Here is a 57,534-nt window from a genome sequence, read left to right on the forward strand (position 1 = left end):
CATGTCGGCGGGGATAGCCGCCAGCACTGGTCGGGGGAGTCCACCCCACGGCCCTCCACCGGGCTTTTGGCCTCCGCTCCGCCGAAGAGCTTGGGGGCCAGATAGCAGTACACCTTGTGGACCAGGTGCTGACGCAGCATGGACTCGTTGAGTCCGCCGCCCCCCTCCAGCAGCAGACCGTCGATCTCCCGTTTTCCCAGCTCTTTCATCAGAGCGGGCAGATCCACCTTCCCATCCGGGCCGGGCAGCTCCAGCACCGTGACCCCCAGCTCGGTGAGCTGCCGCCGCTTGTCTGCCGGGGGCGCGGCACAGGCCACGATGGTGGGTATCTCTTTGGCGGTGCGGCACAGGTTGGAGTCCAGGGGGATGCGCAGGCGGGAGTCGCAGATCACCCGCACCGGGTCGCGGCCCCCCTCCATCCGGCAGGTGAGCATGGGGTCGTCCTGGAGCACCGTACCGATGCCCGCCAGGATGCCCCGGTACTGGTGGCGCAGGGTGTGGACGTGGGCCCGGGCGGTCTCGCCGGTGACCCACTGGGACAGGCCGGTGCGGCAGGCGATCTTGCCGTCGGCGGTCATGGCGTACTTCATGGCGATATAGGGCGTTTTGTGGGTGATGTAGTGGAAAAATACCGGATTGAGGGCGTCACATTCTGCCCGCATGAAGTCCTCCTCCACAGCGACCCCTGCCTGCCGCAGCAGGGCGGCCCCTTTGCCGTGGACCAGGGGATTGGGGTCCCGGGAGCCGATTACTACCCGGGAAATACCGGCTTCCAGAATGGCCTGGGTGCAGGGGGGCTGGCGGCCCTGATGACAGCAGGGCTCTAAGGTGACATACAGGGTGGCTCCCGCTGTGGGTGCGGTGCAGGCGGCCAGGGCTTCCCGCTCGGCGTGGAGGCCGCCGCATTTGCGGTGCCAGCCCTGGCCGATGATTTGCCCTTCCTTCACCAGCACCGCCCCCACCAGGGGATTGGGGCTGGTCCAGCCGGCGCCCCGTTTGGCCAGCTCAATGGCTAACGTCATACATTGTTGGTCGGTCATGGTGGTCCCTCCCGTTTGGGCGCAAAAAAGCGCCCCGAACTAGCTTCGGGGCGCTGAGAAAGCATCTGCGGGGCGGGTAAAACAGTGACGAAAAAAGGGGAAACTTCGTACCCGCCGGCGTCTTCTTCCATCCAGACTATACTGTCGGTTTTGGAATTGCACCAAATCCTGCGCTTGCGCGCTCGCGGACTTTACCGCCGATCGGGAATTTCACCCTGCCCTGAAGACTGTGTATGAACTTGTTGGCCTTATCATAGCACTGTGGAAAAGAGATGTCAACTTATTTATCTACACTGGGGATCTCGGTGGTGTCCACCTCGTCCAGGTGGTTCAGGTAGTGCTTGGTCTCCTTGGCGATGACGCCGGAGAGCAGCAGCACCGCGATCAGGTTGGGGATGGCCATGAAGGCGTTGAGAATGTCGGCAATGGTCCACACCAGATCCAGGGCCAGCACCGGACCCACCACCACCACGGCTACAAAGAGGATCTTATAGGGCAGAATGGCCTTTTTGCCCCATAAATACTGGGCGCACCGCTCGCCATAGTAGGACCAGCCCAAAATGGTGGACCAGGCGAAGGTGATGATGCCGATGACCAGGATGGCAGGTCCCAGTACAGGGATCTGGGCAAAGGCCAAGGTGGTGAGCTTTCCACCGTCGGTGACGTCGGCCATATTGATGGCGGGATTTTTCATGATGGTGGACACCAGTACCAGGCCGGTCATGAGGCACACCACCACCGTATCCCAGAAGGTGCCGGTGGCGGACACCAGGGCCTGCCGCACCGGGTTGCGGGTCTGGGCGGCGGAGGCTACCAGGGGAGCCGAGCCCATGCCCGACTCGTTGGAGAAGAGGCCCCGGGCCACGCCGAAGCGCATGGCGATCATCAGGCCCTGGCCCACCAGACCGCCGGCCACCGCGCCGGGGGTAAAGGCCAGGCGGACAATGGCCCCGATGGCGGGGAGGATGAAGTCATAGTTGAAGCCCAGAATGATGATGCAGCCCAGCACATAGAAGGCGGCCATGAAGGGCACCAGCTTTTCACACACGCTGGCGATGGAGTTGATGCCGCCGATGATGACTATAGCGGTGAAGATGCCTCCCACAATGCCAACAGCGATGGGCGGGATGGAGAGGGGCACATTGTTTTCAATGACCTCGGCGATGGCGTTGATCTGGGTGCCGCAGCCGATGCCGAAGGAGGCCAGAGCGGCCAGAGCCGCAAAGAGAATCCCCAGCCACTTCAGGCCCAGCCCCCGCTCCAGGGCGTACATGGCGCCCCCCTGCATTTTACCGTCCGGGGTACGCACCCGGTATTTAACGGCGATGAGGGATTCGGCGTACTTGGTGGCGATGCCGAAGATCCCGGCCACCCAGCACCAGAACACCGCGCCGGGGCCGCCCAAAAAGATGGCGGTGCCCACGCCAATGATGTTGCCGGTGCCGATGGTGGAGGCCAGGGCGGTGGTGAGGGCCTGGAACTGGCTTACATCGCCGGGGGAGTCCGGGTCCCGGGTCACCGACAGGCGGATACCAGTGAAGGTCTTGCGCTGGATAAAGCCGGTGCGTACCGTCATAAAGACATGGGTGCCAAAGAGCAGGACGATCATGGGGATACCCCAGATAAAGTCGTCCAGCCAGTTGATGAAGGTGACGATCCCGTCCATAAAAACGCCTCTTTTCTCTCTGATTCTCCTTACTGTTTGCTTATTTGTTTTGCTCCAGCCACTTTTTCAGCTGCTCGGCCATGGCGGAGCTGCCGGACTCCTGCTGCTGCTCCTGCTTTTGGAGGTAGCGGCGCACGTCGCCCTTACCGGCGGACTTGCTCTCCCGCCGCTTTTTAAAGTCGCTGAGCCGTTCCCGGTAGCCGCACACACAGGCAAAGAGCTGCTTGTCTCCCTCGCCCCGCAGCTCCATCTTCTTGTGGCAGTTGGGACAGCGGGCGTTGGTGGTCTGGGTCACCGACCGGCGGTAGCCGCATTCCCGGTCGGGACACACCAGCAGTTTGCCCCGCTTGCCCTTGACGCTGAGCAAAAACTTGCCGCAGTCGGGGCATTTCTCACGTGTCACATTGTCGTGGGTATAGGTGGCGTCGCTGGCCTTCACCTCCGCCACTAGGTGGGCGGCGTAGTTCCGCATTTCCCCCACGAAAGCGTCCTCTTTCTCCTTGCCCTGGGCGATGTCCCCCAATCGCTTCTCCCACTGGGCGGTGAGGGAGGCCGAGCGCAGGTCGGCGGGGGCCAAACCAACCACCTGTACTCCCTTGGAGGTGGGCACCAGCTCCTTGCCCCGCCGCTCGATGTAAAAGGCGGAGAACAGCTTTTCAATGATGTCCGCCCGAGTGGCGGGGGTGCCCAGGCCGCCGGTCTCCTCCAGGATCTTGCTCTGGGTCTTGTCGTTGACCTGGGCGGCGGGGTGCTCCATGGCGGTGAGCAAAGTGGCCTCGGTGTACCGCTTAGGGGGTGCCGTCTTGCCGGCAGAGGTCTTTACCCCCTGTACCGGCAGCTTGTCTCCCTGCCGCAGGTCGGGGAGGGACTGCTCCCGGTCGGTCTCGTCCTCCTCGTCCTCCAGTTCGAAGGAGCGGTTGTAGGCCGCCTTCCAGCCCTGCTCCTTGACAATCTTACCCCGGGCGTGGAAGGTCTCGCCGTCAATGGTGAGCTTGAGAGATACCTCCTCATACTCGAAGGGGGGCAGCAGCACCGCCAAAAACCGGCGGGCCACCAGATCGAAGATGTTGCGCTCCGGGCCGGACAGCCGCCACAGCTCTACCTGTTCCTCGGTGGGGATGATGGCGTGGTGGTCGCTTACCTTGGCGTTATTCACCAGATAGCGGGTCTGAAGGGGCCGGTGGCTCATGACCTGCCGGGCCAGGGGGGCATACTCGTCAATCATCACGCTGCGCAGCCGCTCCGGCAGGGTGGGCACCACGTCGTCGGAAATATAGCGGGAGTCGGTGCGGGGGTAGGTGAGGATCTTGTGGACCTCGTACAGGTTCTGCATCACCGACAGGGTCTCCTTGGCGGAGTATGCGTACTTCTTGTTGGCGTCCCGCTGGAGCTCGGTCAGGTCGTAGGCCGCCGGGGGCGGGGTCTGCTTCCAGGTCCGCTTGACCTCGGTGAGGGTGGCGGTTTTTCCCGCCAGCCGGGCGGCCAGGGCCTCGGCCTGGTCCTTGTCAAAGATGCGGGCCTGCCCGTTTTTGTCCCGCCAGGTGGCGGTGAAGCCGTTGAGTTTCACCGAGACAGTGTAAAATTCCCTGGGCTGGAAGTGCCGGATCTCCTCCTCCCGGTCCACGATAAGGGCCAGGGTGGGGGTCTGTACCCGCCCGGCGGAGAGCTGGGCGTTGTACTTGCAGGTGAGGGCCCGGGTGACATTGAGGCCCACCACCCAGTCGGCCACGCTGCGGGCCCGGGCGGAGTGGTACAGGTTGTCATAGTCGGCAGCAGGTTTTAAGTGAGCAAAGCCCTCCTGAATGGCTTTGTCGGTCTGGGAGGAGATCCACAGCCGCTTAGCCGGCTTTTTCCACCCGGCCTTCTCCATAATCCAACGGGCCACCAGCTCTCCCTCCCGTCCGGCGTCGGTGGCGATGACCAGATCGGACACGTCCCCCCGGCGCATGAGGGCCTGCACCGCCCGGAACTGCCGCCCGGACTGGGGGATGACCACCGTTTTCATCTTGTCGGGCAGCATGGGCAGGGTCAAAAGATCCCACTTGGCCCAGGCCTTGTCGTAATCCTCCGGCGGGGCCAGCTCCACCAGATGGCCCAGGGCCCAGGTGACGAGATAGCGCTCGCCCTCCAGAAAGCCCTCGCCGGACTTTTTGCAGCCCAGCACGCGGGCCAATTCCCGCGCAACCGAGGGCTTTTCCGCCAATACCAATGTCTTTGCCATATAGCTTCTCCTAACCGCCGGAAACCGGCGTTTTTCAGGGTTTTCTCCTGTTGACTTTTTTGCGGCCAGCTGATATTGTTAGGCCAGAAGGGAACCCAAATCGTTGTGCTGATCGGGAAAGGAGTTCAGTATGTTCGGGTTTGCTGGATTGCAGATCAAGATGAGCCAGAGTCTGATCCCCGGAGGCTGGGTAGGCCGCGATGAAAAGGTCTGCCGGAAACAGGCCAGGGATGCCGAGTGGAAGTTCCGGGTCTCCAAGGGCTATGAGAAGGACACCTTCTGGAACCGGATCAGGTTCCGTATGACCCATAGCGAATAACCAAATCAATCTTCTGCCGCGGGCCTTGTGCCCGCGGCTTTTTGTTACAGAGAGATGCTCCAGCTGCCCAGTTGGTCCAGAATGGGAATAAGCCGCTGGCAGGGCTCGGTGATGTGGTACTCTACCCGCACCGGCACCTCCAGATACTCCTGCCGCTCCACCAGTCCATCTACCTCCAGCTCCCGCAGGGCGTTGGCCAGCACCGTGTTGGAAACGCCGTCCAAGGTCTTTTTCAGCTGATTATACCGGGTGGGTCCGTTATTGTACAGGGAGCAGAGGATCTGCATCTTCCATTTCCCGCCGATGAGGGACAAAGCGTGATTCAGGGGGCAGGTCTCCATACAGGGACAATTTTCATGGGTGACGGCCATCAGGTCAGTTCCTCCTTACCTGGTACGAATTTTCTGCGCTCTTGCGCCAGATAAATATAGGTACTATAATACTACCAGGTTTGAAAAATGAAAAGCGTTTTTTAGGAGGAATTTCCATGCCGCCCTATCTGACCGGCCTTGGTATCGGCCTGGCCTATGTGGCCCCCATCGGAATGCAGAACCTGTTCGTCATCAATTCCGCCCTGACCCAGCCCCGGCACAAGGCTTTGCTGACGGCCCTCATCGTCATCTTCTTTGATGTGACCCTGGCGCTGGCCTGCTTCTTTGGCATCGGGGCCCTGATGGAGCGGTTCAACTGGCTGCAAATGGTGATTCTGCTGGTGGGCGGCGCCATTGTGATCTGGATCGGCGTGGGGCTGCTGCGGGATAAGCCCACCATGGACAACAATGTGGATGTGAATATCTCCCTGCCACGGGTGGCGGCCAAGGCCTGCGTGGTCACCTGGTTCAATCCCCAGGCCCTCATTGACGGCACCATGCTCTTCGGCGGCTTCCGAGCGGGTAATCCGGGAACGGTGAGCACCCAGCTGATTTTGGGCTCCTCCACCGCCTCCTTCGTGTGGTTTCTGGGCATCACCGTGTTGATCTCCCTGTTCTCTGCCCGCTTCAATGACAGGATTCTGCGGGTCATCAACGTGGTGTGCGGCATTGTCATTATTTTTTACGGCTGCAAGCTGATTTGGCAGTTTTTTCAGATGATCGGATAAAAAAATCCCTCCGGCCTGGGTCGGAGGGATTTTTCGTTATGCCTTTACCAGATGGACCAATACATCGGTCATTTTCAGCAGAGCGTCGGTGGGGATATACTCGTGGACCCCGTGGAAATTGACCCCGCCGGTACACAGATTGGGACAGGGCAGGCCCATGTAGCTCAGCCGGGCCCCGTCGGTGCCGCCCCGGATGGGCACCTCCAGGGGGGCAATCCCCACCGCCTCCATAGCGGCCCGGGCCCGGTGGATGAGGTACATGTGGGGCTCGATCTGCTCCCGCATGTTGTAGTAGGAATCCTTCAGATCCAGCTCCACAGTGCCGGCCCCATACTTGTCATTGAGATAGGCGGCTACCCGGGTGAGATAGGCCTTGCGGGCCTCAAATTTAGCCCGGTCATGGTCCCGGACAATGATGGAGAGGGTTGTCTTGGTCTCGTCGCCGCTCATCTCGCCCAGATGATAGAAGCCCTCGCATCCCTCGGTGTGGGCGGGGGTCTCCGCCGGGGGGAGCATGTTGATGAGCTCCACGCCCATCAGCAGGGCGTTTTTCATCTTGTTCTTGGCTGAGCCGGGGTGAATATTCACGCCATGAATGGTAATATCGGCGCTGGCGGCGTTGAAGTTCTCATATTCCAGCTCGCCCAGCTCGCCGCCATCCACGGTGTAGGCTACTGCCGCGCCGAAGCCGGCCACGTCGAAATGGTCGGCGCCGCTGCCAACCTCCTCGTCAGGGGTGAAGCCCACGGCGATGCGGCCATGGGGGATCTCCGGGTGGAGGATGAGCTGCTCCACAGCGGACATGATCTCGGCCACACCAGCCTTGTCGTCGGCCCCCAGCAGGGTGGTGCCGTCGGTGACGATCAGATCCTGCCCCACATACTTGGCCAGGCTCTCAAACTCAGCGGCCTTCATGACAATATTTTTTTCCTCATTGAGGACGATGTCGCCCCCCTCATAGTGGACGATACGGGGAGACACACCGCCGCCGGGGGCGCTGGGCGCGGTGTCCATGTGGGCGATCAGGCCCATACAGGGGATGCCCTCGCAGCCGGGGGTGGCGGGCAGCCAGCCGTACACATAGCCGTACTGGTCCATATGGGCGTTGTGGAGGCCCAGCTGGCTCAGTTCCTCCGCCAGAGCGGCCCCCAGCACCTTCTGCTTTTCCGTGGAAGGGGTGGTCTGGCTGTGCTCGTCCGACTGGGTATCATAGGTGACATACTTCAAAAAACGTTCAACAGCGTTCATACAAAGCGTCCTTTCTCCCGGATTCCGCCGCTTTCTCTTGACGGAGGGCGGGCAATGGAATACACTAAAATTGTAACAAATATTGTACCACAAAAGGAGTGCGATTTCCATGGTAACGACACAGGAATTTACCTTTCCCTCCAGCGATGGGGTCCATCTGGTAGGCGCCACCTGGTGGAAGGGAGAGACAGAGCGGCCCCGTGGAATCGTACAGCTGGTCCACGGTATTTCGGAATATATCGGCCGCTATGATAGCTTTGCCCGGTTTCTGGCGGAATGTGGCTACTGGGTGGTGGGCCACGACCACCTGGGCCACGGACGCACGGCGGCGGACCCCTCGGAGTACGGCTGGTTTGCGGACAAGGACGGGTGGAAGTATGTGCTCAAGGACACCCGTACCCTCCGCCGGTTGGCGGGGGAGGCCTGTCCGGAGGCCCCCTATTTTATCATGGGCCACTCCATGGGTTCCTTTGTGGTGCGGGGCTATCTCAGCTTTTGGCCGGGGACGGTGGACGGGGCCATTCTGTCCGGTACCGGACAGGAGGACCCCGCCAAGGTAAATGCGGGGCTGGCCTTGTCCGGGCTTTTGATGCGCACTAAGGGACCCCGGGCCCACAGCAAGCTGCTGGATCGCTTGTCGGTGGGGGCGTACAATCAGCAATTCAAGCCTAACCGCACCAGTGCCGACTGGATCTCCCGGGACCCGGCGGTGGTAGACGCCTACTGTGCCGATCCGCAGTGCCAGTTCCTGCCCAGCGTCAGCATGTTCCACGACATGATGCACGGCTTAACCCTGTTGGCCAAAAAGAAGACGCTGGCCCGGCTGGACCCGGACACCCCGGTCTATTTCTTTGCTGGTGACAAGGACCCGGTGGGTAGCTCGGGCAAGGGGGTCAAGAAGGTGGCCCGGTGGTTCCGGGAGGCGGGGGTGAAGGACGTCACCGTTAAGCTCTATCCCGAGGGACGCCACGAGATGCTCAACGAGACCAATCGCCAACAGGTCTATGAGGATGTGCTGGCCTGGCTGGAAAAACAGCTGGACAAGAAAAAGAAGAACTAACAGAGAAGGGGCTGCTGCAAAATGACACAGCAACCCCTCTCTCTTTCCTCTTGGAAAAAGCCTCGCAGAGTTTGCGCCAGAAGGCGCAATCAAATAAAAATCATATTCTCTGGCGACATGTGCGTCGGAGAATATACTGCTCAGCCCGCAAACGTGCGCGCTCTGCGCGTGCGATGCAGCGGGCTGTATCGCTTCTGAAACATGCTTGCATGTTTGAGAAGCGGCTTTAGCACGGCTCTCTGGTCATCAGGTCCAGAATCACATGGTCGGTCTCCCGCATGCCCTGGCGGCCCAGCTCGCCCACGTTCTGGATGGTGTGCTCCACGGTGTCGCTGATGATGCCGTCCCCAGTGTGGAACTGTTGGCCGTTCTGGTACATCTGATAGCCGAAGATGCCCGCCTCCACCGCCATGCTGATCTTGGCGGCGCAGCTGGACTTGGCCCCATCGCACACCACGCCGGAGTGGAAGGCCAGGGCGTTGACGATGGTGTGTTTCACCTGGTCGTACCCGCCTCCCAGCAGATAGCAGATGCCCGCCCCGGCTCCGGCCCCGGCGCTTACTGCCCCGCAGAAGGCGGATAACCGGCCGATGTAGGTTTTCTGGTGGATGGTACACAGATCGGACACCGCCAGGGCCCGGTACATCCGCTCCTCCGGGATGCCCAGGCTGCGGGCATATTCGATGACGGGCACCGAGGCGGTGATGCCCTGGTTGCCGCTGCCGGAGACGATGACTACCGGCATCTCGCAGCCGTTCATCCGTGCGTCGGACCCGGCGGCCGCCTTGGCCCGGGCCCGACGCTCCAGAGAGGCCTCGGTGCTCATCAGCACCTTGCCCACATTGGAGCCGTAGGTGTGGAGCAGGCCCTCCTCCGCAATGGCCATATTGTACTGGATCTGGGGGTCCAGCATGGGGCGCAGCTCGTCCACATCCACACTGTCGGCAAAGTCCACGATATCCTTGATGCTGAGGACCGAGCGGTCGGTGAGGGCGGTCTCCTGCTCCCCCTCCACCGGCAGGTCGATCTCCCGTACGCCGTCCTTTTCCAACAGTACGATATTGGTGTGGTAGTTGACGATACGCAGGGTGACGGTGTGGCCGCCGCCGGTGAGGGTAACGGTGTAGTCAAAGGTCAAGGTGGTGTCGGCCAGGTGGACCTGGATGGGGTGGGTGGAGAGAAAGTGGGCCATCTCCGTTTTCTGCTCCTCGGTGACCACCGAGATCACCTCCAGCACCCGGTCGGGGTCGCCGGCCACCAGACCGGCGGTGACGGCGGCGGGGATGCCCTTCAGTCCGCCGGTGTTGGGCACAATGACGCTTTTGACGTTTTTAACCAGGTTTCCGCTGACCTGGACGGAGACGGTATCGGGGAGACAGCCCAGCTTGCGGCGGGCCACCGCCGCGCCGTAGGCCAGGGCGATGGGCTCGGTGCAGCCCATGGCGGGCACCAGCTCCTCCCGCAGAATCTGTAGATAGGCCTGATACTTGGCGTCAGTCTTTTCCATGAACGGTTCGTTCCTTCCTGTTTTTCTAGTTCGGTTCTATGATAGCCGAGAGGCGAAAGATTGTAAAGAGGGCCGCGTTGACAGGGGAGGCTCCCATGGCGTACAATGTGAAAAAACATGGGGAGGAGAGGACGGGGTTGTTGGACAACAGCTTTCCTTTGGATGAGGACGACGAGACCACGCTGCTGGAAGCGTCCACCGGATTTTCCGTGCTGGACGAGGAGGACGAGGACGTCAGCGAGATGCTGCGGGTATTGGAGCGGCAGGAGAGCACCTTGCAGGTGCAGCTGGACAACCTGTGGGACAGCCTGACCGAGCTGGAGGAGCAGGAGGGGCGGCAGGGCGAGCGGTACCTGCGGACAGCATCCCAAATCGAAGGACTGACGGCTCGCATCCAGGAACTGGAGGAGCAGATTGACGGGTTTGCCGGGCAAGGGGAATAAAATAGAACCAGGGGTACGCTGCCAACTATGGCAGCGTACCCCTGGTTTTTACCGTTTAAGCAGTCAGCGCCGGGTCTTCAAACGGGCCATAGCCCGGGCCAGAGCGGCCTTGGAGTGGTAGTACTCATGGACGCTCTGCTTCTGGCGCAGGCGCTCCTCAGCCCGCTTTCTGGCGGCCTCGGCCCGCTTCTGGTCGATCTCCTCAGGGTGCTCGGCAAAGCCCACCAGCAAAATCACATAGTCCGGCTTGATCTCGGCAAACCCGGCCCCCACGGCGGCGGGCTCCCACTTGCCCTCGGCCTTGTAGCGCAGCTCGCCGGGCTCAATGGCGGTGACCACCGGCTCATGGCCGGGGTAAATGCCCATCTGGCCGTCCACAGCGGGGAGGACCAGCGCCTCAGCGGGGCCAATGTAGAACTGGCGCTCCGGGGTGATGATCTCCAGATAAAAGGTGCCGGTCTCGGCCATTTACACCGCCCCCATCTTTTTGGCCTTTGCGATGACCTCGTCCACGTTGCCCACATTGCTGAAGGCAGCCTCGGGGTACTTGTCCAGCTCGCCGCCCAGAATGGTCTCGAAGGAGCGGAGGGTATCCTCCAATTTCACGTAGCGGCCCTCCAGACCGGTGAACTGCTCGGCCACCGAGAAGGGCTGGGAGAAGAACTGCTGGATACGGCGGGCCCGCTCTACGGTGCGGCGGTCCTCCTCGCTCAGCTCCTCCATGCCCAGAATGGCGATGATATCCTGTAATTCCCGGTAGCGCTGGAGCAGCTCCTGAGTGCCACGGGCGATCTTGTAGTGCCGCTCGCCCACCACATCGGGCTCCAGGATACGGGAGGTGGACTCCAGGGGGTCCACAGCGGGGTAGATGCCCTGCTCCACGATCTTACGGGAGAGAACGGTGGTGGCGTCCAGGTGGGCAAAGGTGGTGGCGGGGGCGGGGTCGGTCAGGTCGTCTGCGGGGACGTAGACCGCCTGCACAGAGGTGATGGAGCCGTCCTTGGTGGAGGTGATGCGCTCCTGAAGAGCGCCCATCTCATTGGCCAGGGTGGGCTGATAGCCCACGGCAGAGGGCATCCGGCCCATGAGGGCGGACACCTCGGAGCCGGCCTGGACATACCGGAAGATGTTGTCGATGAAGAGCAGCACGTTCTGCTTCTCCTGATCCCGGAAATACTCCGCCATGGTCAGACCGGTGAGGGCCACCCGCATACGGGCTCCGGGGGGCTCGTTCATCTGACCGAAGACCAGAGCGGTCTTTTCAATAACGCCGGACTCGGTCATCTCTCGCCACAGGTCGTTGCCCTCACGGGTACGCTCGCCCACGCCGGTGAAGATGGAGTAGCCGCCGTGCTCGGTGGCGATGTTGTGGATCAGCTCCTGGATAAGCACCGTCTTGCCCACACCGGCGCCGCCGAACAGGCCGATTTTGCCGCCCTTGGCATAGGGGGCCAGCAGGTCAATGACCTTGATGCCGGTCTCAAAGATATCCACCACCGGGCGCTGGTTCTCAAAGGCGGGAGGCTGACGGTGGATGGACCACTTCTCGGTGGCCTTCACCGGGCCTTTTTCGTCGATGGCGTCGCCCAGGACGTTGAACATCCGCCCCAGCACGCCTTCACCCACGGGGATGGAGATGGGAGCGCCGGTGGCGGTCACCGCCATGCCCCGGCCCAGGCCCTCGCTGGGGGAGAGCATGATGCAGCGCACCGTGTCGCCTCCCACATGCTGGGCCACCTCCATGACCTGGCGCTTTCCGTCCAGCGATACCTCAAGGGCCTCCTTGATTTCGGGCAGGGTCCCGTCAGGGAAGGCCACGTCTATCACAGGTCCCATGACCTGTACAATGGTTCCTTTGTTTTCGTTCATCTTGCAATCCCCTTTCGGGTGTTCATACACTTACGTTCAAATGGCACATGTTAAAGTGCAGCCTGGGCGCCTCCCACCACCTCGGTGATCTCTTGGGTGATGGCGGCCTGACGGGCCCGGTTATAGGACAGATTCAGGGTTTGCAGCATGGCCCGGGCGTTGTCGCTGGAAGACTTCATGGCGGTCATGCGGGCGTTCTGCTCGGAGCAGTAGGACTCCACCAGCGCGCCGAAGATATCGCCCTTCACATAGCCGGGGGCCAGACGGTCCATGACCGCCTTTACCGAGGGCACATAGGTCACATCCCGGTTATAGGTGTCCCGGTTCTCCTCGTATTCGGGAAAGACGTCCGGGTCCAGAGGAAGCAGCTTGTGGATGGTGGGCTCCATCTGGAAGGAGTTGACCATTTTGGTGAAGATGATGTAGACCTCGTCCAGCTGCTTCTCCAGATAGAGGTCCAGCATCAGCTCCGCCATATCCCGGGCCCGGCCCATATTGGGGTCCTGAGCGGTGTAGAGAAATTCCATATCAATAGGCACACCGTGTTCCTGAAAGTAGGAGCGGCCCACCTGACCCACCACAAAGAGGCTGGTATGGGCGCCGGCGTTGATCCGCTGCTCGGCCAGCTTCAAAATATTGTGGTTATAGGAACCGGCCAAGCCCTTGTCACCGGTGATGACGATATACCCCACCTTCCGTTCTGAGCGAGGGATACCGGGCCGCTTGTCAAAAAACACATGGTTGATCTCCGGAGAGTGGTGGAGAATGTCTGAGATGGTGGTTTCGATCTTCTGAAAGTAGGGCTCCACATCGGTGAGCTGCTTGCGGGCCTTCCGCAGGTTGGAGGAGGAGATAAGATACATGGCGTTGGTGATCTTCAGAGTCTGCTCCACGCTTTTGATGTGGGTCCGGATCTCCTTTATGCTTGCCATGTGGCGCTCACCCGCTTCTTGGCGTTGTCCAGCACCGAGCGGATGGTCTCAATGGCAGGCCCGCTCAGGTTTCCGGTGGATTCGATCTCGTTTACCACGTCGGCGTGCTCGTTCTCCATCTCCTGGGCAAAATCCAGGACGAAGGAGCGCACCTTATCCAGAGGCACGTCGTCCACCAGACCGTTGGTGGCGGCGTAGAGGATGATGGCCTGACGGCTCATCGGCATGGGATGGTACAAAGGCTGCTTGAGCAGCTCCAGCAGACGGCGGCCATGGTCCAGAGCCTGCTGGGTGGCGGGGTCCAGGTCGGAGGCAAACTGAGTGAACACCTCCAGCTCACGGAACCGGGCCAGGTCAATGCGCAGGGTACCGGCGGTCTTCTTGATGGCCCGGGTCTGGGCGGAGCCGCCCACACGGGACACCGACAGGCCCACGTTGACGGCGGGCCGCTGTCCGGCGAAGAACAGATCGTTTTCCAGATAGATCTGGCCGTCGGTGATGGAGATGACGTTGGTGGGGATGTAGGCCGATACGTCGCCGGCCTGGGTCTCAATGATGGGCAGGGCGGTCATGGAGCCGCCGCCATATTCCTTGGTCAGGCGGCAGGCACGCTCCAACAGGCGGGAGTGGAGATAGAACACGTCGCCGGGGTAAGCCTCACGGCCGGGGGAGCGCTTGAGCAGCAGAGAGAGGGTGCGGTAGGCCACCGCGTGCTTGGACAGGTCGTCGTAGACGATAAGCACATCCTTGCCCTTGCTCATGAAATACTCGCCCATGGCGGCGCCGGAGTAGGGGGCGATGTACTGTAACGGGGCGGACTCGCTGGCGGTGGAGGACACAATGATGGAGTAGTCCATGGCGCCGTGCTTTTTCAGGGTGTCCTGGACGCGGGCCACGGTGGAGGCCTTCTGGCCGATGGCCACATAGATACAGATCACGTCCTGGCCCTTCTGGTTCAGAATGGTATCCACCGCGATGGCGGTCTTGCCGGTCTGGCGGTCGCCGATGATGAGCTCCCGCTGACCCCGGCCGATGGGCACCATGGCGTCGATGGCCAGGATACCGGTCTGAAGGGGGACGTTGACCGGCTCACGGCTGACCACGCCGCTGGCCTCATGCTCGATGGGGCGGGTCTCGGTGGCCTGAATGGGGCCCAGCCCGTCCAGAGGCTGGCCCAGCACATCCACGACCCGGCCCACCAGGCCGTCTCCCACCGGCACGTCGGCGGCCCGACCGGTACGGCGGACCACGGTGCCTTCCTTCACGCCGGCGTCGCTGCCCAGCAGCACCACGCCCACGCTGTCCCGGGCCAGGTTCATGACCATGCCCTTGACGCCGGTGTCCAGCTCCACCAGCTCGCCATAGACCGCCTTGTCCAGGCCGTAGACGGTGGCAATGCCGTCGCCTACCTCCAGAACGGTGCCGGTCTCGTCCCGCCGGACGCGGGTATCATACGCTTGAATCTCCTCCCGCAGGATGGAGACGATCTCTTCGGGTTTGGTTTTCATGCCATTCGCCTCTCTTCCAGTTGCCGGGTCAGGCCGGCCAGCGCCCCGCGGACGCTCTTGTCATAGGTCACGCCCTCAATCTCCAGGGTGAAACCGCCCAGCAAGGAGGGATCGGTGCGGATATCAAAGGCCACATCCTGTTTGTGGTGCAGCCGGCACAGAGCCTGGCGGAGCTTGTCCAGCTCGGCCTTCTCCGGCGACCGGACACAGGTCAGGCGGCAGCGGGCCGCGCCGCGTTGGGCCAGGGCCTTGTCATGAAAGGCCTCCAAAATATCGGGCAGCAGAACCATGCGTCCCTTTTCCGCCAGCAGGCGGTAAAAATGAAACAGCAGATTGTGGCCGTCCAAAATGGACAGCCGGGCCAGGACCCGCTCCTTCTCCCATGCCTGGACGGCGGGAGAGCAAAGGGCCTCCCACAGAGCGGTATCTCCCATCATGGCCTGCGCGGTGGCGTTCAGGGTCTCCTCATCGGATGAGAGTGAATAGAGGGCTTCGGCGTAACGGTGGGCCAACTCGCTCATGCCTGCTCACCCACTTCCGACAGAAACGCATCTACCAAAGCTTTGTCGTCAGCTTGGTTCATGGAGCGCTGGGCCACCTTCTCAGCGGCCAGAAGGGCCAAAGAGGCCACCTCGTTTCGGGCGCTGCGCAGCATGGCCTCCCGCTGGTCGGCGATCTGACGCTCTGCCTCGCCGCGCAGCCGCTTGGCGTCGGTCTCGGCCTCAGCCATCTTGCCCTCGTAGACCCGCTGGGCCCGGTTCTGGGCGTCGGCCACGATTTTGGCCGCCTCGTGCCGGGCGTCGGTCAGCTTGTCCTCATACTGGGCTTTCAGCTCCTGGGCCTGCTGATTGGTGGCCTCGGCAGAGGCAATTTCACTCTTTACCAGGGCGGCCCGCTGCTCCAGCACGGCATTGACCCGGCCAAACAGCAGCTTCTTCAGGATGAAGAAGAGCACCAGCAGATTGAGGATGGTAAAGAGAATGGTGGAAAGATGGAACTCCAGCATTGGGGGCGCCCCCTTTAACCGACAAAGATGATGAGCAGAGCGGTGATGAAGCCGAAGATGGCGGTACCTTCTGCCAGGGCGCAGCCCAGCAGCAGCGCGCTGTTGATCTTGCCGGAAGCCTCGGGCTGACGGGCGATGGCCTCGCTGGCCTTGCCGGTGGCAAAGCCGATACCGATACCGGCGCCGATGCCGGTGAAGACTGCAATACCTGCTGCAATGATAGCCAGTGACATAATGATTTCCTCCTGTAAGTCGATTTGAACTGTGTGTTACTCTTCCTCTTTGATGCCCTCACCGGTAAACAGGGTGGTCAGGAACACAAAGACGACGGTTTGGATCAATCCGTCAAACAGATCGAAGTAGATGCTGAACACCGCCGGCAGGATGGCCGGAACGATGAACTTGAGCATCTCCATAATGATGAAGGCGCCCAGCACATTGCCGAACAGACGCATACACAGCGCCAGGGGGCGGATGATGACCTCCATCAGGTTGATGGGCAGCAGCAGCGGCATGGGTTCGGCAAACTTTTTCAGCCCGCCGGCCAATCCATTGTACCGGAACTGGGCCCCGTAGATGAGCAGCATACTCATCAAAGCCAGCGCCGTGGTCACGCTGATGTCCTTTGTGGGCGGGGTCAGACCAAAGATGCCGATGATGTTGGCAAACCCGATATACAGGGCCACGGTGCCCAGCCAGGGCGCAAAGGGCCGCCAATGACTGCCGATGTTGGTCTTGACAAAGCCGTTGAGGAACTGCACGGCGCTTTCCAGGGCCGTCTGTACCTTGCCGGGGCTGCGTACGCTCAGATTACGGGTGAGCAGCAGCGCCGCCACGATGAGCACCGCCATGACGATCCACGACACCACCACGGACTCCGCCACCGGAATCCCGCCAAACAGCGGAATGGTAAATGCGGTGCGGGTCCCCAACTCCTCTATCAAGGTTTCCTTGAATGCATCCAAACACATCACCTCGTTTTCGCGGGGCCTATCATACTACGGACCGGCTCATTTGGTAAACCCTTTCGAAACTAAAAAAAGTATCGAAAATAAATGGTTACAGCCTGTTTTAAGCACTTACTAAAAGGAAAGTGCAAAAATGGAAGGAGTCTGCCGGCCGCAGCTTACGAGGCCTTTTGTTTGACAGGCTCTCTGGATTTTTTTATACTGGAGAAAAAGGAGGGAAAAACCATGTCCAAACAGGCCACATCCTCCATTCGCACCCAGCTGATGCACATGAACCTTGTGATCGTGATCGTATCCATCGCCCTGTCCCTGGTGGGTACCCTCTATTTTTCCTTGCGCAGCGAGCGGGCCGCCCTGGACAACAACCTGCTCAACTCCGCGTCCATTCTGTCCCAGGTGCCCCTGCTGCAAGAGACGCTGCTGGGCGGACACTCTATCGACGAGCTGGCCGACTATCTGGACCAGACCACGGCGGGGACCTCGGACATTGACCTGATCCTGGTGGGGGACACCAGCTCCACCCTGCTCTATGTGCCGGACCGGACCCTCATCGGCTCCACCTATTCTGGGACGGCCCAGGCGGGGGCCCTGGCCGGAAACGCCCCTTATACCTCCAATGAGACCGGCCCTCTTGGCTCCGACCACTCCGCCTATGCCCCGGTGCGGGACGAGGAGGGGAATGTCATCGGCTTTGTGATCGTAGGGGTCTACTTCCGCAGCCTGGCCCGGGTAACGGTGAGCACGGCGCTGCGCCTGCTCATCGTGGGAGCGGTGGCGGCGGTGCTGGGCTCCCTGCTGGCCATGCGCCTGTCCCGCAGCATCAAGCGCTCTCTGATGGGCTATGAGCCGGACGCTTTTGCCCGCCGCTTTCACCAGCGGGAGGATATTCTGGACGCCCTGGAGGAGGGTGTTCTGGCCATTGACGGGGAGGCCAATGTAATTTTTCTCAACAAGGCGGCGGCGGAGATGCTGTCCATGGACCGGCAGACCGCCCTGGGCCAGCCCCTCCATCAGGTCTATCCCCGCTCCACTATGGATCGGATCTTGGAAACCGGTCAGCCGGAGTACAATGTGAGCATGAATTCCCTGAAAAATATCAAGGTACTGGCCGACCGCCTGCCCATCCATGAGAACGGCAAGCTGGCCGGAGTGGTAAGCATTTTTCGCAACCGGACCGAGCTGACCCGGATGGCGGACGATCTCACCGGCGTGCGCCACATGGTGGAGGCCATGCGGGCCTATACCCATGAGTTTATGAATAAGCTCCATGTGATTTTGGGGCTGCTCCAGATCGGGGAGCCGGAAAAGGCCCAGCAGTATATCATGGATACCACCCAGACCCAACGGGAGGCGGTGAGCCGCATCATGGGCCAGATCCGCCAGCCTTCGGTGGCGGCGCTGCTGGTGGGCAAGACCAGCCGGGCCAATGAGCTGGGCATCCGCCTGCGGCTGGACCGGGAGAGCGCCCTCAGTGAGGAGAGCCCCTGGCTACCGCCCGACGCCTATGTGACTATTTTGGGCAATTTGATTGAAAATGCCATTGAAGTACTCAACCAGTCCCGCTGTGCCGCCAAGGAGATCTCGGTGAGCATCCGGGAGAGCGAGGACAGCCTGCTTTTGTGTGTGGAGGACACCGGGCCCGGCATTCCCGCCGCCCTTCAGCCCACCCTGTTCCAGCGGGGGATCTCCACCAAGGGCCGGGGCCGGGGCACCGGCCTTTCCCTGGTCCAGGAGGTGGTGGACGCCTACCACGGAGAGATCCGGGTGGAGTCGGAGAGCGGGGTGGGTACGTCGTTCTTTCTCAGCTTTTGCCGGGAGGACAGCCAGGACGAGGCGGGCTACGGAAGGAGAGATTGAAGTGTATCGTGTTGTGATCGTGGAGGATGACCCTATGGTCTCCCTGCTGGACCGCACCTTTACCGAAAAGGATGCCCGATTTCGGGTGGTTCAAACCTTTCAGGACGGAAGATCGGCCCTGGAGTGGCTGAGCCAGAATCCGGCGGACCTGGTGGTGCTGGATGTGTATATGCCCCTGTTTACCGGAGTAGAGCTACTTCAGGCTCTGCGGACCCGGGCCGTTCCGGTGGACGCCATTATGGTCACCGCCGCCACCGACACCGCCACGGTAGACCATCTGCTGAAAATGGGGGTGGTGGACTATCTGGTCAAGCCCTTTACCTATGAACGCTTCCAGCAGGCCCTGGATACCTTCTGCCGCCACAAGGAGGCGGTGGCGGGGGAGGCGGTGACCCAGGGAGAGCTGGACAAGCTGTTTGCTCCCCCGGAGCTGGGCGACCATGCCGCCCCCAAGGGCTTGCAGGAGAGCACGCTGGAACGGATCCGGGGGTGCCTTCACGCAGCCCCGCCGGAGGGGCTGCCCAGCGAGGCCATCTCCCGGCAGACCGGCCTGTCGGTGGTCACGGTCCGCCGCTATGCCAACTATCTGGTGGAACGGGGAGAGGCGTTCAGCACCATTAACTATGATACAGGCGGCCGCCCCTGCCGCCTGTACCGGGCCAAATCCTGAGACACAGGGAAAAAGGAGATACAGTGGGCATGAAACCGAGAGAATACCGGTATGACAATCTGCGCTTTTTCCTCATGGCCCTGGTGGTGCTGGGGCATCTGCTGGAAATCACACCGGATATACCTTATAAGCGGGAACTCTATTACCTGATCTATTCCTTTCACATGCCCGCCTTTTTATTTCTCAGCGGAATATTTGCCAGATGAGACCGGATTAAGGTGATCTTTGGGATGTGTTTGCCCTATCTGGTGCTGCAAACCCTGTATATCCGGTTTGCCCAAGGGCTGTATGCGCCCGAGGAGGCCATGCAGTTCTCCCGGCCCTACTGGATTTTGTGGTATTTGTTTGTGCTGGCGGTCTATACCCTTCTGATCCCCCTTTACGACATAACCTCCCCCATGGGCCGGCTGGCCATGATTGCCGCGGCAGTTGTGCTGGCGCTGGCGGTGGGGTGTGATAAGAGCATCGGATACCAGTGGAGTGCCTCCCGCATTTTGGTGTTTCAGCCGTGGTTTTTGCTGGGGTATTATTTCAAAGACGCAAAGCGCCTGATACAACGCTGGGAGAGTTTGGACAGGCCCCTGAAATATTTGCTCACCGAACTGGTTGTACTGGGCTGCATTGTGCTGGAATATGGGCTGATTCGATGGGATGTGCCGGAAAAGCTGCTGTATGGGGCCCTGAGCTATGCGGATACAGGGGGCTCCTGACAGATGCGTGGTCTGAGTATGTGCTGTGCGGCCAGTGTGATCTTCCTGCTGTTTATCGTTGTGGGGAAACGCCTGGACCGGAAGATCCCCATCCTGACCGTTCTGGGCCAGAACAGCCTGTCCATTTACCTGTTCCACGGCTTTTTGGTCCGTCTGGTCCAATACCGGTACCATTTTTTGTGTGACGGCGTGTGGGATATGCTGGTCCTGTGGGCAGGTATCCTGCTGCTGCTTGGAAATCCGGTGGCTGGCCGGTGGACCAGGTTTTTCTTTGGGGCGGGCTGGTGTCGGGGGAGACGTTTTGCACCCCATAACGGGTGTTTAGGTCGCTTTCATTGAAATGGTCCAGGGAAATCCATAGAATACAAGTAGGTCAGAAGTGGAGGGCGCAGTTTGAGGACAGATAGATGAGAATTGCTGTATGTGAAAACAGTCCGGCAGCCGCGGAACAGATGCAAGGCTGGATCGAGCAGTACTGCAAGCTTTATCAGATCTCTGCGGACATTCAGTGTTTCCTCTCCGTGGATGTGTTCGCAAACTGGAGAGAGCGGTTTGACGTGGTCTTTGTGGGCTTTGGCGGCACCACCGGCTTTTTACAGGCCCGGATGCTGCGGGAACGGGACCACAACTGCCGGATCGTCCTGGTGGATGATACCCAGCAATTTGCGGTCCAGGGTGTGCGCATCCACTGTACGGATCTGATCATTCGCCCGGTGGAGTTCCGGCATGTGGTCCGGAGTATGCGTTTGGTAACGGGAGGGGGGATGCGATGAATCGTCTTCAGATAAAACGAAAGACGGACGCGCCCCAGGCCCGGGGTCCCATGGAGCAGACCCTCCGCCGCCAGATGGCATGGGCGGCGGGAACGGAGCAGTTTCAGCACCGGGACCCGCTTTACCATGTGACCGAGAATTTTCAACAGACCTTTGACGCCATGGGCCGCCGCCATGCGGCCCAGCTGGGGGAAAAAGCCCAGGGGGAGGGCGAGAACCAGCAGCAGCCGGTCCAGACCGGCGATCTGCCGGACCCCACCTCCGCCCGCTCCTTTTATGAGCGCTCCAACCCCCAGGACCAGGACATGCTCCGCCGGTTTTCTGAGACAGCTTTCCAGAGAGGTACCCTCTCCGGGGCGGTACTCCAGGGAACGGGGAAGATGATGCTCTTCTCCTGCCTGAAAAAGACCGTCGGACAGTCCCAGCCCACCCGGTGGCAGCAGAATAAGCTCTTTGAAAAGGGCTCCCCCATCCGCAACGTACCCGGCCACAGTCCGGACAAGGTGGTTTTCAACCGGGGCTTTACCGACAGCGCGGTGGGCCTGGTGGTGGATACCCTGCGGGACGCCCGCCGGACGGTGGAGGACATGCAGAGCCTGGCGGAAGGAAAAAGCGAGATGGGCCAGGCCGGTGGGGACACCCTGCGGACCATGTATCCCTTTCTGGACGATAGCCGGGAGCGGGAGCTGTTGGAGCAGTACCGCACCCAGCTGAAGGGGACACAGGATGTTCGGGAGAAAAAGGCCCTCCAGAGCGCCATCGCCCGGATGGAGGCCCTCATCGACAAGAAAGCCCAGATGAAACTGGAATTTACCAATAAGCTCCGGTTCCTCTCCGACCGGGCCAACGAGGCCCTGGAGGCATTTTCCCAACCGAACTTTTCCGCGGAGCTGGACCAGGCGCTGCGGGAGGCTACCGGGGCGGAGGAGCCGCCGCCCGACCAGGGAGAAGGAGAAGGAAATGGAGCAGCAGAGCCAGGAAAGGGCCCGCCAGACAGAACAGACCAGACAGACGGAGGACCGGACCAGCCGGACTCCTGAACGGGAGCGGATCAGTTCGGCCGGTTATGTGGCGCGGGCCGCTCTGGAAGGGGCGTCCCTGCTGGATATGCCCCCCGCCCGGCTGGAGGAGCTGGCCGGATGGATCGGCAACCAGAACATGGCGGCGCTGCTGGAGGCCCAGGCCGGGCCTGTGGCGCTGACCCAATTTGTCCCGCCCGGACCGGAGCCGGAGACGGCTCCTGTTCCCGTACCGGAGATCACTCCCCAGCTGACTCAGCCGCCCCAAGCTCTGACAGCCGGAGGCGTGACGGGAAGGGCCCTTCAGCCGTCCGGGCTGACCTTCCCAGGAGGTGGGTACCATGGTTCAGGACTTTGACAGACCGCCGGACGGGGCGGAGGAGCTGGCGGCGCTGCTGGAGCGTAGCGGCGCGGAGTTTCTCCGGGAAGGGAACCGCTTTCGCTTCCGCTTTTCCAGCCGGGGCTGTGCCTGGCAGACGGTATGCGACTGCCAGGAGACGCTGGTGCTGATCTACAGTATCCACCCCACGCCGGTGACCGCGCCGGAGAAAGCCCTGGAGCTGTGTTCCCGGCTCAACAGTCAGGTGGTGGAGGGCAGCTTCTTTCTTCAGGAGGAGCACTTCATCTTCCGCACCAGCGCCCGCCTCACCGAACGCTTTGAGGCCCAGACGCGCATTGCCGCCGCGCTGGAATATAACGCCGCCGTCCTCTCCACCTGGTGGGAGCGGCTGGCGGCCGGGGCCCAAGGGACCCCCTTAACCGATTGAATCCAAGCGCAGTCCCGCCGTGCTTTTGGAGGATACCATACAGCGAACGATATTTTGATCATAGAAAGGAGGGGCGCTTCACGTCCGGCCCCCAGCCAACATGCGGCGTGAAGCAAAAACATGGCAGAGTATTTATCCCCTGGCGTTTACGTGGAGGAGTATGATTCCGGTGCCACGCCCATGCAGGGTGTGAGCACCAGCACCGCCGGCTTTGTGGGCCTGGCGGAGCGGGGCCCGGTCATTGGGCAGCCTCAGCTGGTCACCAGCTTTGCCGACTACAAGCGGATGTACGGCGGCTACCTCAGCGAGGCGGCCTATGGCAATAACCGCTTCCTGCCCTATGCGGTGGAGCAGTTCTTCGCCAACGGCGGCGCCCGGGCCTACATCATGCGCGCGGTACCCGGCGACGCCAAGGCCGCCAGCTTTACCAGCGGCGTGCTGAAGATCACCGCCGCAAACCCCGGCGCCTGGGCGGAGGATATGCGGGTGGTCCTCTCTCCCGCCTCCAAGGCCAAGACCCAGGTGCTGTCGGTCAGCGGGGCCGACCTGACCCTGAAGAACGCCGACGGCTTCAACCCCGGCGACGTGGTGGAGCTTTTTGACGGCCGCACCACCGCCCACGCCACCATCAAGAGCGTGCTGGACAAGGTGATTACCCTGGACGCCCCCTGCACCCTGGACGTGGCCGACACCAAGGTGGGCACCGCCAAGTACATCAAGACCTGTGAGATCACCATCACCGTCCGCCTGGGCGACAATGTGGAGGTCTTTGAGAATCTCTCCCTCAAGCCCGAGGCGCTGAACAACATCGTGGCCAAGACCGCCAAGTCCGACCTGATCGGCGTGGAGGTGCTGGAGGTCAAGGCCCCCGCCCCCGCTCCCGCCAAGGAGAAGGACAAGGACGGCAAGGAGATCCCCGCTCCCGCTGCGCCCAAGGCCTCCATCGTGCCCTTCGCCCTGTGCGGCGGCAACGGCGCCGACTTGGTGCTCACCCTCCAGGGCGGCAGCAACGGCTCCGTGCTCACCGTCACCCCCGACGCCTTCCTGGGCCAGGACGACGGCCCCGGCAAGCGTACCGGCCTGCAGGCTTTCCAGGAGAACGGCAACGTCTCCATCATGGCCATCCCCGGCATCACCGCCCCTGAGGTCCAGGCCGCTCTTATCGGTTTCTGTGAGTCCAAGAAGAGCTGCTTTGCCATCCTGGACGTGCCCATGGAGCTGAAGAAGACCAACGACGTGGCCAACTTCCGGGATATGTACGATTCCACCTATGCCGCCATGTATCATCCCTGGCTGGAGATGTACGACGCCGGCGCCAAGCGCTCGGCCTACTTCCCGCCCTCCGGCGCCATGGCCGGCATTTACGCCCGCACCGACATCGAGCGGGGCGTCCACAAGGCCCCCGCCAACGAGGTTATCCGGGGCTGCACCGGCCTGTCCTGCGCCTACAACGAGGGCGAGCAGGATATCCTCAACCCCATGGGCGTCAACCTGATCCGGGCCTTTACCGGCCGGGGCATCCGCGTGTGGGGCGCCCGCACCATCAGCTCCAACGGCCTGTGGAAGTACCTGAACGTCCGCCGCCTGTTCATCTATGTGGAGGAATCCATCAAGGCCAACACCAACTGGGTGGTCTTTGAGCCCAACTCCGCCGCCCTGTGGAGCCGGGTCACCCGCACCATCGAGGCCTTCCTGGCCACCTGCTGGCGGGACGGCGCCCTGGCGGGCTCCAGCCCCTCCGAGGCCTTCTTTGTGGAGTGCGGCCCCACCACCATGACCCAGGACGACATTGACAACGGCCGGCTGATCTGCCAGATCGGCATCGCCCCGGTGAAGCCCGCTGAGTTCGTGATCTTCCGCATCACCCAGAAGACCGCTTCTGAGTGATCCGCCCTCCACCTAGATTGATACAGAAAGGACGAAGATAAGAATGGCCATCAATTATCCCTACAGAGTATTTCGATATCAGGTGGAGATCGATGGAATCAGCCGGGCGGGCTTCTCTGAAGTCTCCGGCATGAGCGCCTCCACCGACGCCGTGGAGTACCGCGAAGGCGACGACCTGCGCAACACTCCCCGGAAGCTGGCGGGCCTGACCAAGTTCGGCAACGTGACCCTGCGCTGGGGCGTGTCCGACGACTCCGACTTCCTGGAGTGGCTCAACTCCGTGGCCCCCACCAACACCGCGCCTCCCACCGGTATGGTCCGTCACAACGTGACCATCACCCTCATTGACGACGCCGGAAACCCCGGCCCCTCCTGGCAGCTCATCAATGCCTGGCCTGTGGGCTACACCGTGCCCGACCTGAACGGCCTGGGCGGGGAAGTGGCAATCCAGTCTCTGGAGCTGTGCCACGAGGGCCTGGAGCACATCCCCGGCTCCGTGGCCGGCGCTCCGTCCGATATCTGATTTATATGACGGTCTCTACAGCCCACAGGCATTCCGCCTGTGGGCTGTGGGGAATCTCACCTAGGAGGACGCCATGCAGACCGAATTTGAATTTGAATTGCCCAAGGGCTATGTGGACGCCAGCGGCGAGGTCCATAAGCACGGGATCATGCGCCTGGCCACGGCGGCGGACGAGATCCTGCCCCTCCGGGACCCCCGGGTCCAGCAGAATTCCGGCTATCTGACCATCATTCTGCTCTCCCGTGTGGTCACCAAGCTGGGCACCCTCAGCGCCGTCAACACCCGGGTGATTGAGAACCTGTTCACCATGGACCTGGCCTATTTGCAGGATATGTACCAGCGGATCAATATGTCGGAGATACCCCACTACCAGCTGACCTGCCCCCACTGCAACCAGCAGTTTGAGGTGCCGCTGGATTTTTTGCTGGGCTAGAGTGGGCTTCCGAAGAGAACGACGGGCTCCCCATCCGTCGGATCAGGCCGCCGGAGCAGCTGGGGGAGCAGCCCTACGCCTGGCAGGAGATCCCCCGTCAGCCGGGCAGCCCGTTGTCCCTGAAGCACACCCGGGGGGTGTCGCTCTACCCCCAGGATCGCCTCTATCAGGAGATGGCGTTTCTGGCCTACTATCTGCACTGGTCCAATGAGGACCTGATGGCCCTGGACCATTGGGAGCGGCGGCGCTGGTGCCGCGAGGTGTCCGCCATCAACAAAAAGCTCAGCGGCGATGAGAAAAAGACCTTTGAATTGCGATGAAACGGCAGGTGAGAGGGAGAAATGGCCATTGTATATCCCGAGCCCATTCAGACCTTCCGGTTCCTGATCCGGGTAGGTAATGACGAGCAGATCTCTGCGGCCTTCAGCCGGTTCTCCGGTATTCGAATGTCGGTGGAGACCATTCAGAACCGGGCTGGTGACGACAGCCGGGGCGTGAAGGAATATACGCCGGTCTTTACCTCCTATGAGCCGGTGACCCTGAGCAAGGGCGTGGTGGGTGACAACGAGTTTCTGGACTGGATTCTCTCCGCCTCCGCCGACGTCCACAGCGGCCCCACCGGAAACAATCTGCTGCGTACCATCGACGTGATTACCCTGAACCAGCACGGCGACGTGGGAGTGACCTGGACCCTCCAAAACGCCATGCCCATTGGATATGAGCTGGCCCCTCTGGACGGCAGCCGCAGCGAGGTGCTTACCGAAAGCGTCACATTTGCCATCACCGGCGTCAAGCGGACGGCAGCGCCTTGGAAGCCCCCCAAACGGGAGTCCTGAGGCTGGAGCCGGTCAGACAGAAGAAACGGAATCCCTTGACGGGAAGGAGGAAACAGTGTGGGACTCTCCGGCGCGTATTTTGATGTCAACCTGATTGGTACGGGGGGAATCCTACAGGGCGGATTTTCCTCAGTGAGCGGTCTGGACATGGAAGTGGAGTATGAGGTCTATGCCGAGGGCGGCAGCAGCTACCCCCGCTACTTCTTCCAGAACGTCAAGCCCCAGCTGCTGATTTTGGAGCGGGGGGTTATCACCAGCCTGGACAGTATCTCCATCCTGATGGCGATGGTCAACCAGGGAATGTCCATCCCACTGGCGGGGACCATCACCCTGAAGGACAGCTATGGCAGCACCCAGCGGATATGGACCGTGGTGGGCGCCCACCTGCAAAAATATGTGGGCCCCCAGCTGAACAGCAACCAGGCCTCTGCGGCGGTGAGCCGCATTGAGCTGCTCCACAACGGGTGCTTCTGATGGATTCCATTGCAGTCATTAAGCCCGAAATGGGCGTGCTCTCTCAGGAGAGACTTTCCCTGTCCCCCTTCGGCGCGCTGTCCCAGGCCTTTGCGGAGGAACTGCTGGCCCGGGCGGAGCGGGTGGAGGGACAATGGTCCCAGGTGCCTCTGGACCTGTTGCAGGAGGGAGAGAATCAGCCTGCCTCTCCTCCAGTGCGGCCGGTGATTCAGGTGGACCTGAAGCTGGTGCTGGAGGCGCTGCGGAAGGAGAAGAACCGCAGCGAGCAGCAGCGGGCCACGGAGCGCATTGTGGAGCGGATTCTCCAGCGGCGGGAGACCCTGCGTGAAACGGTGATAAAGCCAGCTCCATCGGAGCAGTCCGAGGTGGAGAAGCCCCAGGCCCCGCAGCACACCACACAGATTCAGCAGAATATCTACCAGATCTTAAATCAGATCCTCCGGGTGCAGCGCCCGGACGGAACATGGGGAGAACAGCTGCTCCGGCAGCCGTCGGAGACGATGCCAGCCAAGACCGGCCGCCCGGGACAACTGGGCCGTCAGGCAGCGGTATTCTCCCAAACCCTTCGCGTTCTGCGGGAGGAGGGCAAAGCCTTTCCTGTACCTCAGACGGCAGACCGTCAGACCGCCGGGTGGTCCGCAGTGCCGGGAAATGTTCCGGCAGAACGGAGCACCACACCCCTGGACCTCACCCATCGGGAGGAGGAGGCTGGGACGGAGACGGCAACAAAAAGCGGCCAGCAGGCCGCGGTACAGCTGCTGCGCACAGCGGAGCGGCTGGAGCGTGTCCTCCGAACAGAGGCCGCCCAAACAGAAGAAACCATCAAAAAAGAGACTAAAACCATGCCCATTGTGCAAAAAATGGGCCCCAACCAAGAACATGACCTGCCGGAAAGGTCTGCCCATAGGGAGCAGTCCACCGGCAGCCTACATACATCAGAGCCTGTTTCCGGCAAGAAGCAGGCCCAGGCGTCAGACGCCATACACACCGCCGCCCGGCAGTTGGAGCAATTGACACGCCAAGGGGCGGAAGGGGATAAAAAACAGCAGATATCTGCGCCCCATCCTTTACAGACAGGCCAGCGGACGGAGCAGAGCCAGCCGGTGACCGCCCGGGATATTCGGACAGTAACGGTAGAGAAAGCAGGAAAGCTAGACGGTAAACCAGCCCCGGCGGCAACAACGGCCCACCTCCCCAGCGTGGAACTGACCCACCGAACGGAGGAAGAGAAAGAAGTCCAAACGCCTCCGGTTCAACCCATGGAGAAGAGGCGGAAGGCAGAACAGAGTCAGCCAGTCACAGCCCGGGATATTCGGACGGTGGCGGCAGAGAAAGCAGGCCAACCGGATCGTGAACCAGCCCAGACGGCGACAACGGCCCCCCTCCCCGGTGTGGAATTGACACACCGGACGGAGGAAGAGAAAGAAGACCAAATGTCTCCGGTTCAGCCCGTGGAGAAGGGTCGGAATGCAGAACATAGCCAGCCAGTGACCGCCCGAGATATTCGGATGGTAACAGCGGAGACAGCCAGCCAAGCGGTTAGTGAACCAGTCCCGGCAACAACGGCCCACCTCCCCGGTGTGGAACTGACTCACCGGACGGAGGAAGAAAAAGAAGCCCCAATACCTCCGGTCCAGCCCATGGAGAAGGGCCGGAAGGCAGAACATAGCCAGCCGGTCACCGCCCGGGATATTCGGACGGTAACGGCGGAGCCAGCCAGCCCAGCGGTTAATGAACCAGCCCTGGCGGCCATAACGGTCCCTCTCCCCAGTGTGGAACTGACCCACCGGACGGAGGAAGAGCAAGAAGCCCAAACGCCTCTGGCCCAACCCAAGGAGAAAGGCCAGACGGCAGAGTATAGTCAGCCAGTGACTGCCCGAGATATTCGGACGGTAATGGCGGAGACAGCTAGCCCGGCGGCTAGCGAACCAACTCCGACGGCAACGGCCCCTCTCCCCGGTGTGGAATTGACCCACCGAACGGAGGAAGAGCAAGAAGCCCAAACGCCTCCAGTCCAGCCCGTGGAGAGGGGGCGGAATGCAGAACATAGCCAGCCGGTCACCGCCCGTGATATTCGGACAGTGTCGGCAGAGAAAACCAGCCCAATGGCTAGTGGACCAGCCCCGGCGGCAACAACAGCCCCCCTCCCCGGCGTGGAACTGACCCACCGGATGGAGGAAGAGAAAGAAGTCCAGACGCCTCCAGTCCAGCCTGTGAAGAAGGGGCAGGCGGCAGAATATAGCCAGCCAGTTACCGCTCGGGATATTCGGACAGTGTCGGCGGAGACAGCCAACCCAACGGATAGCGAACCAGCCCCGGCGTCAACAGCGGCCCCCCTCCCCGGTGTGGAATTGACCCACCGGACGGAGGAAAAAGAAACGCAACCCCCTACCGTCCAGCAGGCGCAAAAGAGCATCTCACGGACCGAACAGAACCACCCGGCTGCGCTCCGGGATATCCGAACCGGAAAACGACTGTCTCACGTTCAGAGAACCACAAGTTCCAATCTCCAATCCCCTGTCTTTGCCGGGGGGGCAGATACAGCTCCAACGAGCGTTGTCTCCCGGATGGCGCAGCAAAGTCAACCCTCAGGCCCCATCCAGGGCGGCCTATCCCCGACAGCGATGCCGATGGGACCGGAGCTGACCCTGCGGACGGGAGAGGCCCCCGCCGGACAGCAGTTTTCGGCTGGTATGGAGCATCCACAGCTCCCAGGTGAGCGAGTTCAAAGAGAATCACCCCTCACTGTGGCTGCGGAGGATATCCGGGTGGGCCGCCGGTTTACCAAAGTCTATACGCCCCTCGGAGCGGAAGCGGAGGAGGAGCCCGGCCCGGCTGGTGTGCTCCCGCCCCTGACTTTGGAGGAACGACAGACTTCTCCAGGCCAGCCGGTGGGGGAGACTCCCCGGAATATCCAGAGACGGTCTGCTGCCAGGCGGGCTGAGACTGCCAGCCAGCCTGTGGAACTGACCTATGGGCCAAGCCAGCAACCGGCGGAACAAGCACCGGCTCAGACATCCAAGAAAGCGGACGGCCAGGGGGAATCGGATTATGTACGCAACCTGCCCGACTGGGCCCGGCGGTTTTTGAAGGAAAGCTGGTCCGGCCATGCCGGGACCCAGGAGATGAGCGTGGCCCGGAATATCTCCACCCAACAGGGGGGAGAGGAAACGGTCCAGTGGACCGCTCCCAATTACCGACCTGCCCCGCCTATGGACCATCGGGAAAAGCGGCAGGAGGAGCCCAAACGGCCCCAGCAGGTCCACATCAGTGAGGCGGAGATCCAGCGTACTGCCGACCGGGTGTACCGTATTCTGGAGGACCGCATCCGGGAGGAGCGCATCCGACTGGGATTTTAAAGAGTTGAAACAGAACCACGAGAGGAGGGAGAGACAGCCATGTATCTGGGTATTCCAAACCCCAACGCCATCGTCCCCCTGGAAAAGATGACCATAGAGCCGGAGGGGAAAGAGGCTTTCAAAGTGCTGTACAACCCCAACAGCTACAATCAGAGCCGGAGCGTCCGCTACGCCCAGGCAAACGGTGTGGCCACCAATACCCCGGTGGTACAGTTCGCCGGCGGTACCATGGAGGTGCTGTCCTTCCGTCTCTTTTTCGACAGTATGTCCGCCGGCGCGGAGGTGGGCGGCAGTATGATGGACCAGCTGAAATTCGCGGGCAACAGCCTGCTTCCCTCGGCGGCTAAGATGATCGACGTGCGCACCTATACCCAAAAGGTATACGGGCTGATGGAGATCGACCCGGACAAGCATGTGCCGCCTCTGGTCAAACTGAAATGGTCCTCCCTCCAGTTCACCGGCCATCTGATTTCCTGTACGCAGGAATTTGTCCGGTTCAACGAAAAGGGGATGCCTCTGCGAGCCTGGCTGGACTGTACCTTCCAAGAGTTTATCGCGCCGCTGAAGGCCAATCTGCCCCGGCCGTTGGAGTCGCCCGACACCACCAAGTACCGGACGGTGTACCAGGGGGATTCCCTGTGGTCCATGTCCGCCAAGGAATATGGACAGCCGGAGCAGTGGCGGGCCATTGCCGACGCCAACGGCCTGGCTAACCCCAGGACCCTGCGGACTGGGGCCCGGCTGGTGCTGCCGGCACTGAAAAAGTAGACCGCCCCACCGGAGGAGGGAAGAGGCGATGGATAGGAGCTCCTACACCTTTCAGGCGCTGAGTGAAAAATATGAGGACTTCCGCGGCCCGGCCTTTACCATCAAGCTGGACGGCAAGACCCTGGACAGCACGGAGATGCCCATTGTCCAGCTGGATATCAAGTTGAGTGAGAATATGATCGGAAGCGCCAGCTTCAGCGTGGAAAGCCTGTACGACTATGAGAAATCCCAGTGGATCAATAAGCTGGAACAGACCATCCAGGTAGGAGCCAAGCTGGAGATCTCGGGAGGGTACGGGAAGCAGGAGCCGCTGTTCTATGGCTTTGTGTTTGAGTACAACCTGGAGTACAGCCGGGACCGGCCGCCCCGGCTGGCGGTGCGGGGCATGGATGGCCTGGCCTTCCTGTCCAACTGTCATGAACCCATTTATCACGGAAATAAAAAGCCCAAGGTGGTTATCCAGGAGATCTTCAACAAGGTCATCAGCGCCGGGTACGCCAAAAGCTCCACGGTGGACAATCTGGACAACCTGGTTACCCCCTTGGTGAAGGAATTGACCAGCGACTACGGCTACTTGTTGAAGCTGGGCAAGATGTACAATCTGAGTCTGATGGATATCCAGGGTGAGCTTATCTTCAGCGACTTGATCGGCAATACCTCCCCCATCATCACCCTGACCCTGGGGGCGGGGCTGCTGTCCTTTCACAAACGGATCAGCCTTCAGCACCAGCTGGGCAAGATCGAGGTCCGGGGCAAGGACATTAACCAAAAACGCATCGTGGGTACCGCCAGTCAGGTGACAGTGGGGGATACCTCCAAGAAATGGGCGGCACAGCTGGCTCCCGCCTTCAAAAACGTGGTGGGCCGGGAGTACAACGAGTGTGTCCGCACCGAGGAGGAGTGTACCCGCCTGGCCCAGTGCAGGCTTAACGCCCGGGCCATGTCTCTGGTCCAGGGGGTGGGACGGTGTGTGGGCCTGCCCGAGCTGATCCCCGGCCGCTACATCTCCATCAAGGGAGTGGACGCCCAGACCGAGGGCAGCTATTACATCGCTTCTGTCAACCACCGGTTCAGCCGGGAGGGCTATTACACCGAGTTTTACGCAAGGGGGGCCAGGACCTGAATGGGCATTATAGAAGAACTGCAGAGCGACATGGACATCTTTCAGGAGTCCGATGGGATGCAGCGGACCGGTCTCTATCTGGCGAAGGTGACCAACATCAACGACGAGGAAAAGCTTAACCGGGTCAAGTGTATTCCCATTGAAAACAATGAGAATGAGGAAACCGACTGGTGCTACGTTATGGCTCCCCTGGGAGGCAAGAACTGCGGACAGTTCTTTTTTCCCAACGTTAACGATCTGGTGGTGCTGGCCTATCTGGGGGGAGACCCTAGGCGGCCCATTGTGCTGGGGGCCTACTGGAATACCGAGGTGACCCCGCCCTACCGCATTGAGGAGGGCAAGGTCTACAACTACACCATCAAGACCCCCACCGGTACCGAGCTGCTGTTTTACGACGAGCCGGACAAGCAGAAGGTGACCCTCACCCTGCCGTCGGGCACGGTGCTGTCCATCGACGATGAAAACCAGGCGGTGGCCCTCAAGGACAAGGAGGGGAACAACGCCTTGGAGATGGACCTGAAGGGGGGCAATATCACCCTGAAGGCAAAGACCAAGCTGACCCTGTCGGCGGGGGATACCTCCGTGGTGCTGGAGGCCTCGGGCAATCTGACCGGAAAGTCCAACAGCAAGATCTCCCTGGAGAGCACCAACATCGAGGAAAAGGGTACCGCAAAGGTGGCGGTCCAGGGGGCGACGGTGGAGGTCAAGGCCGACGCCACCATGAATCTACAGGCCTCCGGCCCCACCACCATCAAGGGAGCCATGGTCAACATCAACTGACGAAACCGCAGGAGAGGAGGGGAGCGGGTGAACGGAAAAGAGTTTCTGGGTCGCGGGCTGAAATTCCCGCTCCAGGTGGACCCCAAGACGGGTAAGATCGCCATGGTAGACCAGGAGGAGGACATCAAGGAGGCTATTGGCATCATCCTGCGGACCGGACGGGGCGAGCGGGTCATGCGGCCGGAGTTTGGCGCCAACACCATGGACTATGCCTTTATGCCGGCCTCCAGCTCCATGCTCCATTCCATCGCCCACGAGCTGCGGCTCATTCTGCTGGAGCAGGAGCCCCGTATTCGGGATGTGGAGATCCACTGTGAGCAGATGAATCAGCGGGACGGCTCAGTGGTCATTTATGTGAGCTATACGGTGCGCAGCACCAATAACCGATACAATCACGTCTATCCCTTCTATGTGACAGAGGGGTCGGAAGGGGGCGGCGCGGAGTGAAACAGCCGGTTTTGGACCCCAGGGACCGGGGGGATATCATGGCCCAGCTGGCAGCCCACGCCAGCTCCTACACGCCGGAATGGCGGTATGAGGGGGCGGAGGACGACCCCGGTTCCGCCCTGGCGGAGCTCTTTGGCGAGATGTTCTACCAGACCGTGGACCGGATGAACTCGGTACCCAGCAAGCTCCACACCGAATTTCTCAACCTCACCGGCTTTCGAATGCCAGATCCGGTGCCCGCCGCCGGTTTGCTCCAATTTGACGCCCATGACACGGTGGAGGCCCCGGTGCCCGTTCCCGAGGGGACCCAGGTATTCACTGAGGACGAGGCGGGGGAGAACGTGGTCTATGAGACCGAGCGGCGGATCGAATCCACCCCCGCCAAGCTGGAGGCTCTCTTCTATGTGGATCCCCGAAACGAGATGATCCAGCGGGTGGCGCTGGACCGGCCCCAGCCCTTCTTCACCTCTGTAGAGGGGGAGAATCTACAGCGCCACCGGTTTTCCGTCAGCCAGGACGACGTACTGGCCCTGGCAGGTCCCTGTCAGGTGGAGGTAGAACTCCGCCAGGAGGGGGGCTATCCCGCCAGAGAGACCGCCGCCCGGCTGGCCGACCCGGAGCTGGGACGGTGGACCTTCCGCTCCGGCGGTGAAGAAAAGCCCTTTGCCAAGGTGGAGGCGGAGGACGACCGTATTCTGTTGACCTGCTCCGGCACTGAGATTTTTGAGCCCGACGAGGAGGGGCATTATTCCCTCTCCTGCACCGGAAATTTTGGAAGCGGCAGCATCATCCTGGATGGGATTAAGCTGCGCAGCCGTCCCATGGAGCGGCTCTCCGTGGACGGGGTGGCCAACGGAGATATCCCTCTGGATCTGGAGGAGGGGGGCTACTGCTTTGGCCGCCGTCCCACCCCCTACAGCCTGTGCTATTTCCGGTCTAACCAGGTTTTCCGCAAGCGGGGCGCCCGGGTGAACCTGCGCCTGGAGGTAGTTCCCATCGTGTCCAATCTGGTGGACCAGACTCCTCAATACCAGTTCAACCAGCGGATCATCGACAAGCGGGACGCGGTGGTCATTACCCCTGACGACGTGTATGTGTCTCAGGTGGTCTGGGAGTACTTCAACGGCATGGGCTGGCGGCCGCTGACTGTGTCAGGCAGCCGCAACCCCTTCTCCTGTAAGCAGGAGGGGCGGCTGGAAGTGGTGTTCGATATCCCAGCCGATTTGCAGAAGAGCGAGGTCAACGCGGAGGAAGGCTACTTCATCCGGGCCCGGGTGGTCCATGTGGAAAACCAGTTTTCCATGACGCCCCGCTGGGTGGTTCCCTTCCTGAAGGGGGCTGACTGTATCTGGGATTACACCGACGGCCTGCCCGCCGACCGGTGCCGGGGAGAGAACAACGGGGATGTGGTCCAGATGGAGGACATCGCCCAGGTGGACCGCCTCTCCTTTCCCGCCCTGGTGGGGCTGGAGGAGTATCCCCGATCCATGTATTTTTGCTTCCAACGCTCTCCCCACGCCATGCCCCTGTCCATCTATTTTGATATGGCCGGGCGGGTGAAGCTGGAAGACAAGCTGCGCTTTGAGGCCTGGACCGGGGAGCGGTTTGAGCCGGTGCGCTCGGTGGATCTGACCCGCAACCTGCTTCACCCCGGCGTCATGCTCCTCTACCTGTCCAAACCCTTGCCCCAGCACACCTTCTTCGGTGTGGAGGGCTGCTGGCTGCGGCTCTCCCGCAGCTCCTATCTGGAGAACAGCGGGGGCTGGCCCCGGGTGAACGCCGTCCGGCTGAACATCGTGGAAGCGGTCCAGCGGCAGAAGGCGGAGGATCAGATGTTCTCCACCGGACCTTATGAGGCCAACAAGGAGCTTGCCCTGCTGTACACCCCTGTTCTGGACACCCAGGTGTGGGTGGACGAGGTGCGCAGCCTGGCGGTGGCCGACGCGGAAGCCCTGAAACAGGCCATGCCTGACCGGGTATCCCTGGAGTGGGATGACCGGGTGCTCACCCACTGCTGGGTGCGCTGGGAGCGCCGGGACGAACTGGCTTTGGCCGGTCCTCAGGAGCGGTGCTACAGCCTGGACCCCTATACCGGGATCATCACCTTCGGCAACGGCATCCATGGCCGGGTGCCGTCGGAGGGGGAGGAAAATCTGCGGGTAAGCTACTCCTATGGCGGCGGCAGTGTGGGCAACCGGCCCGCCGGTGCGGTGCGGCAGCTCATCGGGGCTCTGCCCCGGATCAGCCGGGTGGAAAACCTGACCCCCATGAGCGGGGGCACCGACCGGTTCCCCCTGGAAAAGGCGGACGCCATCGGCAACAAGCGCCTGCGCCACCGGGAAAAGGCCGCCGGTGCCCGGGATTTTGAGGAAATCGTCACCCAGGACTTCCCCCAGGCCCGGCATGTGAAGTGCTTTCCCGGCCGGGACGCCGCCGGAGCCTACGCCCCCGGCCATGTGAGCGTGGTGGTGGAGGGCATCGATCTGGACAGCCGCCGGGTGACCGACGATCTGTGCCAGCGGATCTATGACCAGCTCTCCCAGCAATGCGACTGTGTCCTGGCGGCGGAGGGACGGCTCCATGTGGTGGGGTCCACCGTTATCACCGTCAGCAGCACCATTACTGTGGAGATGGAGGACCTGGACCAGAGCGCCGTCACCCAGCAGGCCATTGCCCAGCGGCTGGAGGAGCTCATCAACGGCCGCTGGCGGGAGCGGGATATCGGCAGTCAGCTGCGGGTGGCCCAGGTGTGGCAGACCGTGCGGGATACTCCCAATGTGCGCCTGGTGCGCAGCATCCTGCTGGAAGGCCGCTTTGATGAGGCGGGGGTCCAGCGGGTGGTGCCTCTGGAGCAGGACGATGCCTATCCCTACGCTACCGTGAAGAGCGGTATCCACCTGATCCAGGTGGAATAAGGAAGCAAAATCAATGTGTGAACGAGACAGAGAAGGAGGCCCGAGCCTGTGCTGAACGCCCGCAATCTGGATGACCAGACCTATGAGCAGATCGTAAAGACGGCAGAGGGCCGGCTTCCGTGGCTGTGTCCGTCTTGGACGGACCACAACGCCCACGATCCGGGCATCACCATCCTGGAGCTGATGGCCTGGTACAAGGAAATGCAGCAGTACCACATGAACCAGTTCACCGACGAACTGCGGTGCAAACTGCTCAAGCTGGTGGGCATTCACCGGCAACCTGCCACCCCCGCCCGGTGTGCCCTGGAGCTGGGGGAGGACTGCCCGGCCTGTCTGGAGGGCACCCCCCTGGTCACCCGGGAGGGTATCCGCTTTGAGCTGGCTGAGGCTCTGCCCGCCCAGCGGCCGGTCATCGCCCAGGTACAGATGGCCCAGGGAGATCGGCTGGTGAATGTGGGGGAGCAGCTGAGAGACCGGCGCATCACCTTCCAGCCCTTTGGCGGGGAGGGGGAGACCCCCTCGTCCCTGCGCATCGGCTTTTCACAGCTGGGGGAGGGGAATCTGCGGCTGTGGTTCGACGTGGCCACCCCCGCCGGTGCCCCCCGGAATCCCTTTGCCGACCGGGACCAGACCCCACGGGTCATCTCCTGGCAGTGCGAGGGGGCGGAGGGGACCCAGCTGCTTCAGGACGACACCCACGCCCTCAGCGTCAGCGGCTATGTGACCCTCCGGCCTCAGGGAGTGTGGCCCGCCGGGGCGGACGGCCTGTACTGGCTGGTGCTTACCCTCGACGATCCAGGATGTGAGGAGAGCGTGCGGCTGTCCGGCCTGTCGGCCAAACGGTGGCCCGCGCTCCAGCGGGAGACCTGGGCCAAAAGCCACCTGTTCCGGGCGGAATCCCAGGCCGACTGGACGGTGTGCCTCAGCGACGCCCAGGCGGTGGAGGGGGAGCTGGCGGTCTTTGTCCGTACGGCGGACCGTTGGACCCAGACCGGCAAATGGCTGGCGGTAGCCACCACCGAAGGGCGGCTGCTCCAGGTAGACACCACTGCCGCCGTTCAGGATGGGGCGGACAACCTGCTGGTGGTCAGCCTGAACCCGGTCCACAGCGGCCGGCTCCTGTTTGATGCCAAGGGCCTGCCCGGGGAGACCTTTTTTCTGGACCTGGGGGGAAGGACTGCCCTGACCGACTCCTTTGTGCTGCTGTGCGACACCCTGGACCGGGACGGCCAGATCCGGCCCGCCCTGTGGCGGTGTGTGGAGGACTTCTATGCCTGTGGTCCCAGGGACCGGGTGTTCACCTATGACCCGGTACGGGAGACCATCACCTTTGGCGACGGTGAGCATGGCGCGATGCCCTGCCGGGGGGAAGGCACGATCCTGGTGGCCGATTTGACCTTAACCTACGGCGCGGGGGGCAACATCCCCGTCGGAACGGATAACCTATCCTTTGTGGACAGCGGAGAAAAGGTTCCCAACCGGGCCGCCGTGGGCGGTGGGAACCGGGAGAGCGTGGCTCAGGCCCAGGCCCGGCTGCTTCAGATGCTGAGTACCACCCGCAAGTGCGTGTCCGCCGCCGACTATGAGCGGCTGGCCAGAGAGACCCCCGGCCTGCGGGTGGCGGCGGCCAAGGCCCTGCCCGCCTACGATCCCGACGAGCCCGCCGGGGTGAGCCGGATGCCCACCGTGACGGTGGTGGTGGTACCCGCCGGGATGGGGGAGCGCCCCCTGCCCGACCGGCGCTTTTTGGAGGCGGTGCAGCGGCAACTGGATGGGGTGCGGCCCATCGGTACCCGGGTGAAGGTGGTGCCACCGGTCTATGTGGACCTATTTGTACAGGTCACCCTGCGGGGGGGCGAGAACGGAACGGAGGCCGCTCTGGCGGCGGGTCTGCGGACCTATCTGGAAGAGGCCGGCATTGGCGCCACCCTCCAGGTTGGAGATGTGGCCGCTTTGGTCCAGAGTATTCCCGGAGTATTGCAGGTCCGGGATGTGGACCTGCGCTCCCCCAATCCGGGCTGTTACCAGAATTCCGAGGGAGACATCCGCCTGCCCCGGCTGGCCATCCCTCGGCTGAAGGAGCTCCGGTTGGAGCGCCTGCCGGCGGAATGGACCAGTCGTTGAGACAGAATCTGAGGATCAAAGGAGCGTGAAGGCGACATGGAGCCGATCCAGACACAGATGGTTTATTGCTGTGCGGAGCAGTGGCTGGGGGGCCGCTTCCACCAGATCGAGCCCTGGGGAGACGGCCTGCGTCTGGACGCGGCCCGGGCCTCCGCCGGACTCTACTGCATGGCAGCGGTAGACAGTGGCGAGAACGGCTTCTCCTGGGGCCGGGCGGTGGTGGAGGCGGACCTGCCGCCGGACACCGCCCTGCGGGTATATGCCTACGCCTCCGATACCAGACAGTGGGGGGACTGGGCCGACCTGGACCAGGGTATCCGCTCCATTGAGGGGGACCCCACGAAGGCATTGCAAACCATTTTCGGCCCGCCGGTGGCCCAACAGGGAGACTGCCTGCTGGGGCGCACTGGACGGTACCTGTGGCTCATGCTGGAGTTGGCTGCCACAGGCAGCCATTCCCCGGTGATCCACACCCTTCGGCTGCAAATGGGCGGGGACCACATGGCCGACTACTTACCTGCCATCTACCAGCAGGAGAATTTCACCCGGCGCTTTTTGTCGGTGTTCAACAGCATGTACGCCGATATGGAACGCTCCATTGACGCTCTGCCCGGGCGGATGGACTATCAGCACACCGGCGGGGCGCTGCTGCGCTACCTGGCCTCCTGGGTGTGCGTGGAGGAGGACGGCGGCGACGATCGGCTGCGGGAGCGCATCCGTACCGCCCTGTCCGACTATGAGGAGCGGTACACTGTGGAGGGGGTGCGGAAAAGTGTTCGCCGCCTCACCGGCCGGGACCCCATCCTCATCGAGCATTTCCAGGTCTCCCCCAACCGGCCGGACTGCCGGGACCCGGACCTGTACCGGCGGCTGTACGGGGAGGACCCCTATCGGTTTTTTGTACTGCTGCCGGAGGATACCTTCTCCAGCCAGCGGGAGCGGGAGGCCTTTCAGCGGGACATGGAGGAGGTCATCCCTGCGGGGATGAGCATGCAGATGATCCAGATCAAGCCCTGCATCCAGCTGGACTGGCACACCTATCTGGGGGTCAACTCCCGGATAGGCGGCTATGTGCCGGCGGCCATTGACGAGCAGGTGACCATTCATTACGATACCACGATCGGAGGAGCCAACCATGAATAACGCCAATTTTTTCCCTTTGGAGCGCAACCGGTATTTCTACGGCAAGCTGCTCACCGTGCGGGATTTTGAGGTGGAACAGCGGTACCACTGCACCAAGCGGGCGCTGCTCAACCGGCTGATCCATGGCGCCGGCGTGGTATGCGGCCTGGGCGTCACCGCCAGCGACGAGTCCACCCTGATGATCGAAAGCGGCATGGCCCTGGACTACCAGGGCCGGGAGATCATCCTGCCTGAGACGCTGTTCCGCAAGTTGCAGATGCTGGAGGGTCAGGAAACCCTGTCGGACAGCAAGGACGCCTATCTCTGCCTGACCTACGCCGAGGAGGATGTGGAGCCGGTAAACGCCACCGGCGCCGAGGTGGGGGCCCAGCGGCAGTTTGATCTGACCCGGGAGGGCTACCGCCTGTTCCTCACCCCCGAGCCTCCCGCCTATCAGAGCCTTCTGGAGGCCGGTGGCCGGGAGAATGTGACGGTGCTCTATCAGAGCGAGGATTTGATCCTGGTCCTGTCCTTGCCCACCGTCCTGTGCGCCGGGGAGGAGTTCCAGGCCCAGGTCCTGGTGGTCAAGCATGAGAAGACCCCGCCGGTGCAGTTCTCTCTGGAGGGGGAGAACAGCTTTGTGGAGAGCGACAACGGCCGGGTGCGGCTGGCCTACCGGGAGAGCCGGGAGGAGAAGCGGTGTGTCTACACGGTGGACTTCCCCCTGCGGGCCAAGGCCCTCAGCGATGTGGACAGCCAGCTCTTCCCCAACGGCTGCGAGCTCAATGTGGAGCTGGGCAGCCACCACTATAAAAATTATCTGACGGTGGAGGCCGCCGTCCGGCTGTGCCGGGACTGGGAGGACGCCCGGCTCCGTCGCCGCCAGACCGACGATCTCTCCCGCCATCTGCGGGGACGGGACGTGCCCCTGTACCTGGCCAAGCTGGAGCTCATCCACTCCGCCGGCGGTGTGTTTGTGGGCACGGTCACCAACCTTCCCTTCCAGCAGCAGGTCAGCGGTGAGGGGGAGAACAAAAACGGCGGTGCGGGCGAGCTGACGGTGACCACCTCAGTGCGCAGCCTGGAATACTGGCAGAAGCCCGATGTAAAGGCCATCTATCAGCCCTCCACTGGAGGACTGCATTTGAACTTTGGCATCCCCTCCCCGGAACAGTATGACTACGCCGTGGCCCACGGCATGGTAGAGATGGCCCTGCCCGGCGGCATCCGGGTAAACAGCCGGATCTATTCTGAGGAGATCGCCCACGGTCTGGGCAACGGTGCGGTGGATGTGCGCCTGAGCGTGGAGTTTGCCGACCGGGAGAGCGGCGAGACCGCCCTGTTGTGCGGCAACAGCGAGGTATTCAAGTCCAAGGCCGTGAAGATTTCGCCCCCCTGGGTGGAGGCGGCGGCGGTGGTGTACCCCGAGCGGGGCACCATGCGCATCGGCCTGTGGCTCCACGATACGGTGGACGGCAATCTGGTGCGGGTCCACTACTTTGCCCAAAAACCGGAGCGGGACACCAGCCGCATCCTGTCCCAGCGGCGGGTGAGCCTGTCGGTGACACCGGAGTTCTCCCGGCTGAGCCGGCGGGGCAAGCTCCAGTTCCAGGCCGAGGTGGTGGGCTCCGAGGACAAGAGCGTGCAGTGGAGCGTGAAGGAGGAGAACGGCGGCGCCATTGACCGCAACGGCCTCTATCAGGCCCCCGAGCTGCCCGGCACCTATGAGATCGTCGCTGTGGCCGGCGCGGACGAGGCGGTGCGGGCCAGCGCCTTTATCATTGTGGAATAAGGCCTCCGGGGCCCATAGCGCCCGGTTGTAATTTAAGGGAGAGGAGAGGGCTTTGTGGATACCATGCTGGTGCGGGAGCGCTACAAGGTGGTCCGGGTATCGGATGTCCGGGAAGATTACGCGTTTGCCGAGGCGGTGGATATCCTGGACCGGGAGAAAAGCGGCTGCCTGCTGAATCTGTACGAGGGGCCCCTCCTGCGCGCCTATCTGCCCTGCTTTGACAAACTGACCGCCTGTCCTGCCTTCCTGGGCATGTTTTTGGAGGGAGAGACCCTGGTGACGGTGTTCCGGGACTGCACCGGAACACCCATTGACCAGGTATTTTACCGGGGGGATAAGCACGATTGGAAGACCCGGCTGGAGTACGCCGAGCAGCTGTTCCACCGGGCGCTGAGCATGGCGGACCTGCCGCCGGAGGTGAGCTGCGCCACCTTTCTGTCGGAAAATCTGCTGGTGGACGAGCGCAATCGGGAGCTGCGGCTGCGCTACCATGTGGTCCCCCTGGAGGGGATGAACGCCCGGGAGCTGGTCTATCTGACCTGCGATCAGGCCCATAAGATCCTGCTGTCCCGCTTTTCCTCTCCCCGGGAGGAGCTGGAATTTCTGGACGAACTGGACCGGGGGACTTGCCTCAGCGTAGTACAGCTCTACGCACTGTGGCGGGAGCGGAGCGAGACCATCCGAACCGCCTATGAGAAATTGGAGAAAAAGAATTTCTTCTGGCGCTGGTGTTCGCTGGTATGGGGCCGCATCAGGCGGCGGGCCGCCCGTCGGAAGCGGAGGTGAGAGGACATGGTTGGACTGAAAAAACTGGGCGTCTTTGTGGTGCTTCTGGTCCTGCTGGGGGCGGGAGCTGCTCTGCTGTTCTGGGAACTGGGGGGAGAGTGCCTGACCACGCTGAGCTCCGGCACGGCGCAGGCCGACTATCTGATGGCAGCCTCGGACACCGAGGGAGACATTTATGCTCTGGGCCGGACCGATCAGGGCTACGCCCTGGTGCTGGGAGACCAGGCCGGTCATCGGACGGCCCGGTGGACCCTGACGGCGGATACCCTGCCCCAGAGCAGTACCCCTGCTCTGCTCTTTCCGGCGGCGGGGGGCGCGGTCTACCTGGGCCTTTACAACACGGAGGAGGAGCCCGCTCGCCTTCAGCTTTACCGGATTACCGACCAGGGCCGGGCGGCGGAGCTGCTGCTGGATCAGCCCTGCACCGGCGGCAGTCTGCCAGAGCAGATGGACAGCGTGCGTCTGTCGGCTTTTTCCCAGGTGGATAATGTGGTGACCTTTGCGGTGATCCGGGGGGACAATGCCTCCTTTTACCAGCGGACCAGCGCAGACAGCGGCTTGGAGCAGCTGGATCAGGTTACCCAGACCGGTCTGCACACTGCGCTGGCCCTGTCTGACGGGACCATGGTGCTGGCCACCGGAGACAGCCTGATCCGTACCGACCGGGATGCTATTCCGCTGACCAGCGGGGAGAATATCATACAACTTACCCAGGCTGGCACAGGCGTTTATTACGTGGATGGTGCCAGTCTTACGGTGTTTTATGCGGATTTTGCCGATTGGCAGCCCTATGCCCTCCGAACGCTGGAAAAAGAGGAGTACGACCTGGACGACTGTACCGACCTGTGGGTGACCCGGGACGGGGCCGCGCTCCTGCTGCTGGAGGGGAACACGCTGCTGCTGGACCGGGGGAGCACGGTGTCCGATCTCAGTAAGATGCTCTGCCGCCCAACAGGACAGTGTGTGCTGATTTTGGGCGGACTGGCTTTGGCGGTGCTGGTTCTTACGGTTTTGCTGTGGTTCGTGGTATGCGAGCAGCAGCGGTTCCGGCTTCCCCTGCTGGTGCGTTGGGGCGTGCTGACAGCGGCGGTCGCCGTGCTTGGTACCGCCATTCTGGTGCGCGGAGGGGTGATCCCCATCAGCCAGCGGGCGGCGCAAAGAGAGGCAAACGGACTGATGGGAGCCATCACGGCCCAGGTTTGTCAGGAGCACAGCCTGATGGAGGATATGCTTCCCAAGCTGCTGGCGGACAGTCTGGCGGAGACGCCTGACGGCCTGTACCGGGATACGGCTGCGGCCATCTATGTGCGGTCTGAGGACGACATCTGGACCCTGGCAGCAGATAATGCCGGCGGCTTTTCCGGAAGCCGGGCGGAGCTGAGCGCCAGCTTTGACCGGGCCTGGGCCGAGCGGGCCGGCGACAGCGGTTCCGCCGTGTGGAGCTACACCCTGGGCGACGAGACCCACTATGTCCTTTATCGGATGGAGGGGGAGCGGCTGCTGGCGGTGGATCTGAACGGAGAGCCCCTGCTGGAAGCCAGCTGGGAGAACTGCCGCTGGATGGTACAGGGCCTGTCCGCCCTGGCTGTGCTGCTCACCGCCGTGGCTCTGGCCGTTTTGTGCTGGATCACCATTGGTCTGCGCCGGTCCCTCCGGGGCATGGAGCGGCTGGCGGCGGGGGAGCGTGAGGTCCTGGTGGTCCAGGGAGGGGGCGATGAGCTTACCAGCTTGGCCGAGGACGTAAACGCTCTGTCGGGCGCCCTTCAGGACGTGGACCGGCAGCAGAATGAGCTGGCCCAGTCCTACCGCCGGTTTGTCCCCGAGCGGGTGCTCTCCCTGCTGGGCAAAACCAGTATTCAGGAGGTGGACAAGCAGACCTTTGTTTCCCGGAATCTGTCCACTATGATGCTTAGCTTCCATTTTCCGGATCAGGTTTATGAGAAGAGCGGCCGGGAGCTCTTTGACAACGTGAACGAGATCATTGAGCGTACCGCCTCCATCGTCACCCAGAAGGGGGGCGCGGTGTTCAACTTTGCCTATGACGGTTACGATTCAGTCTTTGAGGAAGGCAGCGCCGTGGCGCTGAGCACCGCTGTAGCCATTCAGCAGGAGGTGCTGGACATCAACCGGGAGCGGGAGCTGTCCGGCCAGCCCCCTGTGGTGGTGCGTATCGCCCTGGATGAAGGCAACGTGATGATTGGCGTGGTGGGCGACGAAAACCAGATCCAGCCCACCTCCATCTCCTCCAGCTTCTCTGTTGTCAAGCATCTGCTGGAGCTGTGCGGGCGGCTGGAGGCCAACATTCTGTGTACCGAGTCAGTGATTGACGACGCCAGCGGCTACGGCAGCCGCTATATGGGTAAGTGCATGGAGGGTGGCCAGGCCATCCGCACCTATGAGATCTTTGACGGTGACGCCTATGAGATCCGGAAGGTGAAGGAGAGCACCGGCAGCCGGTTCTCCCAGGGGGTGTACGCTCTCTACAGCCGGGAGTTCTCCCAGGCCAAGCGGATCTTCCTCAACCTGGTGCACAACAACACCGGAGACGGCGGGGCCCGGTACTATCTGTATCTGGCCGACCGCATGGAAAAGCAGCCGGAGGAGGAGATCAGTCTGGATTCCGGGCTGTAAGAACGCTTTTGCTCCAATGGATTTCAGCCAGATAAGGAGGCGCACACCATGGGCACGACACAATTTGACATCATTGGCCGCCAGATCGAGGCGGCAGCCCGCAATGCGGCGGCTGGCGCCGTGGGACGCCTGCGGCGGGATACCAGCCTTGTCAATCAGGCCTCCCGGCTCACCGGCCGGACCATCCGGGCGGGGGAAGAGGCCCTGCGGAATAAGACCCGTGGGAGCGGCGGCCGCCGGTACAGCGCCCCCAATGGAAACACGGTGGAGACGCCGCCCCGGCCCCAGTATGCGGCGGAGGACGACTATATGCGCCGCTCCCCGGTGCAGCCGGTCCATCAGGCGGCGGACTACCGCCGTCGGCTGGTCCTGAAAGGGGTTGGAGTGGTGGCGCTGATTGCGGTAGCGTGCGCCGCCGTCAGCCTGCTGCTTCAGCTGGGCATATTCGGACGCTGAGTCCGGCAGATGAGACATAGGGGGACTTCCTTTGCTGAGCCAATTGCTGCGACAACTGTTTAACTCCTTTGGGATTTTCTTCCGCACCATCCGGGCCTTTTTTACCCGGAAGCTGACGGGGGCCTGGTCGCGCCTGCGCCGCATTACCAACGTCTCCAGACATGCCACCAAGGTGGCCACGGAGACCTTCCAGGGCGCGGCGGCGGCTATGAAAAAGCCCACAAAACGTTCGGATTACATAGAGACCAAACGGCTGTTTATCTCCAAATCCTTTTTGCTTCTGCTGGGGATCGGAATCGTACTGCTGGTGCTGCTCATCTACTTTGTGGTCTGGCCCTTCCTCCTCAGCACCTTCTTTACCGCCAAGTTCTATCAGGGGGACGAGAAGCTGCAGGACTGGTCCGGGCGGGTCATCGTGTACTACGATGAGGAGAAAAAACAGCCCATGTACAGCGGCACCCTGAAAGACGGGGTGCTCCAGGGCAGGGGCAAGGAGTACGATGAAAACGGCCTGGTTATCTACGACGGCAATTTTGTAGACGGCCTGCGCAGCGGCAACGGCTCCTGTTATGAAGCGGGTGTGCTGGTTTATGAGGGCCAGTTCGCCAACGGCCTGTACGAGGGCACCGGAAGCCTCTATGAGGACGGGGTGCTGGCCTATTACGGCGCTTTTTCCGCCGGGCTGGCCAACGGCATGGGTACCGCTTATACCGACGGGGCCAAGTGCTATGAAGGGGCCTTTGTAGAGGGCCTCTATCAGGGCGAGGGCACCCAGTATTACCACGACGGCACCGTGAAGTACAAAGGTTCCTTTGAGGACGGTTTGTACAGCGGCACCGGCACCTCCTACTATGCCGACGGTACCCGCTCCTATGTGGGCGGCTTTGCCGACGGCCTGCGGGAGGGCGAGGGTACCGAGTACAACGAGGAGGGGAAGGTCCGCTACAAGGGCGGCTTTGCCGCTGGTCTGTACGAGGGCAGCGGCAGCTATTATCTGGACAGCGGCGATGTAATCCAGGCCGAATTTGCGGCGGGAGTCACCGACGGCAGCATCCAATGGTATCGGGATGGCGAGCTGTGGTATGAAGGTGGAGCGGAGAACCTGACCCCTGACGGCTTCGGCACGCTGTACAGCGACAGCGGCAAGACCATCTACGCCGGTGAATTCGACCAGGGTACCCTGGACGGCAGCTGGCTGCTCACCCTCACCGCCCAGGACCTGCGGACCGCCTTTGGGGAAGCCACCCTCACCGAGACCGACAGCGGCACTGGTTTTCGTATCGTCAATAAAGAGCTGGAGCTGTGGGCCCTGTGCAGCTATCAGCAGGAGGGCTCCGACCCCCAGGTCTATGAAATCTGGTTCCAGCCCGAGGATGACAGCGCCATGGTTGCCCTGCTGCCCTGGGAAACGGGGAGCGATTTTAACGACTGGGCGCTGATCGGGCATGAGTCTACCACCCAGAGCGCCAGTCTGTCGGGCAGCGCCCGGTACGCCGATGGCGTGGTGGAGGGTAACTGGTGGCTGAGCCGGTATATTTACGAGGGCTATACCTGCACCGGCCTGAGCCGGTCGGAGGACGGCGTGCCCCAGCAGCTGCACTGGGTACGCACCGGCCAGATTCCCACCGGCGGCGCCGGTACCACAGATTCCAACCTGGCCCAGGCCCAGGAGCGGCTGGATGAACTGATGGCGGCCCTGGAGGGGGTAGGCGGCGGCTCCGGCGGCAGCGCCTCCGCCAGCCAGGGAGACGTGGAGCGGATGCTGGGGCTGATGCTCACCGCCCAGGACGGACAGGATCTGATGGATGCTCTGGTGGATTACTACACCTATAGCCAGATGGCCACCCTGCTGGAGGAAAGCCGCACCCTGATGGAGCAGCGCCTGGATGAGGAGCAGATTCTGCTCAGCCGGGGACAGAGCAGTCAGGCGGCGGTGGACGCCCTCAGCGAGCAGGTGGAGGATCTGGACCGGCTGCTGACCCAGTATAAGGCCAGCGCCCAGCAGGGTAAGCTCACCGCCACCAAGCTGAGCAAGCTGGACCCCAGCGGCTATAACATCCAGGCCGCGCTGCTCACCTTTGATCCGGTCTCTTTGAAGGTAAGCGAGCTATATGACGCGGCCCTGACCTATGCCAAGGCGGTGGCTGCCCAGCGGTACGAGGTGGATACCGACCAGCTGGAGCTGGAGGTCAAAACGGCGGTTATCGACCTGAATCTGGACTATGAGGACATCCTCGCCGCCCAAAAGGCGGTGGAACAGGCCCAAAAGGCGCTGGAGACCGCCACCACCAACTACGCCAAGGGGACGGTGGACAAGGCGGAGCTGTATGACGCCCAGTGTGCACTGAACCAGGCGGCGGCCGACCTCTACCAGGCCATCGGGGACTTTACCCACCAGGCCAACCATCTCAATACCCTGTCCGGCGGCTGGATCGCCCAGGAGCAGGATTGGATGGCGGACACCTTCCAGGTGATCTTCCAAAGTGAGATCCGACGGGGCGAGGAGGCCGCGGCGGCCCTGGAGGAGGAGCGGCAGGAGCAGGAGGCCCAGGCCAGTCAGGCCATTGAGGAGGAGGCCGCCCAGAGCGCCAAGCCCCAGGCCTCTCCCTCCCCCCAGCCTGCGGCCAGTGCCTCACCCACCCCCAGCGCAACTCCAACAGCGGAGAGCGCCGCGCCCTCCGCCAGCCCGGCCCGGCGCTGACAAGAAAGGAAGGATGCTGACATGGCAGACTATACCGCTCTGGTAGAGGCGGGCAACGCCCTGGTGGAGCTATTGCGGGACAATCTGACCCCAGAGCCCATCGGAAACCGGGAACTCATTGCCCTGTGCTCCCCCCATGAGAGCGAAAACAATCAGCTGACCCTCTACCTCTATCAGGTGGAGGAGGACACCCAGGGCGTTCAGAGCGGCTACTACCAAGTAAGCCAGAACGTGGAGCGGCTGCGTCCCACCCGCTATAATCTGCGCTTTCTGGTCACCGCCCACTCCAAGGCTCCCGCCCAGCTGAAGGAGGCCGACCAGTACCGGATGGTGGGGGCGGCCCTCCAGGTGCTCAAGGACCACCCGGTCATTGACGCCCAGTATTTGAACGGCTCCCTGGCCGAGCAGAACGCCGTCATCCGGGTGGTGCTGGAAAAGACCCAGCAGGATCAGCTGCTGAAGATCTGGAACAACACTTCCACGGCCTATAAGCTGTCCTTTGTGGTGCTGCTCACCGGAGTCGAGATCGACTCCCGGAAGGAGCGCCGGTTCAGCCGGATCACCGACGTGGCCATTGAGACCAAGCAGAAGGGGGAACGGACATGATCTCCATCCATGCCAGCGCAGTCTGCCGGGTGCTGGACGGCTACACTGGCCAGCCTCTGGAGGGCTCCTCTCTGGGGTGTACCCTGGATGGCGTTCCCTGCCGTCCCGTGTCCAAGCCGGGGGGGTATCTGGTGCTGGTCAACCTGGCCCCCGGCGAGCACCGCCTGTCCCTGTGCTGCCGCGGCTTTCAGGAGGAGTGGGTGGCTTTCCAGGCCGATGATGGCACCCGGGAGCTGGACATCACCATGAAGCCGGGAGCGGGCTATCCCTTCCGGCAGACCATTACCCGGCTGGAACTGACGGTGGAGGTGGAGGGGGTCCCCGCCGCCGGGCGGCAGCTGTGGATCGCCGCCGAGGGTCAGCCTCAGCTCAAGCTGGCCCAGACCAAGGCGGAGGCGGGAGAGAGTCAGCTGCGGCTCTACGCCAAGGGACCGGAGGCGGCTGTGCCCACCGGGGTCTATCTCATTGCAGATGGCAGCCACAGCGAGATCGTGGGCCTGCGGGCCCTTCAGGAGGAGCGGGGGACCCTGGCCGCTCCGCTGCGCTATTCCCACAGCCGGGGCAAGCTGCTGTTGCCTGCCCAGCGCTACCACACCGGAGCCGATGGAAGGCTCACCGCCGTTTTTCAGGCGGCGGGTGTCGTGCAGGTGTACGCTGAGGACACCGGCCTTCTGGCCAGCCTGACGCTGGAGGAAGGGGACAACCGGCAGACCATCCAGCTCTGAGAGGAGAATCCCTATGGCAAATCCAATGGTACAGACAGCCACGTGTACTTGCCCCTTTGGCACCGCGCCCGCCACGCTGATGGTCACCAGCCAGATGACGGTCACCATGTGCGGCCTGCCGGCGGCCACCATCATAGACGGGGCTCCCATCAGCAATGTGCCTACCTTCGGCATGTGCAGCAACATCGCCAATCCTGCCGTGGCAGCGGCCACAGCGGCGGCCATGGGGGCGCTCACCCCGGCCCCCTGCGTACCCGCCACGATGGCCTGGGCCCCCGGCTGTCCCACGGTAACGGTGTGCGGACGGCCGTTGCTGAACAACACCAGCAAGCTGATGTGCAGCTATGGGGGCGTCATCCAGGCCATGATGACCCCGGCCATGACCGTCAACACACCCTGAGGGAGGTAAGGCATGGAGGAATATGACCTGAGGGACGTGTCTTATGAGGCCATCAGTCAGGGCTACGAAAGTCAGTGGGAGCTGATGGACGATTTGTTTGCCTGGCTGGATCTGCGTATCTATTTCTTTTATGAGCATCATCAGTGGCTGGGGCCAAAGAATGATATGCGCAACATGCTGGGGCTGGTGGTGGGCCGGGAGGAATTTGAGCATAACCTGGTAAAGGCGGCCCAGCTGGGACTGAATGCCCAGCTGGACGGGGAGGAAGCGGCTCAGCTGGAGGCCTCCCGCACTACCATCCAGGCCCGTCTGGACCGGACGGAAGAAGAGTTCCCCCTGATGCAGCTCATCCGGCGGTGCGGCCTGGATACGTTTGAGTCCAACTGTCTGGTACTGGCTTACGCCGGTGCGGTGGACAAAAAGTATGAAAAGCTCTTTGCCTACCTCCAGGATGACATTACCCAAAAGCTGCCCACCGCCTCGCTGGCGGTGCAGCTCTTTCTTCCCCTGGAGCACACCATGGAGGAATATCTCTCCCGCTTTTCCCGCCGGGATACCTTTACCGGCCTGTTTGAGGGGGAGAAGCTGACGGCGGGTCAGCTGGCCCTGCGGCCCTCCGTGCTGGAATTCCTCAGCACCGGGACAGTGGCCCCGCTGCCCGGACTGCGGCTCTTTGACGGGGCGGCCGAACAGCCAAAGGAGCCGCTGGTCATCGGACAGGAGCTGGCCCGCCGGCTGGACCTGCTGTTCCGGGAACCGGGGGAGCAGGTCATCTGCCTGTCTGGAGGTCCGGGAGCGGGCAAGCGTTTCCAGGTAGAGCACCTGATGGCCCGCAGTAAAAAGCGGTGCGTTTTTGCATTGCTGGACTGCGACCAGCCGGAGGAGCGGGCCCGGGAGGGGGCCCTCATTGCCCGGCTTACAGGGGCCTGCCTGTGCTGCGCCCACATGGACCGGCTGGACAGCGACGGCAAGGAGCAGCCGCCGGAAGAAAAGCTCCTCCAGACCATTCTGGAGCTGGATCTGCCGGGGGAAAAGCTCTTTTTCCTCTCCCACCAGCCTATCCGGGCCCAGTTGAACCGGCTGTCAGTGGAACTGGAGGTGCCGGACACCACCGAGGAGGAGCGCATGGCCCTGTTCCGGGCCTTCCTGGGGGAGACCGCCCTGGAAGAGGGACTGACGGTGGAGGAGCTGGCCTCCAAATTCCGCTTTTCCCCCCGTCAGGTGGAGCTGGCCTGCCGCCAGGCGGTGGGACTGGCCCGGCTGGACGGGGCCTCCGCCATTCCCAGCCGGGAGATGCACAAGTGCTGTTACCGCCAGGTGGTCCACAAGCTGGGGGACCTGGCCAGCCGGGTGCGCCCCGCCTTCGGCTGGGACGACGTGGTCATGCCGGAGGATCAGAAACGGCTGCTCCAGCACGCTTGTAGCCACATCAAGTTCCAGCATCGGGTGTACTACGACTGGGGCTTTGACAAGAAAATCACCTATGGCCGGGGCCTGTCCATCCTCTTTGCCGGGGCCCCCGGTACCGGCAAGACCATGTGCGCCCAGGTCATTGCCAATGAGCTGAATATGGAGATGTACAAGATCAACATCTCCCAAATCGTCAGCAAGTATATCGGTGAAACGGAGAAAAACCTCCAGGCGGTATTTACCGAGGCCAAGCGGTCCAACTGTGTGCTCTTTTTCGACGAATGCGACGCCATCTTCGGCAAGCGCAGCGAAGTGAAGGACGCCCACGACCGCAACGCCAATGTGGAGGTGGCCTATCTGCTCCAACAGGTGGAGGAACATGACGGTGTGTGTATCATGGCCACCAACCTGATTGGCAACATCGACGCCGCCTTTATGCGGCGCATCACCTATGTGGTCCACTTCCCCTTCCCGGACGCAGCCATGCGGGAGGAGATCTACCGCCGCACCATGCCCCCCCAGGCGCCGGTAGATGACGATGTGGATTGGGCGTTTCTGGCGGAAAAGTTCCAGCTTTCCGGCGGCCACATCAAAAATATCGTGCTCTCCGCCGCCTTTCTGGCGGCACTGGAGGAACAGCCCATCGGTATGACCCACTTGCTGCGGGCCGCAGTGGGAGAGATGAAGAAAAACGAGATCGTGGTGGTCCGGGAGGAGCTGCGGGAGTACGCCGACCTGCTGGACCCGTAGGGCGGTTTGTTCAGAGGAGGAGAGAGCTATGACAATCACCAGATATCGGGAGGGAAGTAAGCTCACCCTGATCCTGGACGGCTGGTTGGACACCGCTAACGCACCCAAGCTGTATGACGAGCTGGGCGCCCGCCTGAACGGGGTGACCCATTTGGTCCTGGACATGAAGCAGCTGCAATATCTGTCCACTGCCGGCCTGAGAGTGGTGCTGGCCGCTCAGAAACAGATGAACCGGCAGGGACGCCTGACGGTAACGCATGTGAGCCAGGCCGTGATGGAGGTCCTGGAGATCACCGGATTTGTGGATATTCTGGATATCCAGTGAGTAAGTCTTTGAGAATTGAGAAATGAGTGAGAAACTGTGATTGGAAGAACCGCGAGGGAAGATATATTCGTTCGAAAAGCCTTTTATAATTTTTTCCTGCCCAGCCTGCTGTCCTGTTTGGGTTTGGCCATCGGCGGGCTGGCAGACTGCGTCTTTGTAGGCAATACCGTAGGCGCGGTGGGCCTGACGGCCATCAGTATTGGACAGCCGGTGTATATGCTGTTCAATACCATCAGCTATTCCTTGTCCATCGGCGGTTCCATCCGCTACGCCAACGCCCTCAGCGAGGGCAAGGAGGAAGAGGGTAACCGGATCTTTGGCAACATTCTCCGGGCTGATTTGTTTACCAACATCCTGCTGTGCGTGCTGGGCCTGATCTTCCTGCCCCAGGTGCTGAGCTTCCTGGGTGCGGGTACGCCGGGCACCGAGGTGTGGGAAAACTGTGAGGCGCTGGTGCGGGCACAGCTGCTGCTGGTACCGGTAATGTTCTGCCAGGGGCCCTTCTACTACTTTGTCAACTGTGACAATAACCCCAAGCTGGCCGCGGTGGCCCTGGTTAGCAGCAATACCATCGACATCGTGTTCAACTACATCTTTGTGGTGATGATGGATATGGGCGTAGCGGGCTCGGTGTACTCCACCGGCCTGGGCGCTGCGGTGATGCTTCTCATCAGCATTACCCACTTTATCCGTAAAAAGGGCAGTCTGCGGTTTACCTGGCCCAGATTCCAGCCGGATACGGTGATCCAGTCCTTCCGCACCGGCTTTGCTACTTCGGTACAGTACATCTACCAGTTTATCACCATCTTGGTGTGCAACCGTCTGCTGATGGCCGTCAGCGGCGAGCTGGGCGTGGCGGTGTTCGGCATCGTCTTTAATGTGGCGCTGGTAGCCGCGTCGGTCTATGACGCCATCAGTATGGCGCTCCAGCCCATGGTGAGCACCTTCCATGGAGAGTGCAATAAATCCAACATTCGCTGTACCCTGCGCCAGTCCTTTAAGGTAACTACCGTCATGAGCGTGATCGTCATCGCCCTGCTGATGAGCATCCCCCAATGGGTGTGTTTCGGCTTTGGTTTGCGGACGGCGGAGGAGCTGGCTATGGGCAGCGTGGCCATTCGGATCTATGCTATCTGTGTGCTCCCCTCGGGGATCAATATGGTGATGACCTATTATTATCAGGCGCTGGGAAAGGAATTTACCAGCTATCTGCTCTTCACCCTGCGCTCCTTCGTGTTCTTCCTGCTGTTCAGTCTGGTGCTGAGCCAGGGCGGAGCGATGCTGTTCTGGTGGACCTATCCCTGCATGGAGCTGGCTACCCTGGCGGTGCTGTGCGTCTATAACTGGAAAAAGGGCTCCTGGACCTATCTGGACGAGGACGACAGCCGCGTGTACAGCGCCTTCCTGGACAGCCGGAACGCAGATCTGGGAGCGGTGGAACAGGAGGTATCCACTTACTTGGAGCAGATGGACGCCAACCCCACCCAGACCTATTTTGCCACCATCGCGGTGGAAGAGGTGTGCGGCGTCATTATGAGCCATGCCTTTTCCAACAACGACGGCTATATTCAGCTGACCATTGTGCCCCATGAGGATGGCACCGTGACCCTCCATGTGCGGGATAACGCCCGGGAGTTCAATCCCTTTGAGCTGAACACCGACGCCATCAGTCTGGAGGAAGGCACCGGGCTGGACATCATCGGCATCAAAATGATCAAGAGCAAGGCCAAGGAATTTTTCTATCGCCGGTACGCCGGATTCAACACCCTGGTGGTACGGGTATAAGCTGGAAAAACAGAGAGGAGGCGGGGCGAACTTGAAAAAGATCCGGTTTACCCTGGGAAAGAAAATTGTGGTCATGATCCTGGCGATGAGTATCATCCTCAGTGCTACCGCACTTTTCGTCAGTTATCGGACCTATCAGAGACGCACCATGGCCTTCTATGAGCAGCTGGGCCACAATGTGGTGGCCACCCTGGCCAGCCAGCTGGACCCGGATGATCTGGACCGCTATTACGAGACCCTGGAGACGGACGAGCAATACTATGTGATCCAGCGGTTTATTTCCGATCTGGTGGAAAACAACGACGTGGAATATCTCTATGTGGTACGGCCCCATGGAACCGGGGTGACCTTCCTCTTTGACTCGGACATGGAGAAGGGGGAAAACGGCGATTACCTCTCCGGCGGCTACTGTGCTCTGGGAACCTATACGGAGCTGTTGGGCGGCTTTGCTGAAAATGTAGATAAGCTGCTGGAAGGCGAGGAGCTCCCCCCCATTGTCCAGCCGGACCCCAGCTATGGCTGGCTGATGACCGCCATGACCCCGGTACTCCATGAGGACGGCAGCTTGGCGGGATATGTGATGGCTGATATCAGCATGAGCGACGTGACAAAGGAGCAGCAGCACTATCTGCTGTATTGCGGCGGACTGCTGGCCGCCATTACCGTGGGCTTTGCAGCCGTCTATCTGCTGCTGATCCGCCGGTACTTCATTCATCCCATCCAGGAGCTGACCTTGGCCGCCCAGAACTATGAGGGCGGAGGGAATCAGAAGTCCTTCAGTCGGGTGAAGATCCGCAGCAACGACGAGCTGCGCACCTTAGCGGATGCCTTCCGCATGATGCTGGTGGAGATCGACCTGAACAATCTGGAGCAAAAGGAGCTGGCCCTCCGGGAGCAGAAGCTGGAGAGCGAGCTCCAGCTGGCCAATCAGCTCAACGTGTCCATGCTGCCCAAGGAGCTGCCGGAGCGGAGCGGAGGGTATCCCTTTGCCATCCGGGGCAGGGTCGACCAGGGCAAAGAGCTGTCCTGCTGCTTCTATGATTACTTTTTGCTGGATCGGGAGCGGCTGTGCGTGCTGGTGGGCGAGGTGCCGGGGGGCGGAATCCCCCAAGTGCTGTATACCGCCATGGCTCAGGCCACCATCAAAAGCCAGATGCGCTCCGGCCTTCCTCTGGCGGAGGCCATGACCGTGGTCAACCAGCAGCTGCACGAGATGAGCGGAGAGTTGAGTCTGAATGTGCTGGTGGGGGTGCTGGATGGCACCACCGGACATTTTTCCTGCATCAACGCCGGACAGAGCGATCCGCTGCTGATGCGGGGGCAGGATCAGTATCAGTGGGTGGGCGCTCTGCCCTATGCCCCCATGGGACAGAACGAGCACGTGGTCTATCAGACGCTGGAGCTGGAGCTTCGCCAGGGCGACCGGATTTTGTTCCACACTGCGGGCCTGGACGCCATCCAGGGCCGGGACGGCAAGACCTTTGCCGATGAACAGCTTCGTCTGTCCCTGAACGAGCGCCAGAGCCGGATGGCGGACCTGGATCAGCAGCTGCAGGGGATCAGCGACGCCAGCAAGCTCTATGCCGAGCGGGCCGACCAGATAGGCGGTTACGCGCTTTTGGCGCTGGAGTACCGGCGCCGGGACAGAGCTCAGGCCCACTGTGTACTCACGCCGGATTCCGCCGGAAGCGCCCGGTTGACCGCTTTTCTCCGGGGACAACTGGAGGCCAATCAGATCCAGGGTGCCCAAATGGCGAAAATGCTGGTGCTGGCCGATGAATTGTTTACCCTGTGCTGCCGCCATGCCGATTCCGACAGCCACATGATGGCGGAATGTGCCATTCCCAAAGGGGATGCCCAGGCAATCCTTCGCCTGAAGGGCAGCTTCAGAGGCTGCAATCCTCTGGAGAATCCCCAGGAAGAGGCGGTCAAGCACGCCGCAGAATTTATCACCGGGAACTGTGACCGGGTCCTTTTTGAGAGCGATGAGACCATGGATACCGTTACCGTTGTAAAACGACTGGAAAAAGCGGAGGCGTCAGAAAGCGAGAAACGGATATGAAACAAAAAGTAAGATTTTCTTTGGGTAAAAAGCTGACCATTCTCATTGTGCTGCTAAGTGTGGTCCTGAGCGTGGCATCTATTTTGGTGAGCTATCGTATCTTCAGCGTCACGATGACCAACTACTATGCTCAGTTGGGCACCAATCTGGTGCGCACCTTGGCCAGTCAGCTGGACCCGGATGAGCTGGACTACTACTATGAGACCGGCCAGATGGACGAGCGGTATTATGAAATTCAGTCTTTTATTCAGGACCTGGTGGAAAACAACAACGTGGAGTATCTCTTTGTGGTACGCCCTCATGGAGTGGGTGTGACCTTCCTCTTTGACTCTGATATGGAGATGGGAGAGGGCGGCGAATATTATGACGGCGGCTACTGTGCCTTGGGGACCTATGTGGATCTGATTGGAGGTTTTGCCGACAATCTGGATAAGCTGCTGGCCGGAGAAGAGGTAGAGCCCATTATCCAGCCGGACGCCGTATTTGGCTGGATGATGACCGCTATGGTCCCGGTGCTCCATGAGGACGGCACTATGGCGGGGTATGTCATGGCCGATATCAGCATGTACGATGTGATGAAGACCCGCCAGACTTTCCTGATTACCCTGGTGGTGCTGCTAACCTCCTTGACCGTGTGCTTTATTATTATCTTCCTCGTTGTCCTGCGCCGGAAGGTTATCCAGCCCATTGATAAGCTCACCCTGGCTACCGGGGACTTTATCGAGAACAACGAGGAGGAACTGGCCACCGGCACAGTGGAAGTCAATGTACCGGATATCAGAACCGGAGACGAGGTGGAGCTGCTGGCAAACTCCTTCCGCAAGATGGAGGAGGATATGATCTCCTACATCCGCAGCTTTACACAGATCACTGCGGAAAAGGAGCGCATTGGGGCGGAGCTCAATGTGGCCACCCAGATCCAGGCCGATATGCTGCCCCGGATCTTCCCCGCCTTCCCTGAGCGCAAGGAGTTTGATATCTACGCCACCATGGACCCGGCCAAGGAGGTGGGCGGCGATTTCTACGACTTCTTCCTGGTGGATGACGATCATTTGGCGGTCGTCATTGCCGACGTGTCCGGTAAGGGCGTACCGGCGGCGCTGTTTATGGTCATTGCCAAAACCCTCATCAAAAACCACGCCCAGAACAAGGATGCGCCGGGGGCGGTCTTTACCCAGACCAACGAGCAGCTGTGCGAGGGCAACGACGCCGGTCTGTTTGTCACGGCGTGGATGGGCGTTCTGGAGATCAGTACAGGCAAGCTTATCTATGTGAACGCGGGACACAATCCGCCGCTGCTCCGCCGGGCAGACGAAAAATTCGAGTGGCTGAAATCCCGGCCCGGCTTTGTGCTGGCCGGAATGGAGGGCGTGCGCTATCGGGAAAATGAGATGGAGATGCAGCCGGGAGATATGCTGTTTCTGTATACTGACGGCGTTACTGAGGCCACCAACGCCAACCAGGAGCTCTTCGGAGAGGAGCGGCTGCTGGAGACGCTGAACGAACAGCCCAAGCTCCCGGTGTCAGCGCTGCTGCCCAAGGTGAAAAAGAGCATCGACAGCTTTGTGGGCGAGGCGGAGCAGTTTGACGATATCACCATGCTGAGTTTGAACTATCGGAAAAAGGGAGAGA

Annotated in this window: 54 protein-coding genes and 1 riboswitch (2 of these 55 only partly in view); of the genes, 40 read left to right on the forward strand and 14 right to left on the reverse strand. The window is 61.6% G+C overall.

Translation table 11 applies throughout. From position 1 onward, the window contains the following. The 3 genes from ribD to Q0J75_RS00305 all read right to left on the reverse strand — a co-directional run. Positions 1–1,040: the 5' portion of a bifunctional diaminohydroxyphosphoribosylaminopyrimidine deaminase/5-amino-6-(5-phosphoribosylamino)uracil reductase RibD gene (gene ribD / locus Q0J75_RS00295; protein ID WP_297195784.1), read on the reverse strand. Its footprint begins 67 nt before the window's first position; the window shows 1,040 of its 1,107 coding nt (coding positions 1–1,040); its start codon is at positions 1,038–1,040; its stop codon lies beyond the left edge, outside the window. 115 nt (positions 1,041–1,155) lie between these two features. Then, a riboswitch (FMN riboswitch) is annotated at positions 1,156–1,272 on the reverse strand. A gap of 48 nt (positions 1,273–1,320) precedes the next feature. After that, positions 1,321–2,706 (reverse strand): alanine/glycine:cation symporter family protein, encoded by a 1,386-nt coding sequence (locus Q0J75_RS00300; protein WP_297195785.1) that lies wholly within the window; start codon positions 2,704–2,706, stop codon positions 1,321–1,323. 40 nt (positions 2,707–2,746) lie between these two features. Further along, positions 2,747–4,927: a DNA topoisomerase III gene (locus Q0J75_RS00305; RefSeq protein WP_297195786.1), complete on the reverse strand. Its 2,181-nt coding sequence runs from the start codon at positions 4,925–4,927 to the stop codon at positions 2,747–2,749. A 130-nt stretch (positions 4,928–5,057) separates the two neighbouring features. Here Q0J75_RS00305 and Q0J75_RS00310 point away from each other — a divergent pair, with 130 nt between their 5' ends. Next, a complete protein-coding gene (locus tag Q0J75_RS00310; RefSeq protein WP_297195787.1) occupies positions 5,058–5,246 on the forward strand; it encodes a hypothetical protein in 189 nt (62 codons plus the stop codon). Between the two features lie 44 nt (positions 5,247–5,290). Here Q0J75_RS00310 and Q0J75_RS00315 read toward each other — a convergent pair whose 3' ends face one another. Continuing rightward, a complete protein-coding gene (locus Q0J75_RS00315) occupies positions 5,291–5,617 on the reverse strand; it encodes a winged helix-turn-helix transcriptional regulator (RefSeq protein WP_297195788.1) in 327 nt (108 codons plus the stop codon). A gap of 116 nt (positions 5,618–5,733) precedes the next feature. Between Q0J75_RS00315 and Q0J75_RS00320 the strand changes: the two genes are divergently transcribed. Next, a complete protein-coding gene (locus Q0J75_RS00320; RefSeq protein WP_297195789.1) occupies positions 5,734–6,345 on the forward strand; it encodes a LysE/ArgO family amino acid transporter in 612 nt (203 codons plus the stop codon). Between the two features lie 36 nt (positions 6,346–6,381). Here Q0J75_RS00320 and pepT read toward each other — a convergent pair whose 3' ends face one another. Beyond that, positions 6,382–7,593 carry a peptidase T gene (gene pepT / locus Q0J75_RS00325; protein WP_297195790.1) on the reverse strand — a complete coding sequence of 404 codons (1,212 nt, stop codon included), beginning with the start codon at positions 7,591–7,593 and terminating at the stop codon, positions 6,382–6,384. A gap of 109 nt (positions 7,594–7,702) precedes the next feature. Here pepT and Q0J75_RS00330 point away from each other — a divergent pair, with 109 nt between their 5' ends. Next, on the forward strand, positions 7,703–8,653 hold the full coding sequence (locus Q0J75_RS00330; protein WP_297195791.1) for an alpha/beta hydrolase: 951 nt from the start codon (positions 7,703–7,705) through the stop codon (positions 8,651–8,653). 226 nt (positions 8,654–8,879) lie between these two features. Here Q0J75_RS00330 and Q0J75_RS00335 read toward each other — a convergent pair whose 3' ends face one another. Continuing rightward, positions 8,880–10,160: a serine dehydratase subunit alpha family protein gene (locus Q0J75_RS00335; RefSeq protein ID WP_297195792.1), complete on the reverse strand. Its 1,281-nt coding sequence runs from the start codon at positions 10,158–10,160 to the stop codon at positions 8,880–8,882. Positions 10,161–10,255: 95 nt separating this feature from the next. On the opposite strand from Q0J75_RS00335, the gene Q0J75_RS00340 reads away from it, so the two are divergent. After that, entirely contained in the window at positions 10,256–10,603 is a 348-nt protein-coding gene (locus tag Q0J75_RS00340) for a hypothetical protein (protein ID WP_297195793.1), read from the forward strand. A 63-nt stretch (positions 10,604–10,666) separates the two neighbouring features. On the opposite strand, the gene atpC is transcribed toward Q0J75_RS00340, so the two are convergent. Genes atpC through Q0J75_RS00380 form a run of 8 tightly spaced genes read right to left on the reverse strand, consistent with a single transcriptional unit; the run spans position 10,667 to position 16,889 of the window. Next, on the reverse strand, positions 10,667–11,071 hold the full coding sequence (gene atpC, locus Q0J75_RS00345) for an ATP synthase F1 subunit epsilon (RefSeq protein ID WP_297195794.1): 405 nt from the start codon (positions 11,069–11,071) through the stop codon (positions 10,667–10,669). Beyond that, complete coding sequence (gene atpD / locus Q0J75_RS00350; protein ID WP_297195795.1) at positions 11,072–12,472, reverse strand: F0F1 ATP synthase subunit beta; 1,401 nt, start codon at positions 12,470–12,472, stop codon at positions 11,072–11,074. A 50-nt stretch (positions 12,473–12,522) separates the two neighbouring features. Further along, complete coding sequence (gene atpG, locus Q0J75_RS00355; RefSeq protein WP_297195796.1) at positions 12,523–13,404, reverse strand: ATP synthase F1 subunit gamma; 882 nt, start codon at positions 13,402–13,404, stop codon at positions 12,523–12,525. Continuing rightward, positions 13,392–14,912 (reverse strand): F0F1 ATP synthase subunit alpha, encoded by a 1,521-nt coding sequence (gene atpA / locus Q0J75_RS00360; protein ID WP_297195797.1) that lies wholly within the window; start codon positions 14,910–14,912, stop codon positions 13,392–13,394. Before atpA ends, atpG begins: the two co-directional genes overlap by 13 nt. Continuing rightward, positions 14,909–15,433: an ATP synthase F1 subunit delta gene (gene atpH / locus Q0J75_RS00365; RefSeq protein ID WP_297195798.1), complete on the reverse strand. Its 525-nt coding sequence runs from the start codon at positions 15,431–15,433 to the stop codon at positions 14,909–14,911. Before atpH ends, atpA begins: the two co-directional genes overlap by 4 nt. Further along, the gene (atpF, locus tag Q0J75_RS00370; RefSeq protein WP_297195799.1) at positions 15,430–15,918 is read right to left on the reverse strand and encodes a F0F1 ATP synthase subunit B; all 489 of its coding nucleotides are present in this window, start codon (positions 15,916–15,918) and stop codon (positions 15,430–15,432) included. The genes atpH and atpF overlap by 4 nt, the downstream gene beginning before the upstream one ends. A gap of 14 nt (positions 15,919–15,932) precedes the next feature. After that, the gene (gene atpE, locus Q0J75_RS00375) at positions 15,933–16,151 is read right to left on the reverse strand and encodes an ATP synthase F0 subunit C (RefSeq protein ID WP_297195800.1); all 219 of its coding nucleotides are present in this window, start codon (positions 16,149–16,151) and stop codon (positions 15,933–15,935) included. A gap of 36 nt (positions 16,152–16,187) precedes the next feature. Then, positions 16,188–16,889 carry a F0F1 ATP synthase subunit A gene (locus tag Q0J75_RS00380; RefSeq protein ID WP_297195801.1) on the reverse strand — a complete coding sequence of 234 codons (702 nt, stop codon included), beginning with the start codon at positions 16,887–16,889 and terminating at the stop codon, positions 16,188–16,190. 222 nt (positions 16,890–17,111) lie between these two features. Here Q0J75_RS00380 and Q0J75_RS00385 point away from each other — a divergent pair, with 222 nt between their 5' ends. The 36 genes from Q0J75_RS00385 to Q0J75_RS00560 all read left to right on the forward strand — a co-directional run. Continuing rightward, positions 17,112–18,743 carry an ATP-binding protein gene (locus tag Q0J75_RS00385; RefSeq protein ID WP_297195802.1) on the forward strand — a complete coding sequence of 544 codons (1,632 nt, stop codon included), beginning with the start codon at positions 17,112–17,114 and terminating at the stop codon, positions 18,741–18,743. 1 nt (position 18,744) lies between these two features. Further along, a complete protein-coding gene (locus tag Q0J75_RS00390; RefSeq protein ID WP_297195803.1) occupies positions 18,745–19,413 on the forward strand; it encodes a response regulator in 669 nt (222 codons plus the stop codon). A 29-nt stretch (positions 19,414–19,442) separates the two neighbouring features. Next, complete coding sequence (locus Q0J75_RS00395) at positions 19,443–19,619, forward strand: acyltransferase family protein (protein WP_297195804.1); 177 nt, start codon at positions 19,443–19,445, stop codon at positions 19,617–19,619. Positions 19,620–19,643: 24 nt separating this feature from the next. Continuing rightward, positions 19,644–20,123, forward strand: coding sequence for a hypothetical protein (locus Q0J75_RS00400; protein ID WP_297195805.1), 480 nt, complete (start codon positions 19,644–19,646; stop codon positions 20,121–20,123). Positions 20,124–20,126: 3 nt separating this feature from the next. Next, positions 20,127–20,462 (forward strand): acyltransferase family protein, encoded by a 336-nt coding sequence (locus Q0J75_RS00405; protein ID WP_297195806.1) that lies wholly within the window; start codon positions 20,127–20,129, stop codon positions 20,460–20,462. 68 nt (positions 20,463–20,530) lie between these two features. Continuing rightward, a complete protein-coding gene (locus Q0J75_RS00410) occupies positions 20,531–20,896 on the forward strand; it encodes a hypothetical protein (RefSeq protein ID WP_297195807.1) in 366 nt (121 codons plus the stop codon). Continuing rightward, complete coding sequence (locus tag Q0J75_RS00415; RefSeq protein ID WP_297195808.1) at positions 20,893–21,936, forward strand: hypothetical protein; 1,044 nt, start codon at positions 20,893–20,895, stop codon at positions 21,934–21,936. Before Q0J75_RS00410 ends, Q0J75_RS00415 begins: the two co-directional genes overlap by 4 nt. Then, entirely contained in the window at positions 21,857–22,273 is a 417-nt protein-coding gene (locus tag Q0J75_RS00420; RefSeq protein WP_297195809.1) for a hypothetical protein, read from the forward strand. Before Q0J75_RS00415 ends, Q0J75_RS00420 begins: the two co-directional genes overlap by 80 nt. After that, positions 22,257–22,682 (forward strand): hypothetical protein, encoded by a 426-nt coding sequence (locus Q0J75_RS00425; protein WP_297195810.1) that lies wholly within the window; start codon positions 22,257–22,259, stop codon positions 22,680–22,682. Before Q0J75_RS00420 ends, Q0J75_RS00425 begins: the two co-directional genes overlap by 17 nt. Before the next feature lie 120 nt (positions 22,683–22,802). Next, complete coding sequence (locus Q0J75_RS00430; protein WP_297195811.1) at positions 22,803–24,569, forward strand: phage tail sheath family protein; 1,767 nt, start codon at positions 22,803–22,805, stop codon at positions 24,567–24,569. A gap of 43 nt (positions 24,570–24,612) precedes the next feature. After that, positions 24,613–25,092, forward strand: coding sequence for a phage tail protein (locus tag Q0J75_RS00435; RefSeq protein WP_297195812.1), 480 nt, complete (start codon positions 24,613–24,615; stop codon positions 25,090–25,092). Positions 25,093–25,165: 73 nt separating this feature from the next. Next, positions 25,166–25,525, forward strand: a complete 360-nt coding sequence (locus tag Q0J75_RS00440; RefSeq protein ID WP_297195813.1) for a phage tail assembly protein — start codon at positions 25,166–25,168, stop codon at positions 25,523–25,525. Between the two features lie 113 nt (positions 25,526–25,638). Beyond that, positions 25,639–25,845, forward strand: coding sequence for a DUF6760 family protein (locus Q0J75_RS00445; RefSeq protein ID WP_297195814.1), 207 nt, complete (start codon positions 25,639–25,641; stop codon positions 25,843–25,845). Positions 25,846–25,866: 21 nt separating this feature from the next. Next, positions 25,867–26,361 carry a phage tail protein gene (locus Q0J75_RS00450; RefSeq protein WP_297195815.1) on the forward strand — a complete coding sequence of 165 codons (495 nt, stop codon included), beginning with the start codon at positions 25,867–25,869 and terminating at the stop codon, positions 26,359–26,361. Between the two features lie 57 nt (positions 26,362–26,418). Next, entirely contained in the window at positions 26,419–26,835 is a 417-nt protein-coding gene (locus tag Q0J75_RS00455; RefSeq protein WP_297195816.1) for a phage tail protein, read from the forward strand. Beyond that, positions 26,835–30,194 (forward strand): hypothetical protein, encoded by a 3,360-nt coding sequence (locus Q0J75_RS00460; RefSeq protein ID WP_297195817.1) that lies wholly within the window; start codon positions 26,835–26,837, stop codon positions 30,192–30,194. The genes Q0J75_RS00455 and Q0J75_RS00460 overlap by 1 nt, the downstream gene beginning before the upstream one ends. Positions 30,195–30,233: 39 nt before the next feature. Then, the gene (locus tag Q0J75_RS00465; protein WP_297195818.1) at positions 30,234–30,962 is read left to right on the forward strand and encodes a CIS tube protein; all 729 of its coding nucleotides are present in this window, start codon (positions 30,234–30,236) and stop codon (positions 30,960–30,962) included. A gap of 28 nt (positions 30,963–30,990) precedes the next feature. Then, positions 30,991–32,085 (forward strand): phage late control D family protein, encoded by a 1,095-nt coding sequence (locus Q0J75_RS00470; RefSeq protein WP_297195819.1) that lies wholly within the window; start codon positions 30,991–30,993, stop codon positions 32,083–32,085. Then, the gene (locus tag Q0J75_RS00475; RefSeq protein WP_297195820.1) at positions 32,086–32,865 is read left to right on the forward strand and encodes a phage baseplate assembly protein V; all 780 of its coding nucleotides are present in this window, start codon (positions 32,086–32,088) and stop codon (positions 32,863–32,865) included. Positions 32,866–32,892: 27 nt separating this feature from the next. Further along, entirely contained in the window at positions 32,893–33,312 is a 420-nt protein-coding gene (locus Q0J75_RS00480) for a GPW/gp25 family protein (protein ID WP_297195821.1), read from the forward strand. Then, positions 33,309–36,227: a baseplate J/gp47 family protein gene (locus Q0J75_RS00485; protein WP_297195822.1), complete on the forward strand. Its 2,919-nt coding sequence runs from the start codon at positions 33,309–33,311 to the stop codon at positions 36,225–36,227. The genes Q0J75_RS00480 and Q0J75_RS00485 overlap by 4 nt, the downstream gene beginning before the upstream one ends. 48 nt (positions 36,228–36,275) lie before the next feature. After that, positions 36,276–38,351, forward strand: a complete 2,076-nt coding sequence (locus Q0J75_RS00490) for a putative baseplate assembly protein (protein WP_297195823.1) — start codon at positions 36,276–36,278, stop codon at positions 38,349–38,351. A 36-nt stretch (positions 38,352–38,387) separates the two neighbouring features. Continuing rightward, the gene (locus Q0J75_RS00495) at positions 38,388–39,494 is read left to right on the forward strand and encodes a hypothetical protein (RefSeq protein WP_297195824.1); all 1,107 of its coding nucleotides are present in this window, start codon (positions 38,388–38,390) and stop codon (positions 39,492–39,494) included. Continuing rightward, entirely contained in the window at positions 39,487–41,265 is a 1,779-nt protein-coding gene (locus Q0J75_RS00500) for a hypothetical protein (protein WP_297195825.1), read from the forward strand. Before Q0J75_RS00495 ends, Q0J75_RS00500 begins: the two co-directional genes overlap by 8 nt. Before the next feature lie 54 nt (positions 41,266–41,319). After that, entirely contained in the window at positions 41,320–42,051 is a 732-nt protein-coding gene (locus tag Q0J75_RS00505; RefSeq protein WP_297195826.1) for a hypothetical protein, read from the forward strand. A 6-nt stretch (positions 42,052–42,057) separates the two neighbouring features. Further along, entirely contained in the window at positions 42,058–44,682 is a 2,625-nt protein-coding gene (locus Q0J75_RS00510; RefSeq protein WP_297195827.1) for an adenylate/guanylate cyclase domain-containing protein, read from the forward strand. Between the two features lie 48 nt (positions 44,683–44,730). Continuing rightward, the gene (locus Q0J75_RS00515; RefSeq protein WP_297195828.1) at positions 44,731–45,138 is read left to right on the forward strand and encodes a hypothetical protein; all 408 of its coding nucleotides are present in this window, start codon (positions 44,731–44,733) and stop codon (positions 45,136–45,138) included. Between the two features lie 31 nt (positions 45,139–45,169). Next, positions 45,170–47,839, forward strand: coding sequence for a TolC family protein (locus tag Q0J75_RS00520; protein WP_297195829.1), 2,670 nt, complete (start codon positions 45,170–45,172; stop codon positions 47,837–47,839). A 21-nt stretch (positions 47,840–47,860) separates the two neighbouring features. Then, the gene (locus tag Q0J75_RS00525; protein ID WP_297195830.1) at positions 47,861–48,445 is read left to right on the forward strand and encodes a DUF4255 domain-containing protein; all 585 of its coding nucleotides are present in this window, start codon (positions 47,861–47,863) and stop codon (positions 48,443–48,445) included. Next, positions 48,442–49,170 (forward strand): hypothetical protein, encoded by a 729-nt coding sequence (locus Q0J75_RS00530; RefSeq protein ID WP_297195831.1) that lies wholly within the window; start codon positions 48,442–48,444, stop codon positions 49,168–49,170. Before Q0J75_RS00525 ends, Q0J75_RS00530 begins: the two co-directional genes overlap by 4 nt. 13 nt (positions 49,171–49,183) lie before the next feature. Beyond that, complete coding sequence (locus Q0J75_RS00535; RefSeq protein WP_297195832.1) at positions 49,184–49,570, forward strand: DUF4280 domain-containing protein; 387 nt, start codon at positions 49,184–49,186, stop codon at positions 49,568–49,570. Between the two features lie 12 nt (positions 49,571–49,582). Continuing rightward, the gene (locus Q0J75_RS00540; protein ID WP_297195833.1) at positions 49,583–51,730 is read left to right on the forward strand and encodes an ATP-binding protein; all 2,148 of its coding nucleotides are present in this window, start codon (positions 49,583–49,585) and stop codon (positions 51,728–51,730) included. A gap of 28 nt (positions 51,731–51,758) precedes the next feature. Next, positions 51,759–52,055, forward strand: coding sequence for an STAS domain-containing protein (locus Q0J75_RS00545; RefSeq protein WP_297195834.1), 297 nt, complete (start codon positions 51,759–51,761; stop codon positions 52,053–52,055). 36 nt (positions 52,056–52,091) lie between these two features. After that, on the forward strand, positions 52,092–53,840 hold the full coding sequence (locus Q0J75_RS00550; protein ID WP_297195835.1) for an MATE family efflux transporter: 1,749 nt from the start codon (positions 52,092–52,094) through the stop codon (positions 53,838–53,840). Between the two features lie 31 nt (positions 53,841–53,871). After that, positions 53,872–55,902 (forward strand): PP2C family protein-serine/threonine phosphatase, encoded by a 2,031-nt coding sequence (locus Q0J75_RS00555; RefSeq protein ID WP_297195836.1) that lies wholly within the window; start codon positions 53,872–53,874, stop codon positions 55,900–55,902. Then, positions 55,899–57,534, forward strand: partial view of a PP2C family protein-serine/threonine phosphatase gene (locus tag Q0J75_RS00560; RefSeq protein WP_297195837.1) — the 5' portion only. 14 nt of this gene lie beyond the right edge of the window; 1,636 of the gene's 1,650 nt are visible here — the first part of the coding sequence; its start codon is at positions 55,899–55,901; its stop codon lies off the right edge, out of view. Before Q0J75_RS00555 ends, Q0J75_RS00560 begins: the two co-directional genes overlap by 4 nt.

The organism is uncultured Flavonifractor sp. (genome assembly GCF_944385615.1).
GTDB lineage: Bacteria > Bacillota > Clostridia > Oscillospirales > Oscillospiraceae > Flavonifractor.

Bases quoted from the DNA above. Each gene is read 5' to 3' on its own strand.
- atpD (WP_297195795.1), bottom strand. From the start codon at position 12,472: ATGAACGAAAACAAAGGAACCATTGTACAGGTCATGGGACCTGTGATA.
- Q0J75_RS00405 (WP_297195806.1), top strand. From the start codon at position 20,127: ATGCGTGGTCTGAGTATGTGCTGTGCGGCCAGTGTGATCTTCCTGCTG.
- Q0J75_RS00385 (WP_297195802.1), top strand. From the start codon at position 17,112: ATGTCCAAACAGGCCACATCCTCCATTCGCACCCAGCTGATGCACATG.
- Q0J75_RS00340 (WP_297195793.1), top strand. From the start codon at position 10,256: ATGGCGTACAATGTGAAAAAACATGGGGAGGAGAGGACGGGGTTGTTG.
- atpE (WP_297195800.1), bottom strand. From the start codon at position 16,151: ATGTCACTGGCTATCATTGCAGCAGGTATTGCAGTCTTCACCGGCATC.
- atpA (WP_297195797.1), bottom strand. From the start codon at position 14,912: ATGAAAACCAAACCCGAAGAGATCGTCTCCATCCTGCGGGAGGAGATT.
- Q0J75_RS00440 (WP_297195813.1), top strand. From the start codon at position 25,166: ATGCAGACCGAATTTGAATTTGAATTGCCCAAGGGCTATGTGGACGCC.
- Q0J75_RS00515 (WP_297195828.1), top strand. From the start codon at position 44,731: ATGGGCACGACACAATTTGACATCATTGGCCGCCAGATCGAGGCGGCA.
- atpC (WP_297195794.1), bottom strand. From the start codon at position 11,071: ATGGCCGAGACCGGCACCTTTTATCTGGAGATCATCACCCCGGAGCGC.
- Q0J75_RS00540 (WP_297195833.1), top strand. From the start codon at position 49,583: ATGGAGGAATATGACCTGAGGGACGTGTCTTATGAGGCCATCAGTCAG.
- Q0J75_RS00470 (WP_297195819.1), top strand. From the start codon at position 30,991: ATGGATAGGAGCTCCTACACCTTTCAGGCGCTGAGTGAAAAATATGAG.
- Q0J75_RS00330 (WP_297195791.1), top strand. From the start codon at position 7,703: ATGGTAACGACACAGGAATTTACCTTTCCCTCCAGCGATGGGGTCCAT.
- Q0J75_RS00430 (WP_297195811.1), top strand. From the start codon at position 22,803: ATGGCAGAGTATTTATCCCCTGGCGTTTACGTGGAGGAGTATGATTCC.
- Q0J75_RS00530 (WP_297195831.1), top strand. From the start codon at position 48,442: ATGATCTCCATCCATGCCAGCGCAGTCTGCCGGGTGCTGGACGGCTAC.
- Q0J75_RS00395 (WP_297195804.1), top strand. From the start codon at position 19,443: ATGAAACCGAGAGAATACCGGTATGACAATCTGCGCTTTTTCCTCATG.
- Q0J75_RS00525 (WP_297195830.1), top strand. From the start codon at position 47,861: ATGGCAGACTATACCGCTCTGGTAGAGGCGGGCAACGCCCTGGTGGAG.
- atpH (WP_297195798.1), bottom strand. From the start codon at position 15,433: ATGAGCGAGTTGGCCCACCGTTACGCCGAAGCCCTCTATTCACTCTCA.
- pepT (WP_297195790.1), bottom strand. From the start codon at position 7,593: ATGAACGCTGTTGAACGTTTTTTGAAGTATGTCACCTATGATACCCAG.
- Q0J75_RS00300 (WP_297195785.1), bottom strand. From the start codon at position 2,706: ATGGACGGGATCGTCACCTTCATCAACTGGCTGGACGACTTTATCTGG.
- Q0J75_RS00500 (WP_297195825.1), top strand. From the start codon at position 39,487: ATGAATAACGCCAATTTTTTCCCTTTGGAGCGCAACCGGTATTTCTAC.
- Q0J75_RS00305 (WP_297195786.1), bottom strand. From the start codon at position 4,927: ATGGCAAAGACATTGGTATTGGCGGAAAAGCCCTCGGTTGCGCGGGAA.
- Q0J75_RS00380 (WP_297195801.1), bottom strand. From the start codon at position 16,889: ATGTGTTTGGATGCATTCAAGGAAACCTTGATAGAGGAGTTGGGGACC.
- Q0J75_RS00420 (WP_297195809.1), top strand. From the start codon at position 21,857: ATGGAGCAGCAGAGCCAGGAAAGGGCCCGCCAGACAGAACAGACCAGA.
- Q0J75_RS00460 (WP_297195817.1), top strand. From the start codon at position 26,835: ATGGATTCCATTGCAGTCATTAAGCCCGAAATGGGCGTGCTCTCTCAG.
- Q0J75_RS00475 (WP_297195820.1), top strand. From the start codon at position 32,086: ATGGGCATTATAGAAGAACTGCAGAGCGACATGGACATCTTTCAGGAG.
- Q0J75_RS00335 (WP_297195792.1), bottom strand. From the start codon at position 10,160: ATGGAAAAGACTGACGCCAAGTATCAGGCCTATCTACAGATTCTGCGG.
- atpF (WP_297195799.1), bottom strand. From the start codon at position 15,918: ATGCTGGAGTTCCATCTTTCCACCATTCTCTTTACCATCCTCAATCTG.
- Q0J75_RS00495 (WP_297195824.1), top strand. From the start codon at position 38,388: ATGGAGCCGATCCAGACACAGATGGTTTATTGCTGTGCGGAGCAGTGG.
- Q0J75_RS00400 (WP_297195805.1), top strand. From the start codon at position 19,644: ATGTGTTTGCCCTATCTGGTGCTGCAAACCCTGTATATCCGGTTTGCC.
- Q0J75_RS00310 (WP_297195787.1), top strand. From the start codon at position 5,058: ATGTTCGGGTTTGCTGGATTGCAGATCAAGATGAGCCAGAGTCTGATC.
- Q0J75_RS00435 (WP_297195812.1), top strand. From the start codon at position 24,613: ATGGCCATCAATTATCCCTACAGAGTATTTCGATATCAGGTGGAGATC.
- Q0J75_RS00545 (WP_297195834.1), top strand. From the start codon at position 51,759: ATGACAATCACCAGATATCGGGAGGGAAGTAAGCTCACCCTGATCCTG.
- Q0J75_RS00415 (WP_297195808.1), top strand. From the start codon at position 20,893: ATGAATCGTCTTCAGATAAAACGAAAGACGGACGCGCCCCAGGCCCGG.
- atpG (WP_297195796.1), bottom strand. From the start codon at position 13,404: ATGGCAAGCATAAAGGAGATCCGGACCCACATCAAAAGCGTGGAGCAG.
- Q0J75_RS00535 (WP_297195832.1), top strand. From the start codon at position 49,184: ATGGCAAATCCAATGGTACAGACAGCCACGTGTACTTGCCCCTTTGGC.
- Q0J75_RS00465 (WP_297195818.1), top strand. From the start codon at position 30,234: ATGTATCTGGGTATTCCAAACCCCAACGCCATCGTCCCCCTGGAAAAG.
- Q0J75_RS00450 (WP_297195815.1), top strand. From the start codon at position 25,867: ATGGCCATTGTATATCCCGAGCCCATTCAGACCTTCCGGTTCCTGATC.
- Q0J75_RS00410 (WP_297195807.1), top strand. From the start codon at position 20,531: ATGAGAATTGCTGTATGTGAAAACAGTCCGGCAGCCGCGGAACAGATG.
- Q0J75_RS00315 (WP_297195788.1), bottom strand. From the start codon at position 5,617: ATGGCCGTCACCCATGAAAATTGTCCCTGTATGGAGACCTGCCCCCTG.
- Q0J75_RS00510 (WP_297195827.1), top strand. From the start codon at position 42,058: ATGGTTGGACTGAAAAAACTGGGCGTCTTTGTGGTGCTTCTGGTCCTG.
- Q0J75_RS00320 (WP_297195789.1), top strand. From the start codon at position 5,734: ATGCCGCCCTATCTGACCGGCCTTGGTATCGGCCTGGCCTATGTGGCC.
- Q0J75_RS00425 (WP_297195810.1), top strand. From the start codon at position 22,257: ATGGTTCAGGACTTTGACAGACCGCCGGACGGGGCGGAGGAGCTGGCG.